This is a genomic window from Cupriavidus sp. USMAA2-4 (assembly GCF_001854305.1).
In the GTDB taxonomy this organism is placed as follows: Bacteria; Pseudomonadota; Gammaproteobacteria; order Burkholderiales; family Burkholderiaceae; genus Cupriavidus; species Cupriavidus malaysiensis.
Genome location: NZ_CP017748.1, coordinates 388339 through 443873, shown reverse-complemented (window position 1 = coordinate 443873; position 55535 = coordinate 388339). Strand labels below are relative to the sequence as shown.

At 66.3% G+C, this 55535-nt stretch carries 51 protein-coding genes and 1 pseudogene (2 of these 52 only partly in view); 22 read left to right on the top strand and 30 right to left on the bottom strand.

Annotated features, from left to right (window positions below):
- The 10 genes in view from BKK79_RS02060 to BKK79_RS02015 are tightly spaced (at most 41 nt apart) and all read right to left on the bottom strand, a layout consistent with a single transcriptional unit that may run on beyond the window.
- Positions 1-814, bottom strand: partial view of an ABC transporter ATP-binding protein gene (locus BKK79_RS02060; protein WP_084084412.1) — the 5' portion only. It extends 50 nt beyond the left edge of the window; only the first 814 of its 864 coding nucleotides appear in the window; its start codon is at positions 812-814; its stop codon lies beyond the left edge, outside the window.
- 3 nt (positions 815-817) lie between these two features.
- Positions 818-2185, bottom strand: coding sequence for an ABC transporter substrate-binding protein (locus BKK79_RS02055; RefSeq protein ID WP_071036962.1), 1368 nt, complete (start codon positions 2183-2185; stop codon positions 818-820).
- A 22-nt stretch (positions 2186-2207) separates the two neighbouring features.
- Positions 2208-3533, bottom strand: coding sequence for an ABC transporter substrate-binding protein (locus BKK79_RS02050; protein ID WP_231907901.1), 1326 nt, complete (start codon positions 3531-3533; stop codon positions 2208-2210).
- Positions 3534-3574: 41 nt separating this feature from the next.
- The gene (locus BKK79_RS02045) at positions 3575-4636 is read right to left on the bottom strand and encodes a branched-chain amino acid ABC transporter permease (protein WP_071012673.1); all 1062 of its coding nucleotides are present in this window, start codon (positions 4634-4636) and stop codon (positions 3575-3577) included.
- Between the two features lie 7 nt (positions 4637-4643).
- Positions 4644-5525, bottom strand: coding sequence for a branched-chain amino acid ABC transporter permease (locus BKK79_RS02040; protein WP_071036961.1), 882 nt, complete (start codon positions 5523-5525; stop codon positions 4644-4646).
- Between the two features lie 16 nt (positions 5526-5541).
- Entirely contained in the window at positions 5542-6339 is a 798-nt protein-coding gene (locus BKK79_RS02035) for an ABC transporter ATP-binding protein (RefSeq protein WP_071012676.1), read from the bottom strand.
- Positions 6336-7286: an AMP-binding protein gene (locus tag BKK79_RS02030; protein ID WP_071036960.1), complete on the bottom strand. Its 951-nt coding sequence runs from the start codon at positions 7284-7286 to the stop codon at positions 6336-6338. The genes BKK79_RS02035 and BKK79_RS02030 overlap by 4 nt, the downstream gene beginning before the upstream one ends.
- Before the next feature lie 16 nt (positions 7287-7302).
- Entirely contained in the window at positions 7303-8499 is a 1197-nt protein-coding gene (locus BKK79_RS02025) for an acyl-CoA dehydrogenase family protein (protein ID WP_071036959.1), read from the bottom strand.
- Positions 8496-9845 (bottom strand): styrene monooxygenase/indole monooxygenase family protein, encoded by a 1350-nt coding sequence (locus BKK79_RS02020; protein ID WP_071012681.1) that lies wholly within the window; start codon positions 9843-9845, stop codon positions 8496-8498. Before BKK79_RS02020 ends, BKK79_RS02025 begins: the two co-directional genes overlap by 4 nt.
- A 36-nt stretch (positions 9846-9881) precedes the next feature.
- A complete protein-coding gene (locus BKK79_RS02015) occupies positions 9882-11270 on the bottom strand; it encodes an LLM class flavin-dependent oxidoreductase (protein WP_071012683.1) in 1389 nt (462 codons plus the stop codon).
- Positions 11271-12182: 912 nt separating this feature from the next.
- Between BKK79_RS02015 and msuE the strand changes: the two genes are divergently transcribed.
- The 11 genes from msuE (at position 12183) to ssuD (ending at position 24042) form a co-directional block, all read left to right on the top strand.
- On the top strand, positions 12183-12767 hold the full coding sequence (gene msuE, locus BKK79_RS02010; RefSeq protein WP_071012685.1) for an FMN reductase: 585 nt from the start codon (positions 12183-12185) through the stop codon (positions 12765-12767).
- Positions 12768-12825: 58 nt separating this feature from the next.
- Positions 12826-13938, top strand: a complete 1113-nt coding sequence (gene sfnG / locus BKK79_RS02005) for a dimethylsulfone monooxygenase SfnG (RefSeq protein WP_071012686.1) — start codon at positions 12826-12828, stop codon at positions 13936-13938.
- Between the two features lie 90 nt (positions 13939-14028).
- Positions 14029-15009 (top strand): ABC transporter ATP-binding protein, encoded by a 981-nt coding sequence (locus BKK79_RS02000; RefSeq protein WP_232346255.1) that lies wholly within the window; start codon positions 14029-14031, stop codon positions 15007-15009.
- Positions 15009-15905: a branched-chain amino acid ABC transporter permease gene (locus tag BKK79_RS01995; RefSeq protein WP_071012687.1), complete on the top strand. Its 897-nt coding sequence runs from the start codon at positions 15009-15011 to the stop codon at positions 15903-15905. Before BKK79_RS02000 ends, BKK79_RS01995 begins: the two co-directional genes overlap by 1 nt.
- Positions 15906-15908: 3 nt before the next feature.
- Positions 15909-16982: a branched-chain amino acid ABC transporter permease gene (locus BKK79_RS01990; protein WP_071036958.1), complete on the top strand. Its 1074-nt coding sequence runs from the start codon at positions 15909-15911 to the stop codon at positions 16980-16982.
- Between the two features lie 64 nt (positions 16983-17046).
- A complete protein-coding gene (locus BKK79_RS01985; protein WP_071012691.1) occupies positions 17047-18378 on the top strand; it encodes an ABC transporter substrate-binding protein in 1332 nt (443 codons plus the stop codon).
- A 69-nt stretch (positions 18379-18447) separates the two neighbouring features.
- Positions 18448-19734, top strand: coding sequence for an acyl-CoA dehydrogenase family protein (locus BKK79_RS01980; protein WP_071012692.1), 1287 nt, complete (start codon positions 18448-18450; stop codon positions 19732-19734).
- Positions 19735-19745: 11 nt separating this feature from the next.
- Entirely contained in the window at positions 19746-20516 is a 771-nt protein-coding gene (locus tag BKK79_RS01975) for an ABC transporter ATP-binding protein (protein ID WP_071036957.1), read from the top strand.
- 71 nt (positions 20517-20587) lie between these two features.
- Positions 20588-21769 (top strand): acyl-CoA dehydrogenase family protein, encoded by a 1182-nt coding sequence (locus BKK79_RS01970; RefSeq protein ID WP_071036956.1) that lies wholly within the window; start codon positions 20588-20590, stop codon positions 21767-21769.
- Positions 21770-21781: 12 nt separating this feature from the next.
- Entirely contained in the window at positions 21782-22921 is a 1140-nt protein-coding gene (locus tag BKK79_RS01965) for a sigma-54 interaction domain-containing protein (RefSeq protein ID WP_071036955.1), read from the top strand.
- Positions 22918-24042, top strand: a complete 1125-nt coding sequence (ssuD, locus tag BKK79_RS01960; RefSeq protein WP_071012699.1) for an FMNH2-dependent alkanesulfonate monooxygenase — start codon at positions 22918-22920, stop codon at positions 24040-24042. Before BKK79_RS01965 ends, ssuD begins: the two co-directional genes overlap by 4 nt.
- A gap of 28 nt (positions 24043-24070) precedes the next feature.
- Here ssuD and BKK79_RS01955 read toward each other — a convergent pair whose 3' ends face one another.
- The 6 genes from BKK79_RS01955 to BKK79_RS01930 all read right to left on the bottom strand — a co-directional run bounded on the left by BKK79_RS01955 (position 24071) and on the right by BKK79_RS01930 (position 28401).
- Complete coding sequence (locus tag BKK79_RS01955; RefSeq protein WP_071036954.1) at positions 24071-25333, bottom strand: MFS transporter; 1263 nt, start codon at positions 25331-25333, stop codon at positions 24071-24073.
- A 1-nt stretch (position 25334) separates the two neighbouring features.
- Positions 25335-25640 (bottom strand): hypothetical protein, encoded by a 306-nt coding sequence (locus tag BKK79_RS01950; protein ID WP_071036953.1) that lies wholly within the window; start codon positions 25638-25640, stop codon positions 25335-25337.
- A gap of 71 nt (positions 25641-25711) precedes the next feature.
- Positions 25712-26338, bottom strand: a complete 627-nt coding sequence (locus tag BKK79_RS01945) for a LamG domain-containing protein (RefSeq protein ID WP_071036952.1) — start codon at positions 26336-26338, stop codon at positions 25712-25714.
- A gap of 21 nt (positions 26339-26359) precedes the next feature.
- Complete coding sequence (locus BKK79_RS01940; protein ID WP_071012704.1) at positions 26360-26821, bottom strand: chromate resistance protein ChrB domain-containing protein; 462 nt, start codon at positions 26819-26821, stop codon at positions 26360-26362.
- On the bottom strand, positions 26818-27168 hold the full coding sequence (locus tag BKK79_RS01935; RefSeq protein WP_071036951.1) for a hypothetical protein: 351 nt from the start codon (positions 27166-27168) through the stop codon (positions 26818-26820). The genes BKK79_RS01940 and BKK79_RS01935 overlap by 4 nt, the downstream gene beginning before the upstream one ends.
- 18 nt (positions 27169-27186) lie before the next feature.
- Positions 27187-28401 (bottom strand): chromate transporter, encoded by a 1215-nt coding sequence (locus BKK79_RS01930; RefSeq protein ID WP_071036950.1) that lies wholly within the window; start codon positions 28399-28401, stop codon positions 27187-27189.
- A 423-nt stretch (positions 28402-28824) separates the two neighbouring features.
- Here BKK79_RS01930 and BKK79_RS42240 point away from each other — a divergent pair, with 423 nt between their 5' ends.
- Positions 28825-30045, top strand: a complete 1221-nt coding sequence (locus BKK79_RS42240; RefSeq protein WP_442873241.1) for a cytochrome b — start codon at positions 28825-28827, stop codon at positions 30043-30045.
- A gap of 17 nt (positions 30046-30062) precedes the next feature.
- Here the strand turns inward: BKK79_RS42240 and BKK79_RS01915 are convergent, their stop codons facing one another.
- The 3 genes and pseudogenes from BKK79_RS01915 to BKK79_RS41420 form a co-directional block, all read right to left on the bottom strand.
- The gene (locus BKK79_RS01915) at positions 30063-30668 is read right to left on the bottom strand and encodes an ABC-type transport auxiliary lipoprotein family protein (RefSeq protein WP_071012714.1); all 606 of its coding nucleotides are present in this window, start codon (positions 30666-30668) and stop codon (positions 30063-30065) included.
- Complete coding sequence (locus tag BKK79_RS01910; RefSeq protein ID WP_071012716.1) at positions 30665-31489, bottom strand: MlaD family protein; 825 nt, start codon at positions 31487-31489, stop codon at positions 30665-30667. Before BKK79_RS01910 ends, BKK79_RS01915 begins: the two co-directional genes overlap by 4 nt.
- A gap of 22 nt (positions 31490-31511) precedes the next feature.
- Positions 31512-31705, bottom strand: a pseudogene (locus BKK79_RS41420) (hypothetical protein); the annotation flags it as partial.
- A 328-nt stretch (positions 31706-32033) separates the two neighbouring features.
- Here BKK79_RS41420 and BKK79_RS01905 point away from each other — a divergent pair.
- From BKK79_RS01905 to BKK79_RS01885, 5 genes are all read left to right on the top strand, one after another.
- Entirely contained in the window at positions 32034-32489 is a 456-nt protein-coding gene (locus tag BKK79_RS01905; protein ID WP_071012719.1) for a CBS domain-containing protein, read from the top strand.
- A 420-nt stretch (positions 32490-32909) separates the two neighbouring features.
- Complete coding sequence (locus BKK79_RS01900) at positions 32910-33206, top strand: hypothetical protein (RefSeq protein WP_071036948.1); 297 nt, start codon at positions 32910-32912, stop codon at positions 33204-33206.
- Positions 33203-34252, top strand: a complete 1050-nt coding sequence (gene mdtN / locus BKK79_RS01895) for a multidrug transporter subunit MdtN (RefSeq protein ID WP_071036947.1) — start codon at positions 33203-33205, stop codon at positions 34250-34252. Before BKK79_RS01900 ends, mdtN begins: the two co-directional genes overlap by 4 nt.
- A complete protein-coding gene (locus BKK79_RS01890; RefSeq protein WP_071036946.1) occupies positions 34233-36293 on the top strand; it encodes an FUSC family protein in 2061 nt (686 codons plus the stop codon). Before mdtN ends, BKK79_RS01890 begins: the two co-directional genes overlap by 20 nt.
- On the top strand, positions 36280-37875 hold the full coding sequence (locus BKK79_RS01885; protein ID WP_071036945.1) for a TolC family protein: 1596 nt from the start codon (positions 36280-36282) through the stop codon (positions 37873-37875). The genes BKK79_RS01890 and BKK79_RS01885 overlap by 14 nt, the downstream gene beginning before the upstream one ends.
- A gap of 112 nt (positions 37876-37987) precedes the next feature.
- Here the strand turns inward: BKK79_RS01885 and BKK79_RS01880 are convergent, their stop codons facing one another.
- Positions 37988-38611 (bottom strand): TetR/AcrR family transcriptional regulator, encoded by a 624-nt coding sequence (locus BKK79_RS01880; RefSeq protein WP_071036944.1) that lies wholly within the window; start codon positions 38609-38611, stop codon positions 37988-37990.
- A gap of 144 nt (positions 38612-38755) precedes the next feature.
- Between BKK79_RS01880 and BKK79_RS01875 the strand changes: the two genes are divergently transcribed.
- Together BKK79_RS01875 and BKK79_RS01870 are read left to right on the top strand one after the other, a co-directional pair.
- Positions 38756-40051 carry an NAD(P)/FAD-dependent oxidoreductase gene (locus tag BKK79_RS01875; protein WP_071023253.1) on the top strand — a complete coding sequence of 432 codons (1296 nt, stop codon included), beginning with the start codon at positions 38756-38758 and terminating at the stop codon, positions 40049-40051.
- Positions 40048-40890 (top strand): DUF1365 domain-containing protein, encoded by an 843-nt coding sequence (locus BKK79_RS01870; RefSeq protein ID WP_071012732.1) that lies wholly within the window; start codon positions 40048-40050, stop codon positions 40888-40890. Before BKK79_RS01875 ends, BKK79_RS01870 begins: the two co-directional genes overlap by 4 nt.
- Positions 40891-40990: 100 nt before the next feature.
- Here the strand turns inward: BKK79_RS01870 and BKK79_RS01865 are convergent, their stop codons facing one another.
- Together BKK79_RS01865 and BKK79_RS01860 are read right to left on the bottom strand one after the other, a co-directional pair.
- Positions 40991-41500, bottom strand: coding sequence for a chalcone isomerase family protein (locus BKK79_RS01865; protein WP_156811590.1), 510 nt, complete (start codon positions 41498-41500; stop codon positions 40991-40993).
- Positions 41501-41555: 55 nt separating this feature from the next.
- Positions 41556-42119, bottom strand: coding sequence for a lipocalin family protein (locus BKK79_RS01860; RefSeq protein WP_198173301.1), 564 nt, complete (start codon positions 42117-42119; stop codon positions 41556-41558).
- A 54-nt stretch (positions 42120-42173) separates the two neighbouring features.
- On the opposite strand from BKK79_RS01860, the gene BKK79_RS01855 reads away from it, so the two are divergent.
- A complete protein-coding gene (locus tag BKK79_RS01855) occupies positions 42174-42734 on the top strand; it encodes a DUF2878 domain-containing protein (protein WP_071036943.1) in 561 nt (186 codons plus the stop codon).
- Here BKK79_RS01855 and BKK79_RS01850 read toward each other — a convergent pair.
- The 3 genes from BKK79_RS01850 to BKK79_RS01840 are packed head-to-tail and all read right to left on the bottom strand — an operon-like array spanning position 42724 to position 45820.
- Complete coding sequence (locus BKK79_RS01850; protein WP_071036942.1) at positions 42724-43821, bottom strand: SAM-dependent methyltransferase; 1098 nt, start codon at positions 43819-43821, stop codon at positions 42724-42726. The two genes, BKK79_RS01855 and BKK79_RS01850, sit on opposite strands and share 11 nt — an antisense overlap.
- A complete protein-coding gene (locus BKK79_RS01845; protein ID WP_231907903.1) occupies positions 43818-44594 on the bottom strand; it encodes a DUF1295 domain-containing protein in 777 nt (258 codons plus the stop codon). Before BKK79_RS01845 ends, BKK79_RS01850 begins: the two co-directional genes overlap by 4 nt.
- Positions 44595-44617: 23 nt before the next feature.
- Positions 44618-45820: an SAM-dependent methyltransferase gene (locus BKK79_RS01840; RefSeq protein ID WP_071036941.1), complete on the bottom strand. Its 1203-nt coding sequence runs from the start codon at positions 45818-45820 to the stop codon at positions 44618-44620.
- Positions 45821-46332: 512 nt separating this feature from the next.
- Between BKK79_RS01840 and BKK79_RS01830 the strand changes: the two genes are divergently transcribed.
- Positions 46333-47298, top strand: coding sequence for a TIGR01777 family oxidoreductase (locus tag BKK79_RS01830; RefSeq protein ID WP_084084406.1), 966 nt, complete (start codon positions 46333-46335; stop codon positions 47296-47298).
- A 142-nt stretch (positions 47299-47440) separates the two neighbouring features.
- On the opposite strand, the gene BKK79_RS01825 is transcribed toward BKK79_RS01830, so the two are convergent.
- From BKK79_RS01825 to BKK79_RS01815, 3 genes are all read right to left on the bottom strand, one after another.
- Positions 47441-50578, bottom strand: coding sequence for an efflux RND transporter permease subunit (locus BKK79_RS01825; RefSeq protein ID WP_071036939.1), 3138 nt, complete (start codon positions 50576-50578; stop codon positions 47441-47443).
- On the bottom strand, positions 50575-51714 hold the full coding sequence (locus BKK79_RS01820; RefSeq protein WP_071036938.1) for an efflux RND transporter periplasmic adaptor subunit: 1140 nt from the start codon (positions 51712-51714) through the stop codon (positions 50575-50577). Before BKK79_RS01820 ends, BKK79_RS01825 begins: the two co-directional genes overlap by 4 nt.
- 85 nt (positions 51715-51799) lie before the next feature.
- Positions 51800-52414 carry a TetR/AcrR family transcriptional regulator gene (locus BKK79_RS01815; protein ID WP_071036937.1) on the bottom strand — a complete coding sequence of 205 codons (615 nt, stop codon included), beginning with the start codon at positions 52412-52414 and terminating at the stop codon, positions 51800-51802.
- An 88-nt stretch (positions 52415-52502) separates the two neighbouring features.
- On the opposite strand from BKK79_RS01815, the gene BKK79_RS01810 reads away from it, so the two are divergent.
- Positions 52503-53963, top strand: coding sequence for an efflux transporter outer membrane subunit (locus BKK79_RS01810; protein ID WP_071016340.1), 1461 nt, complete (start codon positions 52503-52505; stop codon positions 53961-53963).
- A 286-nt stretch (positions 53964-54249) separates the two neighbouring features.
- Here BKK79_RS01810 and BKK79_RS01805 read toward each other — a convergent pair whose 3' ends face one another.
- Together BKK79_RS01805 and BKK79_RS01800 are read right to left on the bottom strand one after the other, a co-directional pair.
- Entirely contained in the window at positions 54250-54624 is a 375-nt protein-coding gene (locus tag BKK79_RS01805) for a calcium-binding protein (protein ID WP_071012749.1), read from the bottom strand.
- 284 nt (positions 54625-54908) lie between these two features.
- Positions 54909-55535, bottom strand: the final stretch of a protein-coding gene (locus BKK79_RS01800; RefSeq protein ID WP_071036936.1) for a M20/M25/M40 family metallo-hydrolase. Its footprint extends 744 nt past the window's final position; only the last 627 of its 1371 coding nucleotides appear in the window; its start codon lies beyond the right edge, outside the window; the stop codon is at positions 54909-54911.

Sequence of the window (55535 nt, the reverse complement as noted above, 5' to 3'; positions counted from 1 at the left end):
CCGACAGCTGCTCTGCCGACAGTTTTCTACCCAGGTAGGCATCGCGGAGGCCAGCATCATTCAGCAGGTCCTGCACAGCGCCAGCTAACACTGCCCTGCCCGTCTCTAGCACATAGGCATGATGCGCATGGCGCAGGGCCAGCGCGGTGTTCTGCTCGGCCACTAGGAAGCTCACCCCTTCCCGCACATTAAGCTGGCTGACGATTTCGAAGATCTCCTGCACGATGATCGGCGCCAGGCCCATCGAAGGCTCATCCAGCAGCACGAGGCGGGGCTCTGTCATGAGGGCACGCCCGATCGCCAGCATCTGCTGCTCGCCGCCCGAGATATAGCCGGCCCGCACTCCGCGCTTCTGTTTGAGGTGCGGAAACCAGGCATAGACCCGATCCAGCCCACGCTGCAGCGCCTGTCGACTGGGGCGTCGCACGAAGCCACCGCTGAGTAGGTTCTCCTCTACGGTCAGGTGCTGGAAGACCTGGCGGCCTTCCAGCACATGCACAATGCCGGCGCGCACCAGCTGCTCGGGCGCGACTCCTTCGGTCGATTTGTCCTGGAAACGGATGCTGCCGCGGCTGATGCGGGCGCGGTCGGCGCCCAGCAGGCCGGAGATGGCCTTGAGCGTAGTGCTCTTGCCCGCGCCGTTCGCGCCCAGCAGCGCGGTGATGCCGCCCTGCCGCACCACCAGCGAGACGCCGCTGACAGCCAAGATGGCGCCGTCGTAGATGACTTCGATGTCGTCCACGCGCAATAGCTCCTGCGCCGAGACGCTAGGGGCCATCTCAACCGGAATGGCGCTGACGATGCCGTTGCTCATGGCTCAGTTCTTTCCTTGCGACGCTACGCGGGGTGCGATGCCTTTTTCCTTGGCGTAGGCGGCAGACTTGGCCTTGATGAGCGGCCACAGCAATTCGCGGTCGGCCTGGATCCAGTCGCTCACCTGATTCCACTTCTTGCCGTCCCATTGCTGCACCTTGACGGCGCCGCCGCCCTCGTGGTCCCGGGGTGACAAACGCAGCGGCTGCAGCAGGCCGTGGAAGCCGTTCGCTTTCAGGCGTGCATTATCGATGTTCAGGTTCTCCAGGCCCCACTGGCCTTCCTCTCCGGTGACGGGGCGCTTGCCGAACTTCTCCTGCGCCTTGCGCACCAGCTCGACCGAGATCACCGCATCGATCAGTCCCGAGTTGTAGTAGACGCTGCCGAACTTGCGGGTGTCGCGCAGGTCGCTCTTTCCCTTGTCGATGATGTATTGCTTCAAGCGCCTGTGGATCTCGAAGTCCGTTCCGGCCGGGTAAGGCGTGAGCGCCAGATAGCCCTTGGCGGCATCGCCCGCTGGAATCACGTCTTCCTCCGAGCTGGCCCAGACGTCGCCCACGATGCGGTTGGCCGGGATGCCGAAGCGCTGCGCTGTACGGATGGCCACCGGCGTGGAAACGCCCCAGGTGCGGATGAACACCCAGTCAGGCTGGATCTGGCGGATCTGCCGCCATTGCGCCGATTGCTCGTTGCCTGGGTCGGCAAAGGGGATCTGGATGTCCTGAAAGCCGTACTTCCCGGATAGCAGCCTGAGCGGCTCGATCGTCTCGCGCCCGTAGGCCGAGTCGTGGTAGAGCGTGACGATCTTCTTGCCCTTGAGCTTGTCATGCCCGCCTTCCTGCTGCGCGATGTAGTTGACGAGGGCCGACGCTTCGCTATAGAAGGTCAGGACAACCGGGAAGATGTAAGGGAACACCGTGCCATCCGCGGCCTCGGTGCGGCCATAGGCCAGCGTCACCTGCGGAATCTTGTCCTGCGCGGCGCGATCGGCCAGCGCGAAGGCCGCCGGCGCGCCATTGGGGAAATAGGCGGGTACCGGCGCGCCCTGGAGGCCGTGCTTGAAGCGCTCGTAGCATTCCACGCCTTTCTCCGCCGTCCATTCGGTCTCGCACTCCTGCCAGACAATGGGTACGCCGTTGATGCCGCCCTCGACTTCGTTGATGTAGCGGTAGTAGTCAATGCGGCCGGCCCAGATCTGCGCGCCCGACGAGGCGTAGGGGCCGACCCGATAGCTGGCGATCGGCAGGAACTGCTTACCGGCATCGGGACCGGGACGGGTTTCCAGCGCCAGCGCGCTGCTCGCGATGGCGCCGGCCAGGGCCAGGCTTGCCACACCCGCCAGATGGTGACGGGAACTGATGGTTGTTTTCATGGTTTTGCCTGCGAGGGTGAAATCAGTGTTCCTTGCCCGGGTCGCGCGGTGTGATGCCATGCTCCTTCGCATAGGCTGCCGACTTCTCCTTGATCAGGGGACGCAGCAGTTCATGGTCGGCCTTGATCCAGCCGGTCTGCAACACCCATCTGCTCCCGTCCCATTTCTGGATGCGCGCCGCGCCACCGCCTTCGTGGTCATACGGGGTGATGTTGAGCGGCTGCAGCAGACCGTAGAACCCGATTTCCTTCAAGCGCGCATCGTTCACCGCGAGATGCTCCCAGGCCCAGCGGCCCTCCTCGCCATTGAGCGGGCGCGCGCCGAACTTCTTGTACCCGGTGCGCAACGCTTCCACCGCCAATGCGGCATTGACCAGGCCGATGTTGTAGTTGACCGCACCGAAGTACCTGGTGTCGCGCAGGTCACTCTTGCCCTTGTCGAGGATGTGCTGCTTCAATCGTTTGTGGATCTCGAAACCGGTGCCGCCGGGATACGGGGCCAGTGCCTGGTAGCCTTTGGCCGCATCGCCGGCGGGAATCACGTCGGATTCGGAGCCGGCCCAGACGTCGCCGATGATGTGGTCGGCGGGAAAGCCGAAGCGCTGGGCAGTCTTGAGCGCGACGACCGTGGAGACTCCCCAGGTGCGCAGGAAGACCCAGTCAGGCTTGATCTCGCGCACGCGGCGCCATTGCGGCGACTGCTCGTTGCCGGGGTCAGCCACCGGAATCTGGATATTCTCGAAGCCGTACTTCTTGGCCAGCAGTTCCAGGGCTGGCTGGGTGGCGCGGCCATAGGCCGAATCGTGATAGACCGTCACAATCTTCTTGCCCTTCAGCTTATCGAATCCGCCCTCCTTCTGCGCGATGAAGTTGATGCCGGTCGATGCCTGGCTGTAGTAGCTGAACAGCAGCGGGAAAGCGTAGGGGAACACCGTGCCATCGATGGATTCGGTTCGTCCGCCGGCCGGGTCGATCAGCGGAATCTTGTCCGCTGCGGCTTTCTCGATCAGCGCGTAGGTGGCCGGCGTGCCGTGGGTGAAGAAGAAGGCCAGGGGCGAACCGTCCTTGCCTTTCTTGACGCGCTCATAGACCTCCACCGTGCGGTCGGGACTCCACTCGGTCTCGAACTCCTCATACTTTATCTTCACGCCATTGATGCCGCCTTCCACTTCGTTGATGTAGCGGAAATAGTCGAGAGTGCCCGCCCACCACAGCGAACCGCTCGACGCGTAGGGTCCGACGCGGTAGGTCGGCAACGGCACGTACTGCTCCGCGGCGGACAGAGGGGCGGATGCCAGGCCCAGGGCGGCGGCAAGCGTCAGGATCAGCGTCTTTTTCATAAGAAGCATGTCAAAGGATTCCTTGAAGAGGTGTCAGGCGGAACGAAGGTTCAGAAGCGCAGCGGCCAGACCGACAGGCGAGCGCGCCAGTTGTGGAGAAGACGGGCGATGCCTTCCGGCTCCTTGATCAGGAAGCCGATGATCAGCACGCCGAAGATCACCTTCTGGATGTTCTGCAGCAGACCTGCATCCAGCCGCCCGGCGAACAGGCTCTGCGAGACGAAGTCCAGTCCCAGCGGCAGCAGGCTGATGAAGGCCGCGCCGATGAAACTGCCGCCGATGCTGCCGAGCCCGCCGATGATGATGATGAACAGGACCTGGAAGGAGCGCGCCAGGCCGAAGCTCTGCGCACCCGCCGAGCCGAGGTAGGCAAAGGCCCACAGCGCGCCAGCCACGCCCAGGTAGAAGGCGCTGACCGCGAAGGCCAGCACCTTGCTGCGGTTGACGCGGATGCCCGCCACCGCCGCGGCCGTGTCCATGTCGCGGATCGCCATCCAGTCGCGGCCCGTCTGGCTGCGCACCAAGTGGACGGCAGCCCAGGTCAGCAGGCTCACCGTGGCCAGCACCACGTAGTACTTGCCCAGCGGATGGTCGAAGTCCAGGCCGAAGACATCCAGCCGTGGCGCCGAGATGGTGGCCGACGAGCTGTGGTTGTAGAACCACGGGAACTTCAGGAACAACCACTCCAGGAAGAACTGCGCCGCCAGGCTGGTCACCATGAGGTAGAAGCCCTTGATCTTGGCACTGGGCAAGCCGAAGAGCAGCCCGGCCAGCGCTGCGGCCAAGCCGCCCAGCAGCAGCGCGACCGGAAAGCTCAGGTCTGCGCGCAACAGGAAGGCATAGGCGGCGAAGGCCCCGACGGCCATGAAGCCGCCCGACCCGAGCGAAGTCTGCCCCGCATAGCCGGTCAGCAGGTTCAGGCCCAGGCCGGCCAGCGACAGCACGAGGAAGGGCACGACGATCGCGTTGAGCCAGTACTCGCTGCCCAGCCAGGGCACGATGCCGAAAGCCAGCACGAGCAGCGCCACCTGCGGCAGCCGCGCGGGCGCCCTGCCCTTGAGCCGCAAAGGCGCCCCATAGGCGGGATGGATGGAAGGCGTAGTGTCTGTCATAGGGATCTCAGACTCGTTCGATGGCACGTTCGCCGAAGATCCCGGCTGGGCGGATATACAAGAACACCAGCGCCAGGAAGTACGCGAACCACGACGTGATGCCGCCGCCGACATAGGGGCCGATGTAGGCTTCGGCCAGGTTCTCCGCGGCGCCCACGATCAGCCCGCCGGCGATGGCGCCGCCGATCGAGGTGAAGCCGCCGATGATGAGCACCGGCAGGGCCTTGAGCACCACCAGCGACAGCGAGAACTGCACCCCCTGGCGCGCGCCCCACAGCAGCCCGGCCACCAGCCCTGTGAGGCCCGCCGCCGCCCATACGACCTGCCAGATGCGGTGGAGGTTGATGCCGACGGACAAGGCCGCGCGAGTGTTGTCGGCCACCGCGCGCAGCGAGATACCGATGCGCGTCCTGTCGAACAGCAGGGCCAGCACGCCGACCAGCACTGCGGCAGTGATAGCCGCCACCAGGTCGAACTGGCTGATGAGCACGCCGCCGACGAAGACCGGCAGGTCAGCGATGCCCAGGTCCAGCGCATGGACGTTGGCGCCCATCACGCCCTGCGCCACGCCCTCGACCACGTAGGACAGGCCCAGGGTGGCCATGAACAACGTCATCGGGCTGCGGTTGGTCAGCGGTCGCAGCACAAGCTTCTCGATCAGCACCGCCAGCAGCACCAGCGCCGCGATGGTCAGCAGCAGGGCCAGGACGAACGGCACGCTCGACTCCCGCAGCGTGACGAACAGCAGCGCCGAGAACAGCAGGATCGAGCCCTGCGCGAAATTGAACACACCGCTGGCCTTGTAGATCAGCACGAAGCCGATCGCCACCAGCGAATACATGGTCCCCGCCAGCAAGCCGCCGACAAGGGTTTCGAGGAAGAGAAGCATAGTCGTCCACGCCTTTTCAATGCGGCGCGCCCAGGTAGGCGGCAATCACGTCCGGGTTGGCCTGCACCTGTGCCGGCGTGCCGTCGCCCACCTTACGGCCGTAATCCAGCACCACTACGTGGCTCGACAGGTTCATGATCACGCCCACGTCGTGTTCGATCAGTACCACGGTGATACCCAGATCCCGGTTGATGTCGGCGATGAAGCGGCTCATCTCCAGCTTCTCGTCGGCATTCATCCCGGCCATCGGTTCGTCCAGCAGCAGCAGGCGCGGCGCGGACACCAGCGCACGCCCCAGTTCCACACGCTTCTGCACGCCATAGGGCAGGCTGCCCACCAAGGTGTGGCGGCAAACCTGTAGTTCGAGGAACTCCAGCACCGCCTCGGCACGATCCAGGAAGTCGGCCGCCTCGCGCCTTGCACGCGGCAGATGCAAGGCCTGCTCAACCACGCTGCTGCGCGCATAGCGCGACAGTCCCGTCAGCACGTTGTCGCGCACGCTCAGCGTCTTGAACAGCGCGTTGTTCTGGAAGGTCCGTCCGATCCCGCGCCGCGCCGCATCGAGGGGATGCAGCTCGCGAAAGGTCTCGTTCTCGTAGCGGATGTCGCCGGAATCAGGCTTGTAGACGCCGTTGAGCACGTTCAGCAGCGAACTCTTGCCCGCGCCATTCGGACCGATCAAGGCGCAGATCTCGCCACGCGCCACCACGAACGACAGTTGACTGATGGCCTGGACGCCCCGGAACGACAGCGAAATGCCGCGCACTTCCAGAATGGCGTCCGGCGGGGCCGGGCTGGCGATGCCGTCGTTCATGCGGACACCTCCTTGGCAAGCACCGTCGATATCTCGCCCGGACCTTGCCGCACCGGAAGCCCGTGCAGGCGGCTGATGCGGCCCAACAGCCACCGTGCCAGCAAGCCGCCGGGCCGGGCGGCGGCACGCTCTGTCAGCCTGCGCCGCCAGCTTCCCGGCAGCGGCAGGCGGGCCTGCAATTCAGCCTGCAACTGCTGGCGCCGCGCGACCGACACGAGCAGACGCCAAGGCTGGATCTCGCGGCGGTCCCGCGTGGAGGACGCGCTGCTCTCCGGCGCGGCCATGGCGGTACCGCTGTGCAGCCAGTCCGCCAGTACCTGCTCCAGGCCCTGGTGCCATTCCGTGCCCTCGTCCACCCACAGCGCCGCGTGCCCGCGCAGCTTGGCCTGACGGCCGGCGACGGCTGGCGCGGACGCCGGGCCGGCCAGCTCAGCCAGCGGTGCGATGTGCCAGGAGCCGCTGTCATGCGCGACCGACTGCGCCGAATACAAAGGCACCGGCGCGGCGTTGACATGGCCGCTGTCGATCCACTCGGAGATGGTCTTTCGCTCCTGCACGAATGCGTGCGTCGGGGCGGCAGCTCTTAGCCGTTCCTGCAAGGCCGTGCCCTGGGCGTGGCGGTCGATGGCGACCACCGTGGCACCGGCGCCATGCGCAGCCAGGACCAGCAGGATGAGCCGAGGCTCCAGCGCTCCGCTGACAGCCAGCCGGCTCCCCGGCCCCAAGCCTCGGCGCGCGAGCGCGTCGCGCAGTTGCGCCACCGTGCGGGCCACGTCGCTCCAGCGGTAAGCGCCCCAGCGGCCGTGCTGCTTGTGCAGCAATGCCAGTGCCTGCGGTTTCTGCTGCGCCCAACGCTCGACTGCCCGCAGTGCGGCCGGCGGCAGTACCACGCCTTCCGCCACGTCGATATCGCCGTCCCGCCGAGCGGTCTTCAGTGCTATCGTCATCGGCCAGCCTCCCTCCTCAGGACCGGCGCACGCCCGCGCTCCATTGATAGGGCAGCGGGTCGCCGTTCAGGAGGTTGGCGCCCAGAGCGCGCAGCTTGTAGGCCAGGGGATTATGCGCCGCGAGCGTGCGGGCATTGCGCCAGTGGCGGTCATGCGCCAGCGCGCTGCTCGTCAGGGAAGCGCCACCCAGCTCGAAGAAGCGGCTGCTGGCGTCCAGCGCCAGGGAGATCACGACGTCCTGCGCCTGCGCCGCCGCGCGTTCCGCGTTGTCCACCAGTTCCGGGTCCGAGGCACCGCCAGCGATCGCCGCATCCAGCGTCTCGGCCACGGCCAGTACCGCCGCGCGCGCGCCGAAGGCCGCCGCGGAGAGCTTGCCGATGGTTTCCTGCACCAGCGGATCGTCCTTGGGCAGGTCCGCGGGCGCATGGCTGAAGGTACGGGTGCGCGGACGCACCCACGCGATCGCCTCCTGCTCCACCCGCCGCGCGATGCCCGCCAGCGACGCCAGCAGGATCAGCTGCAGGTAGGCCGTGGCCCAGGTGCGGCCGGGCGAGCCGTAGCCCCCTTCCGAGATGTCGTCCTCCCGCACGGGAACATCGACGAAGGTCGAATGGCCGCTGACGGTCAGGCGCTGCCCGAATCCGTCCCAGTCGTCGCGCTGCGTCAGGCCCGGCGCCTCGGCCGGCACCACCACCGTGACACGCTCGCCGTCCCTGTCGGCCGCCACGGCCAGATAATCGGCATACAGCGCGCCCGTGCTGTAGAACTTTTCCCCGTTCAACCGCCACCCCTGCGGCGTGCGGGACACCGCGGTCCTGTATCGCTGCGCTGCGCCCTCGCCCAACTCCGTCGCAGCGCCGCCGAAGAACTTGCCTTCGGCTGCCTTGGCCAGCCATTCCCTTGCCTTTGCGCTGCCTTGCAGCGCCTTCAGGCGCTGCTCTTCCACGAAGACCAGGTGCAGCCGGAAGGCTTGCGGCAGATTGGAGTCCGCCGCCCCCAGGCCGATCAGCAGGTCGAACAACTGGCGGATGGTGGCACCGGCGCCTCCCTGCTCCACGGGCGCGCGCAGGGCGCCGAAGCCTGCCTGCTGCAAGGCCTTGACCTCGTCGAAGGCCAACCGACGATTGCGCTCCCGCTCCACGGCACCGTCTGCCAGGCGGGCGAACAGCGACGCGAAGCGCGACTGCAGAGTCTTATCGCTGACGGCGCTCATAGCGCCTCCCGCGCCGGAAAGCTCTGGGCAGGCACGAAGCGTGAGAGCAGGCTCTCGACCGTTTCGCCGGTTTCCGCCTCGATGTACTTCGTCAAGGCGCCCCTGGTCTGAAGGCTCGCCAGAAGCGCAGGCTCCGACAGCAAGCGGAAGAGCGCCGCCCCGCCCTTGCCTTGGTTCACGGTCGCCGAGGGGAACAAGAGGCCGCCGTGCTCGGCGTACTTCGGATCGCCCAGGAACAGACGGGTCACTTCGGTGGCGCCATAGCCATGGCGTTCCCAGTGGGCGTCGAACTGGTCGGTGATCCACGCCGCGTCGAAGGGCCCTTGGCGCTCGGTGGCGGCGCGCACCAGCGCGGCCACCTGGATCGACACGTTCTGCGCACCCTGCCCGGCCAGCGGATCGACCGCGATCGCCGTATCACCCAGCGCTGCGACGACATGTCCGTTCCTGGTGTACCCGACGGCCTTGCGCACGGTTGGCGTGACGGCGCCCTTGAGCCAGGTGTACGGGTCGCTTTCGATCACCTGGAGCTTGTCGATCTCGGCGGCATCTTCCGGGAAGTAGTCATGGAAGAGCTTCTTGAAGATGGACAGCGCTGAAGCCGAATCCGTGGCCTCGGCAAAGCGCTTCTGCCAATCGCCGCCCGGCTTGGCGAAACCCAGCAGAATCCAGCCCCTCACCCCGTCCTTATGCAGCAGCGGCCCGGTGAAGACTTCACCTTCGGCGCCATGGATGGTGAACAAATTGTGCTTCCACCCGACCTGGCTACGATAGTCGAAGGTCGTCTTGTCATAGTCCAGCCCCCTCACGTTGACCGTCAGCAGATGCCTTTGCGGCGCCTTGTAGACCGTACGGCCTTCATCCACCGGGAACAGATCCGCCAGGCTCTGCTTGCCCGTGGCCACCAGCGTCAGGTCATGGGCGGCGGCAATGGCGTCCAGCGAGTCGGGCGTCACAGCCTCGACGCGGAACTCCCCCCCTTTCCCGATGAAGCGGCCGATCCGGTCATCGGCGCGCAGGCGCACGTCGACCGCCTGCGCCCGGTAGTAGTGGTAGTCGGTGTCGAAGCTCAGCAGCGGACTCTTGTCTTCGTTGTAGGCTCTCACCGAAAAGCCGTCGGCGAAGGAGTCATCGCCGTAGAGGTTCTCGATGATCTGCGCGTCGGCGTCCTGCGACGGCTGCCCGAAATAGATGGCCGTGCCCGTAGCGGCAACGCCGTTGCGCAGGACTTCGCGCGGCTTGTCGCTGTAGAGCGTGACCGCAAAGCCTGCGTTGGCAAATCCAAGAGCGGCACTGGCTCCTGCCAGGCCCGCGCCGACAACGGCGATCTTTCTCTTCTGACTCATGTCGAAATTCCTCCGCTTGGGTGGTTGACCGATGGATTAGCTTGCCGCGCCTTCACGCTTGACGCGCTCGATATCGCGATAGCGGGCTGCCGGATGCGTCTCGGGCAGGTAGGGGCCCTCGCCGAACAATTTCTCGCGCAGCGTGCCGTCTCGATAGGCGCGTGGATAGACGCCCCGCCGCTGCAGCTCCGGCACCAGGTGCTCGACCACATCGGAGAAGGTCTCGTGCGCCACGGCGTAGGCCAGGTTGAAGCCGTCGAGGTCGGTCACCTCCACCCACTGCTGCAGCTGGTCTGCTACAGTGGCTGCCGAGCCCACGAACAGCGGCCCCAGGCCGCCGATGCTGGCCCATCTGGCGAGTTCCTCGATGGTCCAGGTCTTGCCGCCCTCGGCCAGGTGCTCGACCGCCGAGATGATGGCGTTGGTCTCCACCTTGCGCACGCTGTCGTGCGGCGCGTAGCGGCCGAAGTCGATGCCCGTCCAACCCGAAGTCAGCACCAGACCGCCGTCGTAAGAGGCGTATTGCTGGTACTCCTTGAGCTTGGCTTGCGCTTTGGCATCAGTCTCATCGACCACGATAGTCACCAGGGCATAGATCAGCAGCTTGCGCGGATCGCGGCCTGCGGCCGCCGCACGCCGGCGGATGTCGCTCACGTAGTCTCGAGTGGTTTCCTGCGTGGGAGTGGAAATGAAGACGAGTTCAGCGTGCTGCGCCGCGAAGTCCTTGCCGGCATGTGAGGCACCGGCCTGGAACAGCACCGGAGTGCGCTGCGGCGAGGGCTCGCACAGGTGGTAGCCAGGCACCTCGAAGTACTTTCCCTTGTGGCCGATCTCGTGGATCTTCTCCGGGATGGCGAACACGCCCCGTTCACGGTCGCGCACCACGGCGCCCTCCTCCCAGCTGCCCTCGAACAGCTTGTAAAGCACCTCGACGTATTCGTTGGCAACCTCGTAGCGGTTGTCATGGCGTTTCAGGCCACCTTGGCTGATGTTCTTGGCGCCGCTTTCCAGATAAGAGGTGACGATGTTCCAGCCCACCCGCCCCTTGGTGTGGTGGTCTGCCGTCGAGAGCCGGCGCGCGAAGGTGTAGGGATGCTCGAAGGAAGTCGATGCGGTGATGCCGATGCCCAGGTGCTTCGTCGCCTGGGCGATCGGATTGGCCAACTGGAGCGGATCGTTCACCGGGATCTGCACGCCACCCAAGAAAGCATGGTCGTTGTTTCCCTTGTAGACGTCGTAGTAGCCGATCACATCGGCAATGAAGACCGCGTCGAAGATCCCCCGCTCCAGAATGACCGCCAGGTCGCTCCAGTACTCCACGTCCTTGTACTGCCAAGAACGATCGCGCGGATGACGCCACATGCCTGGCGACTGGTGGGCGACACAGTTCATTTCGAACGCGTTGAAGTGGATGGTCTTGCTCATGGCTGCGATGGAAGGGAAGAAGGAGGGGGCTAGTCGCCCGCTGCAACGGCATCGGCTCACCTGTTATCGAAGCCGCGCGGCGAGCCTGCCCGCGGCGAACTGTCGGCAACGATTGTGCAGGTGAGCGCGCCGCAGACCTACCGCGAAATGCGCTCATGCATATGTGCGCAGCGCACAAGTGGTGAAGCCTTTGATTCGCAAGAGAAAAGAAGTGGTTGGCGGCGGCTGGCGGATGTAGCGCCAAGGGCCGAGCGGCACGGCATCGCATCGGCGGCCCGTCGATCTCTGATCAATTTGCTGATCGCCTGCGTTTCCAGGCGCGCTCCGGACGCTGAAGACGTCGTGGGGCGCCTCTGCGGCGTTGCGCCGGCGGCGACGGCCAGATGCACGGGCGAGCCGTCGCCGGGCCATCCACTGCCAGCGCAGTGCGGTCGGAACATGCTGCGGCTAAACGGCCTGGAAGCGGAAGTAAGCGGGTGCCGGAACACAGGAGGAATGAGCGCACCAGGCCAGTCAATCGCCATGACCCGCGGTTCCATGCAGTCGGTGGCATACAGTCCCGGCGCCTTACCGCTGGCACGACGGCGGCGAAGGATTCTCGGGACACATCGCAACGCGTCTGGATGCGCAGGCGATCAGCAAATTGATCAAAGATCGACGGGCCGCCGGCGCCACGCTGAACCGCATTGCTTTTGGCACAACACCCGCAACTCGGTGCCAGCCACTTCTTTCCTCTTGCGAATCAAAGACTTCACTGCTTGTGCGCTGCGCACATATGCATGAGCGCATTTCGCGGTAGGTCCGCGGCGCGCTCGCCTGCACAATCGTTGCCGACAGTTCGCCGCGGGCAGGCTCGCCACGCGGCTTCAATAAAGGTGAGGCCGGCTGATGCCAGCCCAAGGAGCACACGAAATGAGCCGGAGGAAGTTGAAGGTGGTCGCCGTCGCGGGCAGCGTACAGAAGCCCTCGCGCACCCTGGTCCTGGTCGAGGAATTGCTGGCAGGAATCGGTGCGGCCATACCCGTCGATCCGCACGTGATCGAGTTCGGCGCCCTCGCGCCACATCTGGCCGGCGCGCTGTACCGCAGCCAGTTGAGCGCCGCCGTGGAGGCCGAGATCCGCGCCATCGAAGAGGCCGATGTGCTGATCGTTGCCAGCCCGGTCTATCGCGGCTCGTACACCGGCCTGTTCAAGCACCTTTTCGATCTGGTCCATCACGAAGCACTGATCGACGTGCCGGTGCTGCTGGCCGCCACCGGCGGCAGCGATCGCCACGCCCTGGTGATCGACCATCAGTTGCGTCCGCTGTTCAGCTTCTTCCAGGCACGCACGCTCCCCATCGGCGTCTATGCCTCGGAACAGGACTTCGATGGCTATGCGATCCGACACGGCGCCCTGCGCGAGCGCATTGCCCTGGCAGTGGAGCGCGCCTTGCCGTCGCTCGCCGGTGCCACAGTCACCGCCGGTGCCGCGCTGCGCGAGGCCCTGCCCGCCTGAGCCCATCCGGCCACACGTCACCGCTTCGTCAACCCGACCGCATCACGAGGATCACATCATGAGCAACGCTCCCCAAGCAGACGCCATCAAATTCGCCTACTGGGTGCCGAATGTCAGCGGCGGCCTGGTCGTCAGCACGATCGAGCAGCGCACCGACTGGAGTCTCGAATACAACGAGCGGCTGGCCCAGGCGGCCGAGCAGGCCGGCTTCGAGTATGCGCTGAGCCAGATCCGCTTCACCGCGGGCTACGGCGCCGAGTTCCAGCACGAATCGGTATCGTTCAGCCAGGCGATCCTGCACGCCACCACCAAGCTGAAGGTGCTGGCGGCGATCCTGCCAGGACCATGGCACCCGGCGGTGGTGGCCAAGCAGATCGCCACCATCGACCATATCTCGAAGGGCCGCATCGCGATCAACGTGGTCAGCGGCTGGTTCAAGGGAGAGTTCCAGGCCATTGGAGAGCCCTGGCTCGAGCACGATGAGCGCTATCGCCGCTCGAATGAGTTCATCCGCGCCCTCAAGGGCATCTGGACCCAGGACAATTTCACCTTCAAGGGCGACTTCTACCGCTTCAACGACTACACGCTCAGTCCCAAGCCAGTGCAGAAACCGCACCCCGAGATCTTCCAGGGAGGCAGCTCGCGCGCGGCGCGCGATAACGCCGCCAGCGTATCGGACTGGTACTTCACCAATGGCAACACGCCCGAAGGCCTGAAGAAGCAGATCGATGACATCCAGGCCAAGGCCAAGGCCAACGGCCACAAGGTGCGCATCGGCGTCAACGCCTTCGTCATCGCGCGCGACACCGAGGAGGAGGCGCGCCAGGTACTGCAGGACATCATCGACCACGCCCACGTGGAAGCGGTGCACGCCTTCGGCGACGCGGTCGCGCAAGCCGGCAAGGCCTCCCCGGAAGGCGAGGGCAACTGGGCCAAGTCCACGTTCGAGGACCTGGTGCAGTACAACGACGGCTTCCGCACCAACCTGATCGGCACGCCGCGCCAGATCGCCGAGCGCATCGTCGAGCTCAAGTCGATCGGTGTGGACCTGATCCTGACCGGCTTCCTGCACTTCATCGAGGAAGTCGAGTACTTCGGCCAGAAGGTGCTGCCGCTGGTACGCGAGCTGGAGGCCGCCCGCGCCGCGGAGCCCGCCGCCGCCGCTGCCTGAGCCTCCGCCAGGAGCCCTTCTCCCCGCTATCCGTCCCGCGCCCCGTACGGGCGCGCGGACGCGTGCTGCCCGTTCATTGCAGGCGATACCATGTCCCGATCCATGCTCGAACTCCAGGGTGACCCGGCCTGGGCACAGCGGCAGGCCGACGCCGCCGCGGCCGCCGCGCTGTCATCGCAGGCCGCCTGCGCGGCAGGCGCCGGCGGCATCGGCGCCGATGCCCGCAGCGCCACGCTGCCGGCGGCGCTGCGGCTCGACCGCATCGACCTGTCCTTCGGCGGCATCCACGCCCTGCGCGGTGTCGACCTGACGGTGCGGCCGGGTGAGATCCGCGCCATCATCGGCCCGAACGGCGCCGGCAAGAGTTCCCTCGTCAACGTGATCAGCGGCCTGTACCGGCCCGACCGAGGCCGCGTGCAACTGGGCGGGCACGCTTTCTCCCGGGTGCCGACGGCGCGGCTGGCCCGCCTCGGCGTGGCGCGTACCTTCCAGAACCTGGCGCTGTTCCGCGGGCTGAGCGTGCGCGACAACGTCGCCCTCGGGTGGGTGGCCCACGAGCATGCCACGGTGGTGGAGCAGCTTGCCGGACTGGGCCGGGCCCGCCGCGAGCAAGCCGCGGCACACGCGAGCGCCGCGGAGGTGATCGATTTCCTGCAACTGGCCGAGGTACAGGAGCGACTGGCCGGCACCCTGCCCTATGGCCTGCAGAAGCGGGTGGAACTCGCGCGGGCGCTGGTGGCGCAGCCGCGCCTGCTGCTCCTCGACGAACCGCTGGCCGGCATGACCGTCAGCGAGAAAGCGCAGACGGCGCAGTTGGTTCGCGCCATCCGTGATCGCTGGGGCACCACCATCGTGCTGATCGAGCACGACATCGGCATCGTACTGGGCCTGTCCGACCGCGTCGCGGTGCTCGACTACGGCCGCAAGATCGCCGACGGCACACCGGCCGAGGTGCGCGACGACCCGGCCGTGATCGATGCCTACCTGGGCGTGGCACACGACGGCAACGACGACGAGAGCGACGACGAGGACAGCCTCGCCGCCGTGCCGGCACCGGCAGGGAGGGCATGATGGACGGCTTCGACCTTGCCTTCTGCGCCGAGGTGCTGATCGGTGGCCTGTTGTCGGGCGTGATGTACTCGCTGGTCGCGATCGGCTTCGTGCTGATCTACAAGACGTCCGGCGTGCTGAACTTTGCCCAGGGCGCGCAACTGCTGTTCGCGGCGCTGAGCTTCGTCAGCCTGCTCGAGCGCGGCGTGCCGTTCGCGCTCGCGCTCGGATTGACACTGGCCCTGATGCTGCTGCTGGGCCTGGCGATCGAGCGCACGGTGCTGCGCCCGCTGGTCAATCAGCCCCCGATCACCCTGTTCATGGCGACCCTTGGGCTGTCCTACGTGATCGAAGGCGTTGCCCAGCTCGCCTGGGGCACGCAGGTCCACCAGCTCGATCTAGGCATCCCCGACCAGCCGCTGGAGCTCGGCGGCGTGATGATCTCCCGCTTCGACCTGTTCGCGGCCGCCGTCGCGGCGCTGATGGTCGCCTTGCTGTCCGTCTTCTTCCGCTATACGCGCGTCGGGCTTGCCTTCCGCGCCGTGGCCGACGATACCTTCGCGGCCCTTGCGGTGGGCTTGCGCCTGCCGCGCATCTGGGCCACGGTGTGGGCCGCCGCAGGCGTGATCGCACTGGTGGCGGGCCTGCTGTGGGGCGCACGCCTGGGGGTGCAGTTCTCGCTGTCGCTGGTAGTGCTCAAGGCCTTGCCGGTACTGGTCCTGGGTGGCTTCGACTCCATCCTGGGTGCCATCGTCGGCGGCCTGATCGTCGGTGCGCTGGAGAAGCTGGCCGAAGTGTACCTGGGCCCCTTCGTCGGCGGCGGCATCGAGAGCTGGTTCGCGTACGCGGCGGCGTTGATCCTGTTGCTGGTGAAGCCGGGCGGGCTGTTCGGCCAACGGCTGGTGGAGAGGGCCTGAGCCATGAACACACTCGTCCATGCCTCCGCTGCGGCACAGACCGCCGCACGCCGCCGGTCGCGCTGGCTCGAACCGCTGCTGTGGCTGGCGGTGGCCTACCTGCTGGTACCGCTACTGGCGACCGACTACTGGTTCGACGCCATCCTCATCCCCTTCCTGGCGCTGGCGCTTGCCGCGGTGGGGCTGAACCTGCTGACCGGCTATGCCGGCCAGCTTTCGCTCGGCTCGGCCGCCTTCATGGCGGTAGGCGCCTTCGCCGCCTACAACTTCAACCTGCGCGTGCCCGGCCTGCCGCTGCTGGCCAGCATCGCGCTGGGCGGGCTGAGCGCCACCGCGATCGGTGTCGTGTTCGGCTTGCCCAGCCTGCGCCTGCGCGGTTTCTACCTGGCGGTGTCGACGCTGGCGGCACAGTTCTTCGTGCAATGGGCACTGACCAAGTTCGGCTGGTTCAGCAATGACAGTGCCTCAGGCGTGATCGATGCGCCGGCGCTTGCGGTGGGCAACTGGGTGTTCGACACGCCGCTGCGGCGCTACCTGTTCGCACTGGGCATCGTCACGGCGTTGACGGCACTGGTCTGGCGCCTGGTGCACACCCCGACCGGGCACCACTTCGTCGCGATCCGTGACCACGAGCTGGCCGCGCGCGTAACCGGGGTGCCGGTGCTGCGTACCAAGCTGCTGGCCTTCGCCGTGTCGTCGTTCGTGATCGGCGTGGCTGGCGTGCTTTGGGGCTTCGTCTACCTGCGCACAGTGGAACCGGCCGGCTTCAACCTCGACCGCTCCTTCCAGATCCTGTTCATCATCATCATCGGTGGTCTCGGCACACTGCGCGGCGCCTTCCTTGGCGCCGCGCTGATGGTGGTGTTCCCACTTCTGCTGTCGCGCCTGGGCACGCTTCTGTTCGGCGCCTGGTTCGACTCCGGTGTGCTCGACCTTTGCCAGCGCGTCGTGCTCGGCACGCTGATCGTCGCCTTCCTGATCGCAGAGCCGCGCGGCCTGGCCGCGCTGTGCCAGGACGCGCTGCAGCGCTTCGGCCGTCTCGGTGCGCGCCCCAAGGCCGCCACACCACCCGCCTGAACCACTCATCGGTCCCCGTTCCCCGCTTTCCGCCTTGCATGATCCTTCCAGGAGTTCCGACCCTATGTCCATCACTCGCAGTTTCCACACCGCGCTGGTCGCCGGAGCGCTCGCGCTCGGCGCGGCACAGTTCGCGCACAACGCCACCGCGGCCCAGCCGGAACAGTTCTTCCCACTGCAGAGCTATCGCGTCGGCCCGTATGCAGCCGGTGGCACGGGATTCTTCGGCGGCTTCATCGACTACCTGAACCTGGTCAACCTGCGCGACGGCGGCGTCGGCGGTGTCAAGCTGACCTGGGAAGAAGGCGAGACCCAGTACGAGGTGGAACGCGGTGTCGAGGTCTATGAGCGGCTCAAGAATCGTCCCGGCATCGCGGCTTGGAACCCGCTGTCGGTCGGCATCGCCTACGCGCTGCTGGATCGCGTGAGCGCAGACAAGGTACCGCTGATCACCATCAACCACGGACGTACCGACACCACAGACGGGGGCGTCTTCAAGTATGTCTTCCCGCTGCTGCTGAACCCGTACAGCGAGACTTCCGGCATCGTCAACTACATCGCCAGTAAGGAAGGCGGCACCGACAAGCTCAAGGGCAAGAAGATCGTGGTGCTCTACCACGGCTCGCCGTACGGCAAGGAGACCATTCCCATCTACGAACTGCTGGCAAAGAAGTATGGCTTCACGCTGCAGCAGATCGAGGTACCCCATCCCGGCAACGAACAGCAATCGCAGTGGCTGGCGATCCGCCGCGCGAAGCCGGACTACGTGGTGCTGCGCGGCTGGGGCGTGATGAATCCGGTGGCGCTCAAGACCGCGCAGAAAACCGGCTTTCCGGCCAGCCACATCATCGGCAATGTGTGGTCCAACTCCGAGGAGGACGTGATTCCGGCCGGCGACGCCGCCAAGGGCTACACCGCCATCACCACTGTCGCGGCTGGCGCGCAGTACCCGGTGCTGCAGGAGATCACCAGGACCCTCTACGACAACGGCAAGGGAAACCTGCAGGATCGCAAGCGCATCGGCAGCGTGTACCACAACCTGGGCGTGCTCAACGGCATCCTCAATGTGGAAGCGATCCGCATCGCACAGGCCAGGTTCGGCAAGCGTGCGCTGACCGGCGATGAGGTGCGCTGGGGCTTCGAGAACCTGAAGATCGACCAGGCGCGGGCCGCCGCACTGGGCGCCAAGGGGCTGTTCCACTCGATCAACGTGACCTGGGATAACCATGAGGGCGATGGCCGCGTGGCTTTCCAGCAGTGGGACGGCAGCAAATGGAACGTGGTGTCCGACTGGATCGCGCCGGACTGGAAGCTGCTGCGCCCGATCATCGAGAAGTCCGCGCTCGAGTATGCCAGGGAGAAAAACCTCAAGGTGCGCAAGAGCATCGACGACTGAACGTGCAGCAGCGGCAATCGCCGCAGAAGCGGCGGACCGGATTCCATTCGACTCATCACGGAGCGACATATGACGCAGGCACAGCAGATCTCTTTCCTCGGCCCGGAGTATGAGGCCATCGCCACCAGGTACCGGCCCATCTTCGAGCGTATCCGCGCCAGCGCGTCGGAGCGCGAGCAGGAGCGCAGGCTCGGCGCCGACGCGATCGGCTGGCTCAAGCAGGCGCGCTTCGGCGCAGTGCGCGTGCCAAAGGCGTATGGTGGCGACGGAGCAACGCTGCCGCAGCTGTTCCAGCTGCTGATCGAGCTGGCCGAAGCCGACTCCAATATCGTGCAAGCGCTGCGCGGCCATTTCGCTTTCGTCGAAGACCGCCTCAACGCGCCGCGGGATGCCGCCACCGAGGTCTGGCTGCGCCGCTTCGCCGACGGTGACCTCGCCGGCAACGCCTGGACCGAAGTTGGTGAGGTGGCCATCGGCGAAGTCATCACGCGTGTCTCGCGCAAGGAGGGACGCTGGGTGGTCAACGGGCGCAAGTACTACAGCACCGGCAGCATCTTCGCCGACTGGATCGATCTCTATGCGCGCCGCGACGGCGACAACGCCGACGTGATCGCTGCCGTGCGCGCCCGCCAGCCAGGCGTCACGCATCATGACGATTGGGACGGCTTCGGCCAGCGCACCACCGGCAGCGGCACCTCGGTCTACGAAGACGCGGAAGTGGACCCCGAGAACGTCTTCCCGTTCAGCTCGCGCTTCAAGTACCAGACCGCCTTCTACCAACTGTTCCATCTCGCCACGCTGGCGGGCATCGCGCGGGCCATCACCCGCGACGTGGCGCAGCAGGTACGCGAGCGCAAGCGCATCTTCAGCACCGGCAATGCGCCTGCGGTGGCGCAGGATGTACAGGTGCAGCAGGTGGTGGGCGAGGTGTCGGCGGCCGCCTACGCGGCGGAGGCCACCGCGCTGCGGGCCGCCTTCGCCGCGCAGCGTGCCTACGACGCGCATTGGGGTGGCGATGAGGCCGAGGAACGGCAAGCCAATATCGCGGCGGAGCTGGAATCGGCCCAGGGCCAGGTGGTGGTCTCGGACCTGGTACTGCGCGCGGCCACGCAGTTCTTCAACGCGCTCAGCGCATCGGCCACCAGCACCGGCAAGGCACTCGACCGGCACTGGCGCAATGCGCGCACGGTCGCCTCGCACAACCCGATCATCTACAAGGCACGCATCATCGGCGACTGGCATGTCAACGGTACCGAGCCGCCCTACGTCTGGCAGATCGGCGCCGGACCGGGCCATGCCGCGGCCAACGCACCGGCCGGCGCCGCGCAGCCGGCGACGCAGTCCCGACCGGCCTGAGAGGCGCTGCGATGACCGAGCCCACCGCACTACTGCGTGTTGAACGTGTCGAGGCCGCTTACCAGGGCACCATCGTGGCGCTGCACGACGTCAGCCTGAACGTGCGGCGCGGCGAGATCCACGCACTGCTGGGCGCCAACGGCGCCGGCAAGTCGACCACGCTCAAGGCTGTCTCCAACTTGCTGCCGGCCGAGCGCGGGCGAATCACGGCTGGCCGCATCGTCTTCGACGGCCATGACGTGACCCGTGCCACGCCGGCGCAACTGGTGAGGCTGGGCCTCGTGCCGGTGCTGGAGGGACGGCACTGCTTTCCCAGCCTCACGGTCGAGGAAAACCTCGTCACCGGTGCGCTGGGGCGCGATGCGCGCCGCGCCGAGATCGAGCAGGGACTGGAAAAGGTGTACGCCATCTTTCCCCGCCTGAAGGAACGGCGCCGCAGCCCGGCCGGGCTGACCTCCGGCGGCGAGCAGCAGATGACGGCGATCGGCCGCGCGCTGCTGGCGCGCCCCCGCCTGCTGGTGCTGGACGAGCCATCGATGGGACTGGCGCCCAAAGTCGTGCAGGACATCTTCCAGCGACTGCGGCGCCTGAACCAGAGCGAGGGCCTGAGCATCCTGGTAGCGGAACAGAACTCGACCGTGGCGCTGCGCTATGCCGACAACGCCACCGTGGTCGAGGCAGGCCACACCGTGCTGAGCGGAACCGCGCACGCACTGCGCGGGCGCGAGGATATCCGGCACTTCTACTTCGGCGGCGAGGTCGCCGCGCCGGCCGCCGCCTAGCTGCAACGGCGGCAACGGCCACCGCGCCACCGATCACATCGACAACTCCGACATCCACGACAGAACCGATCATGTCCTTGCTTGACCACCCCGACGACTCCACCCGTCCCGAAGTCAACGCGCTTGCCCGCCAGTTCGCCGAGAGCGCCGTCGAGCGCGATGCCGTGGGCGGCACGCCCAAGGCCGAGCGCGACGCGCTGCGGCGCAGCGGCCTGCTGTCGCTGGCGATCCCGAAAGACTACGGCGGCCAGGGCGCCGACTGGGCGGAAACACTGGATACGGTGCGGCAGTTCGCCCGGGTCGATAGCTCCATCGCCCATGTCTACGGCTTCCACCACCTGATGCTCGCCACCGTGCGCCTGTTCGCACGGCCCGACCAGTGGCAGCCCTGGTTCGAGCAGACTGCCCGCAAGAACTGGTTCTGGGGCAACGCGCTCAATCCGCTCGACGACCGCACCATCGTGCGCCAGTACGACCACTGGTTCGAATTCTCCGGCAAGAAAAGCTTCTGTTCGGGCGCGCTCGACTCGGAGATGCTGATCGCCTCGGGTCTGGAAGAGCACAGCCGCAAGCTGCTGATCGCCGCGGTCCCGACCGCGCGTGCGGGCATCACCATCAATGGCGACTGGAACTGCTTCGGGCAGCGCCAGACCGACAGCGGCAGCGCACTGTTCGAGAAGGTGCGGGTCGAAGACAGCGAGCTGCTGCGCGAACCCGGGCCTCTGTCGACGCCGTTTTCGGCACTGCGGCCACTGCTAGCACAACTGATGTTCGTGCATCTGTTCCTGGGTCTGGGAGAAGGCGCACTGGCCGAGGCGCGCCGCTATACGCTGCATGAAGCCCGCCCCTGGCATCGCTCGCCGGCCGAGCACGCCAGCCAGGATCCCTACACGCTGGCCCACTACGGCGAGTTCCACGTCGCCTTGGAAGGCGCGCGCCTGCTGGCGCGACACGCGGCAGCATTGTTCGACGAAGCCTGGCGGCACGGGGAAACGCTCGATGCCACAGGGCGGGGCCGCGTGGCGGTGGCGGTGGCCACCGCCAAGGTGGCATCGACCCGCGCCGGCCTGGACGTGGCGAGCCGCCTGTTCGAGACCACCGGTGCGCGGGCCACGCATGGCGCGCTGCGGCTCGACCGCTTCTGGCGCAACCTGCGCGTGCAGACGCTGCACGACCCCGTCGACTACAAGCTGCGCGAGCTGGGCGACTGGGCGCTCAACGGCGAGCTGCCGGCGCCTTCCTTCTACTCCTGAGAGGCTGCACGCATGGCGACCCTCCCCGTCTGGCCGCCGCCGCTCGCCGCGGCGCCGCCCGAAAGCCCCGCTCTCGAATGGATCTTCGCTGACGCGCGCTCCAAGGCATTGCTCGCCGAGGTCGAGCAGGTCGCGCCGAGCGATGCCAGCGTACTGATCACCGGCGAGACCGGCACCGGCAAGGAACTCATCGCGCGCCACCTGCACAGCCGCAGCGCGCGCAGTACCGGTCCCTTTCTCGTGGTGAGCTGCGGCGCCTTCTCCGAATCGCTGGTCGACGCCGAGCTGTTCGGCCACGAGAACGGTGCTTTCGCCGGCGCCTTCGGCTCGCAGGCCGGCTGGTTCGAGCAGGCCGACGGCGGCACTATCTTCCTGGACGAGGTCAACGACCTGCCGCTGCCCGTGCAGAACAAGCTGCTGCGTGTGCTGCAGGAGCGCGAGGTCATCCGCCTGGGCGGGCGCAAGCCGATCCCGGTCGACCTGCGCTTCATCGCAGCTTCCACGGTGGACCTGGAGGAACTGGTGCGCGAGAAGCGCTTCCGCAAAGATCTCTACTACCGGCTGAACGTCGTCAACCTGAACGTGCTGACGCTGAAGGAGCGGCCTGGCGATATCGTGCCGCTGGCGCGCTACTTCATCGACCTCTACAGCCGGCGCCTGGGCTATCCGCGCCTGGCCCTGGCACCGGAGGCCGAACGCCTGCTGGTCGAGGCGCCCTGGAACGGCAATGTGCGCGAGCTGGAGAACGTCATCCATCGCACGTTGCTGCAATGCGAGGGCGACCACATCGATGCGGCCAGCCTGCGGCTGTCGCAGCGCCCACCCTGCACTCCGCCCGCTCCGCGCGCGGGTGCCGCCGGCGGCGTGGCGCCGGGAGCGGTACCGACACCCGCGAACAGCGGCGAGGCCGAGCCGCTGCAGCAAGCGGTGCGCCGGCTGTGCGACGCGAGCGTGCCGAACCTGCACCAGGTGGTGGAAGACGCGCTCTTCCGCGAGGTCTTCCGCTACTGCCACTACAGCCAGAGCGAAACCGCGCGCCTGCTCGGCGTCAGCCGCAACATCGTGCGTGCGCGCCTGATCCGGCTGGGCGAGGTCGGCGCGCCGCGCCGGCCAGCCGAATACGACGACGACAACACCAACGACCTGCCATGACTCTCGATATCTTCTGGTTCCTGCCCACCTCGGGCGATACCCGCTACCTCGGCAAGTCCGGCTTCGGCCGCGCACCGACGAACGCCTACCTGCGCCAGATCGCCACCACCGCGGAAGACCTCGGCTACGACGGGCTGCTGATCCCGACCGGCAGCTTCTGCCTGGATCCATGGGTGACGGCCGCCAGCCTGGTACCTGTCACGCGCCGCATCAAGCTGCTGGTGGCGCTGCGCACCTCGCTAGGCAATCCGACCGCCTCGGCACGCCAGGCTGCCTCGCTGGACCAGGCGCTGGGCGCGGGCCGGCTACTGCTGAACGTGGTGCCCGGCGGCGACGCCACCGAGCTGGCGGCCGATGGGGTGTTCTATGACCACGACACGCGCTACGAGGCCGGCGACGAGTTCCTGACCATCTGGCGCCGGCTGCTGCAAGGCGAGACTGTGGATTTCGATGGCAAGCATCTCAAGGTGCGCGGCGCGCGGAACTATCACGCGCCCACCACGCAGCCCTATCCACCGCTGTACTTCGGTGGTTCATCCCCGGCCGCGCACGAGCTGGCGGCGAGGCACGTCGACACCTACCTGACCTGGGGCGAGCCGCCGGCAGCAGTGGCCGAGAAGATTGCCGACGTGCGCCGGCGTGCCGCGCGGCAAGGGCGCGCGCTGCGCTTCGGCGTGCGCCTGCATGTGATCGTGCGCGAATCCAGCGCCGAGGCCTGGGCCGACGCCGACCGGCTCATCAGCCACCTGACCGACGAGGACATCGCCGCCGCGCAACGCAACTACGCTGGCATGGACTCGATCGGCCAGGCCCGCATGGCCGCGCTGCACGGCGGACGGCGCGACCGGCTGGTGGTCGGTCCGAACCTGTGGGCAGGCGTCGGGCTGGTGCGCGGTGGCGCGGGCACCGCCCTGGTCGGCGACCCGCAAGAAGTGGCCGCCCGGCTCAAGGAGTACGTGGACATCGGGGTCGATACCTTTGTGCTGTCCGGCTACCCGCACCTGGAGGAAGCCATCCGCTTCGCCGAACTGGTGTTCCCCCTGCTGCCAGGCAAGCAGCCGGTGACGCTGCGCGACCAGGTCATGACCGGGGGTGCCTTTGACAGCCGCGCTACGCGGTAGTCGTTACCCCCGGGAGGCAGCCGAACCTTCAGTTCAGTGGCTTGATGCGTCGGAAAACGACCAGAATCGCCAGGTCATAGGCGATCTTCAGCACGCCGCAGGCGAGCAGTGGCGCGCTTGCCCATCCCATCGCCAGCAAGGCGCCCGCAAGCGTGGGGCTGATCGCTGCAGCCAGGCTTCGCGGGACGGCGGTCAGGCTCGCCGCGGCGGTGCGCTCGGGTGGCGTCACCACCGCCATCACATAAGCAGTCCGCGTTGGCACGTCCATCTGCGATAGCGCGCTTCTCCCGAGCAACAGCGCCAGCGTTAGCGTCAGCGAGGGGGAGAATGCCGCAGCGATCAGGAAGAGGCTGGAAGGAATATGTGTGAATACCATCGTGTTCAGCAGGCCGATCCTGCGGGACAACGGCACGGCGGCAAGCTGAGAGGCGGTCGTCAGCAGTCCGGCCGCGAAGAAGAACTGGCCGGCTGCGGCGAGCGATAGGCCAAAACGCTGCATCAGCCACAGCGACAGCAGCGAATTGACCACCAGGCCGCCGGCAAACGCATCCACGCTGAACAGCAATGCCAGGCGGACCACGATCGGACGCGACGGCCCCAGCGGGGTTGCTGCCGACGTTGCCTGTGGATGCGGCTCCGGAAGGCGCGAGTAGAGTACCCAGAGCGCGATGCCAGCCAGCGCATAGATGGCGAACATGGCACGCATGGCTGCGAGAAATGGCAAGCCAAGCCGCATCGACAGCCAGCTGGGCAGCGCTGCAGCCAACGCCCCGACGGCGGCAGAGAAGGCGCCGATCAGGCTGTAGCGGGCAAACAGCGCGGTGCGCGCATCGGGCGCCGCGGCCTCCGCCAGGCGTGCCTGCTCGAGCGGCAGAAACAAGCTCACATCGCCTGAACTCGGGTTCAGCGTGCCAACGAAGGCAACGATCAGCAGCGGCCAGAGGGTGGACAGTCCGGCAAAGCTCGCCCCCGTCGCGGCCATCAGGACGGCGGCCAGAATCAGCAGGCGGCGTTGCGGGAAGCGGTTGCCGAGCAATCCGACCAGGATGGTCGCCAGCGCTGAGCCGATCAGGGTGGCGCTGCTGATCAATCCGACGGCCAGTTGGGCAAAGCCGAGGCCGAGCAGATAGGCCGGCAGCAGCACGGCAATGAATCCGTCGCAGATACCACGCAGCGCTCGCCCGAGGAGCAGGAACCGGGCGCTGGCATCGACCCCCGGAGGCAACACCAGGCGGGCGAAACGGCCAGCATTTCCACCCACCGTTGAAGCCTCATGCCGTTGGTACCGCATCTCAGTCCTCGGCGGCGGCGGCGACTTGCCTGCCATCTTCGTCGATCAGAATCGTCGCGCGGCCAGCGCTCGACCCGAGCGTGACTTCATGGCGAGTTCTCCCATTTGCCGTCTGTTTCTCGATCTCGCCAACGGAGCGCGCTCCTGCTTGTCTCTCGATGGCCGCTCGCACCGGCGCCGGAACCTGTTCCATGTCAACGGCTTCGTGCGTTCGCGGTCCCGACGGATGCCACTTGCAGTCGGACATGGCAAGGCTCAAGGCGCTGAGAAGAAGCGTGGTAGCGAGTCTTGGCGTGCGGGCAGACATGGCAAGCTCCGATCTCAGATGGGGGCATGGATTCCGTGCCTCCTGGCCGTTACCTGGCCGTTACCTGGCCGTTACCGGGCAGAACTCGACCCGAACGAGAACGCGTCGAAGACCGTTACGCTGTCGGCCTTGGTCCATACGCCAACGGCACCCGCCCCACTGATGTGCTCATCGGTCACGTCGATCCGGCGCGTGCCGTCCAGGGAGACTTGAATGTGGTTTCCCTCGAACTCCACGCGCAACGTGTGCCAGACCTGTGCGGCCACTGGTGTGCTCTGATACTGGATCGTGTGCCTGCGTCCGCCCGTCGTGTAATACAGGGAGACGTTGTTCTCCAGCGCGTTCGCTCGCGCAACGTAGTAGTCGTTGCCGTCTTTCCAGCGCCAGACGACACCACCAGCCTGGTCCTCATGGCCAGCGACTGGCTTGAATTTCACTTCCACATAGCCATCGGCAATCGAAGTCCCCTGTTTCACACACCAGGGGAAATCCCCCGAACCCGACTGCTTGAGGACGTTGCCACCGTTCGGCAGGGTCGGGTCCGGCTCAATGGTCCATTTCGGTGCGCCACGACCGGTGACGCCAGACAGCCATCCAGAAGGCGTTGCTCCCGGCTTCTCATGATTGAACATCAAGGTCTCCCCCGTTGCGGGCATCAGCCTCAAGAGCAGCAGTGGAATCAGCAGGTTCCGTTTCATGGCGCGCGCACCGTTACGCCGTCACCCCGGCATCTTGGGTGGCCACCGATGCGTCTCCGCCTGGCAGTTCTGGCACCAGGCATAGAGCGCGTCGTACATCACCATGCCGTGCTCCAGCATCTCATGGTCATCCGCGAAGATATGCGACAGCCCAAGTGACATGGCATAGAGCCCGCTTGACTGCGGCGTCAGGTCCAGTCGCGAGGTGTCTGCACCGCGCACGATGCTGGCCAGTTGCTGCAGCGCGGCGTCACGACCCAGGTCATATTTGCTGAGAAAGGCGTCGAAGCTGCACAGCTCGCCGACGTGGGACAACTCGACGCCCGGGATGTCGTACGGGATCGCACCGGTCTCGCCGGCAGATCGCAGGACCTCGCCGGCCGGCACGTAGAGAAATTCGGGTCGCTCGTCAATGAACCGTGCGATCAGCCACGGACAGGCAATCCGGTCAATCTTTGGGCGTTCCCGGGTAATCCATTTCATGATGAGCTCCGCGATGGTTTGCTGGTCGTGGGGTGAAGCTCCGCGATCCATGGTTCGATGCCGCCCTTGCGGTACACCGCTGCGATCCCTGCCCCATCCAGCCTTGCCGCGCAGCAGACCTCGTGCTGGATCATGGAATCCATCGCAATCGGCCCTTCTCGCTTCCGGCCATTGGGAACGAAGACCGGAGCGGCCACCAGGTCCGGCACAGCGATGAGCGCCGTGATCGCGTTCAAGCACTCTGCGGCTCCGCCATCGCTCTTCTCGTCCTCGCTGACGATCAGCTTCTCCGACAAGCCGGACAGCCTCGACGGATCGCATGCGCGCGGCTTCATCGGGTGGATCATGGGCTCACCCCGCTCGATTCAGTGATGCAGCAGCGGATATGCCGCCAGACCAATCAAGGCGGCGCCGACGACGATTACGGGTTCTGACAGCTTCTTGAATTTCAGCAGCAACGCGACAGTGACCAGAGCCAGCAGTACGGTCGGAATATCGACAATGGAGCGCTTGGCCAGCACGATCACCGCGCCGGTGATGGCGCCGACGGCCGCAGCCGTGACCCCGTCGACGAAGGCCAGGATCGCGGGCAGCTTGCCGTACTTCTTGAAGTACGGTGCCGGCAGGATGGTGAACAGGTAGCACGGCAGGAAGGTTCCAGCGGCCGCCACGCAGGCACCCGGCAGGCCGGCGACCAGGTAGCCGATGAATCCGACCGTGATGACCACCGGCCCAGGTGTGATCATGGCGACGGCCACCGCGTCGACGAACTGCTTGTCGTTCAGCCAGTGGTGCTCGGTCACCACGCCGCCGTAGAGAAAAGGAACGATGGCCAGGCCCGAGCCGAACACGAAGGCGCCAGCCTTGGCGAAGAACACACCGATCTGCGACAGCAGCGGCCAGTCGATCGTGCTCAGCACGCCGCTTGCCGCCGGCAGAGGCGTTGCCGCCAGCGCGTTGACCTTGCCCTGGCGCAACCATTTGGGGGGCGCACGCCAGAACCACACCAGGACGCCGCCGGCCAGGAACAGCCACGCCACTTCCGACTCGGTGATCACGGTCACGGCCGCGAGCACGAGGTAGACGGCCCAGAGCAACTTGTCCTTGCCCACGCTCTTCTTGGTGAGCTTGTAGGCGCTGATGGCGATGATGCCGATCACGGCGGCGCCCACGCCATAGAACACCGACTGCATCCAGGTCAGTCCGCCGAAGCGGACATAGGCCCAACCGAGCGCCACCACCATCAAGAACGACGGCAGCACAAAGGCGATGCCGACCAGCGTTGCCCCCAGGATGCGGTAATGCACGTAACCGAGGTAGATGGCCAGTTGCGCGGCCAGCGGACCGGGCGCCAATTGTGCCAGCGCGAGGCCTTCCTTGTAGTCGCCGTCGGTGATCCACCGGCGTGCGTCCACCAGGTCGCGGTGCATGTAGCCGGCCAGCGCCACCGGGCCGCCGAAGCCAAAGGTGCCGAGCCGCAGGAAGTACAGCACGATCTGCCACAGCGTGTAGTCCGGGGATTCTTGGGTTGAGCCCGGCAAACCCGGTGGGGGATTCTCGATCTGTTGGGACGAGTTCATGGTCTTTTCGATTGCCTTGGCTTGACTTCCGACTACCGGAGAATTGTGCAGAGAAGGGGGCGATGAACCGCCGGATCAGCCAGGTGCAAGCGACGCGGTCGCGGTCGCGATCGCTTCGCCGTTGCTGTCGGCAGGCCGACAACCAGCAGGAACCTGGAGTTGAGCTTGGTAGCCATGACGGCAGCTTAGGCTGCCGTATCGGCCGCTGCAATGCTGTAGCGATCGCTACAATCGGCTGGCGGGCCTGCGTTGCTTGGAATGGCGCAGGCGCGTCGGCCCGGGTATGCCGAAGATCGCGGTCACTACGTCCCGATGGCCTTGCCGCGGTCATTTATGCCGAAGACCTTGGGGCAAAAGCCCGAGGTCTGGGTAGAGGACGCGCCGTGACCATGGGCGATCACGGCGGCCACGCGGCTTGCGCGGATGTCCACGGCAGCAGGCGATGCGCCCGGGGCCTCAACTGCGCCAGGGCAAGGGCAGAGGTTCGCCATCGGGCTGTCGGGTCGGCACGGGCGACTGGCCGAACATTCCCAGTACTTCCAAGGGCTCCGTGCCGATGTTGAAGATCTGGTGCACACGGCCTCGCGGCAGGATGAGGATGCTGCGGGCCCCGAAGCGTTGCTGTCTCCCTTCGGTGTGGAGCTCGCCTTCGCCTCCCAGGCAGATCACTGCCTCGTCGCAATGGTGCAGATGCGGCGGCGTTCCGGCCCCAGGTGCCAGCGACTGCCGCCACACGGACAGTTGCGCCAGGCCGTGGGCCTCACCTGCCCAGGTGGCGTGGGCAATACCCGCAATGGCGGTGGGTTCGGGCTGGCATTGTTCGATTACAGATGTCACATTGTCCTCGCATGGTCAAGAATGATCGAAGAAACCAGGTTCCGCGGCCACGGAGGAAAGCAGTCTCATCAGCGCGGCAGTGCGCTGGTACTTCCGCTGAAATACCCGAGCGGGCCATCTGCCGGGCGAACGGACTTCAGGTGGGTTCAGCGATCGCTGCCGGTCCTGCACCAGCGTCAGGCTGGCGGAGCCCGCCGGCGTCGCGGGGATGACGCTCGGGCACAGGACCAGATGGGTGAACGGAGAGCGCAAGAGATGATCCCGATCGAAAACAGCGAAGACCATTACGGCGTTGTCGCGATCCTGCTCCACTGGTCGATGGCCCTCCTTCTGGTCGGGCTTGCGGGACTGGGGCTTTACATGGTCTCGCTACCGGATGTCGGCTTCAACACCAGAAAAATCACGCTGATTCTCTACCACAAGCAATTCGGAGTGCTGGCTTTCGTTCTGTTCGCTTTGCGTTTGTGCTGGCGTGTCACCCAGGTACTGCCAAAACCGGTCGGACATCTGCCGGATTGGCAAATGATCGCCGCCCGCTTTGTTCATCTTTGCTTCTATGGCCTGATGTTCGCCTTGCCCATGACGGGCTGGCTCATGTCGTCCGCCGCCGCCATTCCGGTATCGTTTCTCGGCCTCTTTACGCTGCCCGACTTCATTCATCGCAGCGACCATTTGTTTTCCCTGCTCATCGGCGTCCACAAGTGGCTGGGATACGTGCTTATTCTCTTGTTCGCCATCCACATGGGTGCCGCCCTGCGCCATCACTTCGTCTTCAGGGATGACACCTTGCGCAGAATGTTGCCGTAGAGTCCGGCAATGGACTTCTAATGGGCATTCTCGATCACGAACCTGGAGAGTTCCTGCAACACTCGCCCAGCGGCCACGTTGGCTGCTACAACTCCCGCGTAAGGATTCCTTTCGCCGAGTCGTTCCTGTACCGAGATCTCCCTCTCCGCGATCGACCGGTCCGTCGTAGCCAGCCTGAGATCGACATGTACCTTGAACCGCACTACAGCCTGATCCGACGTGAAATCCTGCTGCAGTTCGATGAGTTCGGTGCGAAGCGAGAATGTCTGCCGACCAAAGTAGGGAGGCGCGAGAACCGCGCTGAAATAGTGCGTGCGCCGCAATGTCTCTACGATCAGCGGCAGCATCATCTGCGCGGGTGTGTCAATCCATTCGTTCTGACTGAAGTAGTCGATCTGATACTTCCGGGCCGTATAAGCCATGCGCGGCGTGGCGTAGGCCGGCGCACTCACCGGAACCAGAACCAACAGTGTCGCCGCATGTGTCCTTGCGGTAGGAATCTCGGTCGGGATCGTAGTCAGCGCATATTTCTTCGTCTCGACCTCGACCGGTGCCATCAATGTGCAGCCTGTAAGTGAAACAATACCAATGCACAACGCGCCGATTCTCATGGCGACCATCATGGCTTCTCCCCCGGTCCGCGCTGTGTTGCGGTGCCGCGGATCAGAACTGATGGGTCCCGGTTGATCTTGTTCGCGACGGCAGTGAGGGAAGTCGACAGGTTATCAAGGTCGGCCAGCACCCTGTAGGATTCGGGGAGCACCTGGGTCTGAAGTGCCCTCAGCGATTCGTCGGTCGATTCCATGAGTGGCGCAAACCGCTGACTGGCGCGCTCCGTATTGGCCACGATGGTATCCAGCTTTCTCGTGTCTTCCGCCATGGCCTGAGTGATTTTCTGCAGGCTTTCGGCGGATTGCTTCAGCGACGCGACGGTCGGTTTGTCGAGAATCGAGGTGAGCAAGGCGGTAACGGCCTGGAAATTGTCGTTGACCTGGCTGATGGCCGTGTCGAGCGTCACGAGTTTCGAAGGCGCCGCCGGAATCGCGGGATAGCGGTCACCGGGCCGTGGGGCCAACTGCCCGGAATCGATACCAATGTTCTCGAGTGCAATAAAAACGTAGCCGGTGAATCCCCGTGTTGCCAGCCCGCGGGAAGTAATCGTAGCTACCGTAGCCCCATTCACCGGAGCGGTCTTGTCAATGCTCAGCAGGATGTCCACCATCTGCGCGTTGACGAGACGTACGCTTTTGACCTTGCCCACTTCGATGCCGTGGAACTCGACCGGTGCCTGAGCCATGAGCCCCGAGACCGGCTCTCGCGTATAGACGTGGTAGGTCGCGTATTGATCGAGAGACAGCGAGTACCAGATTGCCCCGGCGATCGTCGAAGCAAGCAGGCAGGCCGCGAACAGGAGCCTTGCCTTTGTGTCGATGCCGATTGTCATTGCGAAGTCCTCCGGGCTTGCCCAGGCCGAAAGCGGAGCCGGGCGTCGGGTCGACCTGCATCGCCGCGATGAAACCCCATCGGGCGAGAACTCGATGATTTCGCTCGGATGCTGCGAACTCGGGGGGATCGCGTCGCCGCTCGCCGTCACCAGATCGCCATTGGGTGCAAGCGCCAGCCCCAGCAACCCGCGAAGGCAATCATTGTCTTGATTAATCTTAGGTTATGGCGCTATCCGATGGGTCTGCGGAGCGCTCGAGGGGAACGCGCAGACCAAGGACCACGTTTCTGCGCCGCACACCTGCACAGACATCCGGCTGAGTTCGAATCCCCGCCTGCGGGACGTGCAACGGCTGCTGGACTTCCGGCTTGCCCTGCCATCCGACGTTTCCTCTTGGCCCAAGGCGCATCCCCCTTCGGACCGCTCAAGAATCCCGCAGTGCCACCGATATCCACGTGCAACGACGGCGTCGTGGGTGATCAGCCGCTTCGCGCCCGTGAGAGCGCTGCGCGAGCCAGAACGGAGCAAGGAAACGGAGGCAGCAGTGAGCATCGATAGCATCATGTCGAAAAGAGTCGTCACCATCGGATTCGACGACACCCTGGCGACGGTCAAGCATATTTTCGACGAGGCGAAGTTCCACCACCTGCTGGTCGTCGAGGGCGACCGCCTGCATGGTGTGGTGTCGGACCGCGACCTGCTGCGGGCCATGAGCCCGTTTATCGGCAGTACGGTCGAATCGGCGCGGGATCTCAATACGCTCAACAAGCGCGTGCACCAGATCATGTCGCGCCAGCCGGTGACCTTGCGGCCGGAAGCCGGAATTGCGGATGCCATCGCTTTGTTCCTGACGCACCAGATCTCATGCATTCCCATCGTGGACGAGTTGTTCCGCCCGGTCGGCATCGTCAGCTGGCGGGATGTCCTGCGGGCGCTGGCGGCCGAAAACGATGCCAGGACGGCCGGCGGTGGCGGCCGGCAGGAGGCGGCACAGCGATGATGCCGGTCCTTCGGATGACGGTCGCCAGGGACGGGATGGGGCGGGCCGGGCAATTCGGGCACCCCATTTGGGGATTCCGGTGCTCTAGGTAAATTCTTGGACAGGGCTAAGACGCAACTGTTATATTGCCTCCACTTAGCCAGATCCCGTGGCAGGAAGGCGAGCGATCCATGATCCATCCCGGCCGGCATCCTGCGCCTTCGGCGCGCCAAGTGAACGTCTCCTTCAGGCTTGCTGTCGCAGCCCCGGCCCCTGGCGGCCGCGCGGTGCGCGTGCCGACGGCGATGCGACGCCACCATGCCGGCGGACGCCCGCCCCCTCCTCCCTGCTCATCGCCCCCCACCCCAGCCTGACCCCGATCGTCAGCCGTTCCACCGCGGCCGCGCCCGGCCGGCGGTCGTTTCGCCAGGGAGCCGCGACATGTCAGATAGACCGATTCCGCGTTCCGCAGTCAGGGTGGTAACCCTGTCCCTGCCGGGACTGCTGCTGCCTGGCTGCGCCTTGCGCGGCGCGCCCGCCTTCGAGTTGTTCGGCGCCTATTTCCCGCTCTGGCTGTTGAGCGCCCTGGTCGGCATCGCCGGCGCCGTGCTGGCCTACCGCCTGTCGGTGCGTGCCGGCTTCGCAGCGGCGGTGCCGTTCCCACTGCTGGTGAATACCTCGGTCGGCGTCATCGTGGCGCTGGTGGTCTGGATGCTCGGGACAGGACAGATCCTATGAAGATGGCCGGCATGCGCAAGCCTTCGCTAGGCGGAAAGTGGGTGGCGGTGATCGTCGTCGCGCTGGCCGCCTTGCTGGCGGCCTTCGTTTATTTCCGGGCGCAGCGCTACCCTGCCTCCGATGATGCGACGATCGATGCGGACGTGGTGCATGTGGCGTCGCCGGTGGGCGGGCGCATCGCACGGATCTGGGTGAGCGAGAACCAGCAGGTGGCAGCGGGTGATCCGCTGTTCGAGATCGACCCCGTGCCCTACCGGCTGGCGCTGGCGCAAGCGCGCGCCGACCTGGAACTGGCGCAAGCGGCGCTGGGCACGCGGCGGCGCACCATCACCAGCGAACGGGCTTCGGCTTCGGTGGCGTCGCAACAGGCGAGCCGGGCGGCACAGAACTATGCCTTGACGGCACGCACGGTGGAGCGCCTGCGGCCGTTGGCGGCGGACGGCTATGTCCCCACCCAGCAGCTCGACCAGGCACAGGTGGCGCAGCGCGACGCGGCAATCTCCCTCAAGCAGGCCACCGTCCAGCAGGCTGCCACGGCCCAGGCGGTGGGCGACGAAGCCGGCGCCATCGCCACGGTCCATGCGCGCGAAGCGGCGCTGGCCATCGCGCAGCGGGCGCTGGACGACACCCTGGTGCGCGCGCCGCATGCCGGCCGCGTCACCGGCCTGGCCGTGCTGACCGGCGAGGTGATCGCGCCCAACCAGTCGCTGTTCGTGCTGGTGCATACCGGCGAATGGTTCGCGGTGGCGAATATCCGCGAGACCGCGCTCGCCGACATCCATGCAGGCGATTGCGCAACGGTCTACTCGATGATCGATCGCGGCCGGGCACTGCGCGGTACCGTGACCGGCATCGGCGCGGGCGTGCTCGATACCGACCGCGTGAGCCTGCCGCGTTCCCTGCCCTATGTGCAGCCGTCGGTGAACTGGGTCCGCGTGGCCAAGCGTTTCCCTGTCCGCATCAAGCTGGAGGCACCGCCGGAACCGCTGGTGCGGGTCGGCGCCAGCGCAACGGTCGAGATCCGGCATGGCGCGGCCTGCCGCTGAACCGGCGGCACCGGTTGATCCGGCGGGCCCCGCCGGCCCCGGCGCGGCGGGCATCCTGCGCCTGCTCGGCCCCCTGCCGGGCCGGCTGGAGCTCACCACGCGCGTGGCCGCGGCCGCTGCGCTGACCGTGCTGGTGACGTCCCTGTACGGAACCCCCGAGGCGGCAATCTCCGCCTACCTCGTGTTCTTCCTCAACCGGGCCGACCGCACCAGCAGCGTGGTGATGAGCATCGGGGCGCTGGTACTGATTTCGCTGGTGATCGGGCTGGTGCTGCTGGTTGCCATGGCCAGCATCGACTGGCCGTTGTGGCGGGTGATGTGGATGACCGTGCTGTCGGCCGGCCTGCTGTTCCTGACCTCGGCCAGCAAGTTGCGGCCGGTCGGCGCGATCCTGGCCATGATCGTCGGCTTCGGGCTCGATCAACTCGGCCTGGCGCCGGTCGGCGAAGCGGCCACGCGGGCGCTGCTCTATGCCTGGCTGATGGTCGCCATCCCGATCGGCGCCAATGTCGCGATCAATCTGCTGATGGCGCCCTCCCCGCGTCGCCTGGCCGGCCGGCGGCTGGCGGCGGGCCTGCGCCTGGCGGCGGACGAGCTTCGTGCGCCGGCGTCCACGGCGCCGGCGCTGCAGGCCTGCCTGCGGGAAGGACTCGAACCGGTGGCCGGCTGGTTGAAACTGGCCAGGCTGGAGGGCAGCGTCACGCCGGCTGACGCAGCCGCGCTGCACCAGGTCCTGGCCTCGACCACGACCATCCTGCTGGCCGCGCAACTGGCCGGCCGCGAGCCGGCGGCACGCCTTCCCGCAGCCATTGCCGCTGCGCTTGCCGATAGCCTCGAAGCCATGGCCGCGATGCTCCATGCCGGCGGCTATCCGGTGGAGATCGAGCCGCCGCTGGCGCCCGCGGCGGTCGCCGGCCTGCCGCCGCTGGCACGTGCCGTGGCGGTCGAACTGCAGCAGGCCATGGTCGGTTTCGCCGCGCCGGCACCGATGCCCGTGCCCGTGCCCACCACTGCGGCTGAGGGAGGCAGCAAGGCCGGCGCCGGTTCCGCCAGGAAGGGAGGTTTCCTGCTGCCGGACGCCTTCACCAATCCCGTGCACGTGCGTTACGCGCTGAAGACGACCGCCGCCGCCATGTTCTGCTACCTGCTGTACGCGCAGCTCGACTGGCCGGGCATCCACACCTGCTTCATCACCTGCTATGTGGTGTCGCTCGGCACCACCGCCGAGACCGTGGAGAAGCTGACGCTGCGCATTGCCGGCTGCGCCGTCGGCGCGGTGTTCGGCACCGCCGCCCTGGTCTTCGTCACCCCGGCGCTGACTTCTATCGGCGGGCTCATCGCCCTGGTCTTCGCCGGCGCCTGGCTGTCGGCCTGGGTGGCGGAGGGCTCGCCGCGCATCGCCTACGCAGGCTTCCAGATCGCCTTCGCCTTCTTCCTGTGCGTGCTGCAGGGCGCCGCGCCCGGCTTCGACCTCACCATCGCGCGCGACCGCGTCATCGGGATACTGGTGGGCAACCTCGCCGTCTACCTGGTGTTCACCCGTCTCTGGCCGGTCAGCATCGCGGCCTCCATCGACGCTGCGCTGGATGAACTGTGGCGGCAGTGGGAACGCCTGCTTGGCGGCGCCGGACCGGAGCCGCGCGGCGCCGTCGTGGCGGGCCTGCTGGCCCGGCAAGGCCAGCTCGGCGAGCACATCGCGCTGGCGCGCTACGAGCCGGCGGGGATCCGCCCGGCATCCGCCTGGCTTGCCGAGCGCCGCCTCGCCCTGGCACGGGCCGAGGCCGTGGCCGGGCCGCTGGCCTTGCTGGCAGTACGCTGGCCGGGCGATGCCGGCGCCGTCGAGCGACTGCGGCGCGCGGCCGGACACAGCCGCGGTGCGCCGCCGTTGGAAGCCGGCGCCACGACGATGGCCTCCGGCGCGCGGTCCGACGATGGCCTCCGCGCGAGCCTGCTGGCCTTGATCGATCAACGACTGACGGCGGTCGCGCCTGCGCCCGCACCGGATGACCCGAGGGAATCGCCGATTCATGCGCCGACTTAGCTTTTCCGCGGCCTCGCTGGCCTTCGCCGTCGCCAGCGCCGGCGCGTGCCTGGGCGGGTGCGCGACCACCGCGCTGGAACTGGCGCCGCCGCGGCCCGACCGTCCATGGGAGCCCGAAACGACCGCCGCGGGCGAGATCGTCGCTGGCGCGCCGGGGCGGGCTCCGGAACGGCCTGAAGCAGGCATGGGCGAGGCGACCAGGCTGCCTGCCGCGGCACCCTATACATTGCCTGCCAATACCGCGCTGGCCAATGTGCCGCCGGCGGCAGCGCTGGACCCGGCGCACGCCTACACCCTGCCCGAGCTGATCGACCTGGCGGAATCGAGCCATCCGTCGACGCGGATCGCCTGGAACGATGCGCGCAACGCGGCCCTGGCCGCCGGCATCGCCAAGAGCGCCTACCTGCCGCAGATCTCGGCCAGTGCCCTGGGGGGCTACCAGTCGGGGCATGGCACCGTCTCCACCGCGCTCGGGCCGCTGTCGTCCGGTACCTCGACGCATGGCGCCGTCTCGGTGCTGTCGCTGCAATGGCTGCTGTTCGATTTCGGCGAGCGCGGCGGCCTGGTCGAAGCCGCCGAGCAGGCATCGGTGGCAAGCAATATCGCGTTCACCGCGGCCCACCAGCGCATCATCCACGAGGTCAGCCTGGCCTTCTATGCCTACCAGGCCGCCCGTGTGCGTGCCAGTACCGCGCAGCAGGCCTGGCAGAATGCCGACGCCGTGCTGGACGCCGCGCAGGCGCGCTACCGCCAGGGCATCGGCACCGTGCTCGAGGTCGCGCAGGCGACCCAGAACCGCGCCCAGGCCAGGCTCGCGCAGGTCCAGGCGGAAGGCGCGCAGAGCGATACCCACCTGGGACTGGTATCGGCGATCGGCATCTCGCCCTTGTCCCGGCCGAAGATCGCGCAGCTTCCCGCGCGGCCGCTGCCACCGTCCCTGCGCCGCTCGGTGGAGCAGGTGGTGGAGAACGCCATGGCCAGCCGGCCGGACGTGCTGGGCGCCTACGCGCTGGAAAGGGCGAGCCAGGCCAAGGTGAAAGCGGCCGAGGCCGAGTTCCTGCCCAAGGTGTTTCTCTCCGCCAACACTTCCTACGCTTCGGGCGGCGCGGCCATCACGGCGATCCCGTCGGTCGGGCAGCAGGCGCCGACCGTCAACCTGAACGGCAGCCGCTACGGCGGCAGCGTCTTCCTCGGCGTCACCATTCCCCTCTACGACGGCGGCCTGCGCGCGGCCGTGCTGGCGCGGGCGCGCAACGATGCCGAGAGCGCGTCGGACCGGCTCACGCAAGCCAGGCAGGAAGCGGTACGCCAGATCGTGGTCAGCCAGAACGCGCTGGAAAGCAGCCTGGCTGCGCAGGAAGCCGCCACGGCACTAGCGGCGGCGGCCCAGACCACCTACGAGGCCGCCTTCGCTGCCTACCGGCGCGGCGTCGGTACCATCACGGACGCGCTGCTGGCCCAGAACCAGTTGCTGCTGGCCAGGAACGCGGCCGCCGACGCGTACAGCGGCGCGCTGGCGGCCGCGGCCACACTGGCCCTGGCGACGGGTTCCCTCGGCGGCGGCAACGGCACCGAGCGGTAGACGCAGCGGATGGAACCGCGGCTGGAAGAAAAGCTGGAAGAGAAGACAGACGATGGTGCGCGAATGCGCAGCGAAGACGAAGGTTGAATCGTAAAGCGCCGATTCACTTGTGCTACCGGTGCCCGGAAGCAGTGCAAAGGCCATCAAAGCATACCTTGAGCATCGATTCGACAATGGCGTCCGTATCCATCTTGCTGTAGAGCTGCAGGTACTCCACAGCCGGATCGCAGCTGCGCGCGTAGTAGCTGAACAGGATGACATCGGTGGGCAGGTCGGCATTGAACTCGCCGTTGCGGCGTGCCTCGTCCACCAGTCCCTCCAACTGCTTGTTGAGCTTGAGCACGCGCGTCACATAGCGCAGGTTGCGCGTCAGCATGGCGCGCACATGCGGGCTGGTCGATGGCAGGAAGGGCAGCCCGCCACCCAGGCGCACGCGCAGCGCCCACTCCAGAAGCGCACGCAGACGGCCAGCCGGTGTCAGGCCGGCCGGCTGCGCCTCGAGTTGCTCCAAGGCGCCGTCCACCAGCCTCACCATCACCTCGCCCACCAGATCCTCTTTGGACTTGAAGTGCTTGTAGAGGCTGGGCTTGGAGATGCCGACCTCGGCCGCCACGTCGTCCATCGTCATCAGGTCGAAGCCCTTGGCCGCCAAGGTGCGCGTGGCGGCATCGAGAATGGCGTCCTCGCGGAGCTTGAAAGCTTGATCCTTGAAGCTGAGCCTGCCAAAAATACTCATTAGTAAATCTCGCTACTATGTAGTAATCTTTCTTCCAAAGCGGTAGTTTTATCTTAGCACTCAATCCGGCGAGACCATGAGAAGAACTGTAAAAGTTACGCCCAAGCTTCGTGGCATACCAGGAACGAGCGCCTGGGGCTGCCGATGAGTGGCGCACCTGGCACGTATCCGCGCGGGCGGCGTATCGCGGTGGTGGGTGCCGGCATCGCCGGCCTCGCCAGCGCCTACCTGCTGGCGCGCCGCCATGCCGTCACACTGTTCGAGGCAGGCGACTACCTGGGTGGCCATGCCAACACCGCCGATATCACACTGGACGGCCGCACGCATCCCGTCGATACCGGCTTCCTGGTCTTCAACGAGCGCACCTATCCCAACCTGCTCGCACTGTTCGCCGAACTGGGCGTGCAGACGCACCCGAGCGACATGTCCTTCTCGGTATCGCTCGACCAGGGCCGCCTGGAGTGGGCAGGCAGCAACCTGAATACCGTATTCGCCCAGCGCAGCAATGCCTTCTCGCCCAGATTCCTCGGCATGCTGCGCGATATCCTGCGCTTCAACCGTGCTGCCGAGCAGCACTTGAAGGTGAGCCTGCGCGACGGCTGCTCGGTCGAGCAACTGCTGGTGGCCGGCAACTACGGACAGCCCTTCCGGCAGCACTACCTGCTGCCGATGGCGGCAGCTATCTGGTCGAGCGCGCCGGCGGACATCCTGCGCTTTCCCGCCGCCACCTTCCTGCGTTTCTGCCTCAACCATGCCCTGCTGCAGGTCAACGGCCGGCCGCAATGGCAGACCGTGGCCGGCGGCTCCCGCGAGTACGTGCGCCGCATTGCCGCCACACTGGACGATGTGCGCCTGCGCACGCCGGTGCGGACCGTGCGACGTGACGCCGACGGTGTCGACCTCTGCACGGATGCCGGCATGGAGCGCTTCGATGCCGTGGTGCTGGCCACGCATGCCCCGATCAGCGCCGCGCTGCTGCAGGACGCCGACGGCGCCGAGCGCGAAGTGCTTGACGCCGTGCGCTACCAGCGCAACATCGCCGTGTTGCATACCGATGCCGCGCTGCTGCCGCGCCGGCGCCGCGCCTGGTCCGCGTGGAACTACGTCGGCGGCCGGGACGACGCCGGGCAGCGGCCGGTCTGCGTCAGCTACCTGCTCAACCAGCTCCAGCGCCTGCCCTTCCGCCAGCCGGTGGTGGTGACCTTGAACCCGATCGTGGCGCCAGCGCCCGGCAGCGAGTTGCGCCGCTTCGTCTATCAGCATCCACTCTTAGACCTGACCGCGGTGGCAGCGCAGGCCCGCCTGCCAGCGCTGCAGGGACGGCGGCGTACCTGGTTCGCGGGCGCCTGGACCGGCTACGGCTTCCACGAGGATGGCCTGCGCTCGGCGCTGCGCGTGGCGACCGACTTCGACGTCCTGCCGGCCTGGGGCAAGCCATGAGCCACATGCCGGGCGCGGGCGGCAGCGATGCGCAACTCTTGCGCGCCGACGTGATGCACGAGCGCCTGCGCCCAGTGCGCCATCGCTTTGTCTACCCGGTGTTCTGCCTGCGCCTGAACCTCGATGCCCTGCCGCACCTGCGGCGCTGGTGGTTCGGCGTCGACCGTCTTCGCCTGCTGAGCCTGCGGAGGCGCGACTACGGCCCGCGCGACGGCAGCGAACTGGCGCCCTGGATGCGCGCCCGCCTGCGCGAGGCCGGCCTGGCCGCCGACGGCGAGATCTGGCTGCAGACCTTCCCGCGCGTACTCGGGTATGCCTTCAATCCCGTCAGTTTCTGGCTATGCCACGACCGCTCCGGCGACCTGCGTGCCCTGCTGGCCGAGGTCAACAACACCTTCGGCGAGCACCACGCCTACCTGCTGGCGGCGCCCGACGGCGGCCCCATCGAGCCCGCCACCGTCCTCCATTGCCGCAAAGTGCTGCACGTATCGCCCTTCTGCCGCGTCGAGGGTGGCTACCAGTTCCGCGTGCGCACCACGCCCGATACCGCTTTCGTAGGCATCACTTACCACGACGCTGACGGCCCGCTGATCCGCACCGCCATCGGCGGCCGCCTGCTCCCCTTCACCGCTGGCCCGGTGTTGGGCGCGCTGTGTCGCCAACCATGGATGGCGCTCGCGGTGATCGTGCGCATCCACTGGCAGGCCTTGCGGCTGTGGCGGCGCAAGGTGCCGTTCTACGGCAGCCGCCCGCCGGAGGCGGCTGTAGCGACCGCTGGCGGCACGACGCAGGCGAACGCAGCATCTCATGCCGCCTCTCGTGAACCGCCTTCGACCTGAGCATCGTGGCTTGCGCAGTGGATTGAAAATAGCGATCGCGAACGCCTCCACCTGCCCCCGCAACAGCCCTTACCAGGCAGACGCCACATGCGGAACTCCTTCATCGGCCGCCGAGCAAGCGCTCCCGCAAGCTGCCGGCCCGGGTCGCGGGAGACAGCCAGATATCGAAGAAAGCCCGCGCGAAGACGGGGTCATCAATTTCCGCGCTGGCGCTACCGTTGACGTAGAAGCGTACGCCCCGGCCAGGCAGATAGACGCCGCAGATGGCGTCGCCCGGCCGCGTGTCGATGAAAGCCGGCATCATGGCCGCACGCCAGCGTTCGAGGGTGACCTCCGGCGGCGGTGGATCGCTGAGGCGCCGGATCTCGTCGAGCGCGGTATCGATCATGCGCGCGCGAGGAATACTGCGTCGGTAGACGATGTCGAGCGCGAACGGCGCTTCATAGCTGAATCCGGGTCGAGCGGTCCACAGGCGAGCGTCGTACAGGCAGAATCCCAGAAGGCAGAGTTGCCCCTCACCGTGCAGGCGCAGCGGTGGCGGGCCGTCCTCGCAACGGCCCCAGGCCGACCCTAACCACAGCGCCGCCAGTCCGATGACAAGCCATCGCATCCCGCTTCCCCTTTGTCAGTGGCGTTGCGCGACCCGACGCGACGCCATTGCGCACTCACTCCTTGTCGCCCGGCGACTGGAAGCCCGGCTGGCCCAGCTGCGACGGGAATTGCGGAACGCGACGGAAGCGCGAGATATCGTAGCCCATCTCGTCAAGCCGCCGCAGCAGCGCCTGATACGTACCGTCGTCCATGTCCGGCCGGCGCGCAAACACCCAGCCCAGGCTCTTGCCTGGATAGCCGAGCAGCGTGACCTGGTAGTCTGGATCCACGTAGAGGGTGAGCTGCTGCACGGTCACCGGCCAGAACAGCCGCACGCGCCATTCGCCACCGCCCGAGCCGGGCACTGGCGTATCGAGAAAGGTCATGCGTTTGGCCGGCGCATCGAAGCTGCCGGGCCGGTAGACATAGTGGTCATCGATACGGCCGTCATCGCGCAGCACCCACTCGGCATAGCTGGCCACATTGCCGCGCTCGCCGAAGTAAGGGATGTTGGCGATGACATACCACTTGCCCATATAGCGTGGCAGGTCGACCGGCACCGTCTTCAGCGGCAGTTCCGCACGCGGGTTCTGGTTGGGTGGGGATGCACCGCAGGCGGCGACGAGCGCCAGCGTCATCGCCACGGCGCCAAGTCGGATTGCCCGTCTCCAGCGGGCTGACCGGGAATCAGCATGCGTCACACCACCTCTCGCCGGCTTGCTTACGCCCTGCTCGGCGAGGCCGGCTGGTTCGCCGCGGTGCTCGGCGCCGCGCACGGTGCGGCGTGGCTGGGCCCGGCCTTCACGCTCACGGTTCTGGCACTCCACCTGTGGCAGGTGCCTCGGCCGGGCCGCGAGGCGTGCCTGCTCGCCGGCGTAGCGCTGGGCGGCGCATTCTGGGAAACGACTCTCGTCCGTCTGGGGCTCGTCCAATACGCACACGTCATCACGCTGCCGGGCGGCGCGCCGCTCTGGCTGGTCGGCTTGTGGATATTGCTCGCGTTGCAATTGAATGTCCTCTTTTCCTGGCTGCTTGGCCGGCCATGGCTGGCGGCCCTGCTCGGCGCCGTGGCCGGGCCGCTGTCGTTCCGTGCCGGCGTCGCGCTGGGCGCCGCCACGTTTCCCGATCCCGTGCACGCGCTGGCGGTGCTGGCCGCTGGCTGGGCCCTGGCCCTGCCGCTGCTGGTCCATGCGGCTGCCCGCTGCGACGGCACCGGCACACCGGAAGATCAGTGCACCCGCCTCAGCGCTTGACGAAGCGATAGTGGACCACCCCCCACTCGTTGCCGCCGCCATAGCCGAACAACTCGGCCACGGCCATGTAGAACATGCGCCAGCGCTGAAACCAGAGCGGTGCCCCGGCCTCGCCGTAGGCCTGCGCCAGGATTGGCATCAGTTGGCCGCGCGCCGCGTCAAGGCCGGCCAGCCAGTGCCCGGCGGTGCGTGCGTAATGCTCGCCGCTCAGCCACCATTGGCGCTCCACACGCAGGTCGTCCTGAAAATGCAGCAGGAGCGCTTCCGACGGCATGGTACCGCCGGTGAAGAAATGGCGGCTCATCCAGTCCGTCGCGTCGCGTACCTCGAAGTGATAAGCCAGCGTGCGGTGGGCGAACATGTGCACGAACAACATCGCATCCGCCTTCATCCAGCGCGCCACCTTGGCCAGCAGGCTGCCGTAGCTCTTCATGTGCTCGAACATTTCGATCGAGACCACCCGGTCGAAACGCCCGCCCGACGGCATGTCAGGGAAATCAAATTCCACGATGTCGCCGGTATGCACGGTCAGGTTGCCCAAGCCCAGTTCGGCCGCGCGCGCTTCGATCCATTGCCGCTGGCCGTGCGAGTTCGACAGCGCGACAATGGTCGCACGCGGATAGCGCTTGGCCATCCACAGCGACAGCGAACCCCAGCCGCAGCCCAGGTCAAGGATGGTCTGTCGATCTGCCAGCTTGGCGCGCTCCGCATAGCATTGGAACATCGCCTCCTCTGCGACCTGCAAGGACTCGGCTCCAGACGGGTAGAGACAGCAGGAATACTTCAGGTTTGGCCCCAGATGCGCGGCAAAGAAGGCCGGCGGCAACTCGTAGTGCTGCTGGTTGGCCATCTCGGTGGCAATCGCGATCGGACCCTGGCGCAGCTCGTCGAGCAGTCGACGCGTACGATCCGAGCGGAATTCGCCGTCGTCCTGCCCCTCTTCGATCAAGCGCTGCCGCATCAGTTGGCGCATTCCAAAACGGATCAGCCAATCCGGTAACCAGCCCCGCTCGGAGGCCTTGAGCAGCCAGTGCTCTCCAGGTTCCGGTGCGACACGGGGGGACAAAGTCGGGGTCAGGATGCTCATGCTTTCCTCTCTTGCGTTGGGTGGCGCGGTGGCCAGGGAACCAGGGCGCTGGTGGTGCGCATGTAGTCGGCATAGCCCGAGCGGGTTGCCAGCAGGTGTGCTTCCAGCAGCGGAATGCCGGACACGTACCAGAGCAGCGCGCCCATCAGCACAGGGGCCAGCGCTGTCAGCCACCCCCACGGCGTGCCCAGCGCGAGCGGCACATAGGCCACCCAGTGCAGGCACTCGAAGAAGTAATTAGGGTGGCGCGACCATTGCCAGAGGCCGACGCGGCAGACTTCTCCACGGTTCTCCGGCTGCGACGCGAAGCGCCGCAACTGGCTATCGGCCACGCTCTCCCCGATGACGGCAATCAGCCATAAAACGATAAACGCCAGCACGGTCGCTGCCCCGGGCGAATGGTCGCGCAAGCACGGAAAAAGGAACGCAACAGATAAGGCCAGGGAGATGATGCCTTGAAGAAGAAACAGCCCCAGCAACTTCGGCTGAACGCTGTCTCCCCAGTCCTCGCGCAGCTTGCGGTAGCGCGCGTCCTCCGGTTTGCCGGCATTGCGCCGCCACAAGTGCAAGCCGAGCCTTAAGCCCCACAAACCACCACCAATGGCAACCAGCAACCGGGATAGTGGCGCGCCGCCGGCCAACGCCGCATACAGCGGCGCGAGCGCCCCCAGCGACAGGGCCCAGAGCGGATCGACCATGCCGGCATTGCCGGTGCGCAATTGCCACAGCCAAGCCCCGAGGAACACCAAGGCAAGCCCTTCGGCTGCCAGCATTAGCAAGTCTGCCGGCGCCATGGTCAGCTGCGCTCCAGCAGGAATTGCGACACCCCGATGCGACCCTCGTCGAAGCCGGCTTCGCAGTAGCACAGGTAGAGACGCCAGATACGCAGGAAGGCCTCGTCGAAGCCCTGCGCCAGCACCTGTTCCTGCGCAGCCTCGAACCTGGCGCGCCAGCGGCGCAGCGTCTCGGCGTAGTCGCGCCCGAAATCGTGGCGCTCGACGACGCGCAGCCCATGCCGCTGCGCGGCGGTGGCGAATCGTTCGCGGCTCGGCAGCATACCGCCCGGGAAGATGAACTGCTGGATGAAGTCAGAACCGGCGCGGTAGCGCTCGAACTGCGCCTCATCGATGGTGATCGACTGCACCATTGCGCGCCCGCCGAGGCGCAGGCAGCGCTGCAGCGTGCCGAAATAGGCCGGCCAATAGGCCTCGCCGACTGCTTCGAACATTTCGATCGAGACGATGGCATCGTACTCGCCCGACACCTCGCGATAGTCGCGCAGCGCCACCTCGGCCCCGGCCCATGCCGCCAGGCGCTCGCGCGCGAAGTCGTGCTGCTGCCCGGAGAGCGTGATGCCGAGCACCGAGGCACCTTCATTGGCGGCCAATTCCATGAAGCCCCCCCAGCCGCAACCGATCTCCAGCACATGCATGCCGGCGCGCCCGCCCACCCGCTCCCAGATGCGGCGGTACTTGGCTTGCTGGGCGAGATCGAGGGACAGGCTGAAGTCACCGTCGAACAGCGCGCTGGAATAGGTCATCCCCGCGTCCAGCCAGAGCCGGTAAAAAGCGTTGCCGAGATCGTAGTGGGCCTGGATATTGCGCCGGCTGCCGGCCCGGCTGTTGCGTCGCAGCAGGTGACGCAGGCGCAGCCACAGTCGCGCCAGCCCGCTGCCGAAGATGGCCGGATCCAGGGCGGCACGGTTGACCAGGGCCAGCCGCAGCAGGCTGGTCAGGTCGTGGCAGTCGACCCAACGCTCCCGCAGCGCCTCGGCGAACCCCACATCGCCACTGGCGAGAATACGCGCGCAGGCACGCCAGTCGTGGATATGCAGTTCGGCACTTGGCAAGGCCCCAGGCTCACCGAGACGAATACTCTCGCCATGAGGGGTCACCAGCACAAGGCTGCCAGCGACGATGCGTCGCAGTAGGTTCAGCAGCAACCGTCCAGCCGAGGGCACTTGACGGAGATCCAAGGGAAGCGGGGTGGCCAGTGTCATAGCTACAGGAAGGTGACGATTTCGGTTACTCGCTTGCGACTCGCATGGATTTCTGTGCACTTCTGCCATCGTGATCGACCTGCAAAGCGCGTGGTCGTGGCACTTGAGCCCCAATGACCGGTTGCCTGAATACTATCTCGGAAGTAAAGTTACTACACAGTAGCAATATTTACCAGATAGTTTTCACCCACCCAAAGCAGATCGCCCGAGGAGAAGCACGATGCGCTGGTCCACGCTTTGATGGTCGGAGCGCTTGCAGCACCATTGCGCGCCTTGGCACCAGTGCTCGATGACGTGGACGCCTTCATGCGCCGCACCTCGCAAGAACGACGCTCGTCGTGGCGCATGAGCGCCGGCGTGCGCCCGATGCTTCAGCTGGGTCGGCCGGGCCATGAGACCGACCACGTCCGCACGGAGGGGCCGCGCCGGGTCGCCCCCGCGGCGTCTGACGCGGACGCTTATCGCGTGTTGTGCAAGCCGACTCTCCTGGGTAACCACGACTTGATCAGACTATGACCGCTTATTCGATTGCCCCAGGTGCGCGGGCCGCATGCGATGCGGGAACCGCTGCGCAGCGCTTCCTCGTCACCGGCGGCAGCGGCTTTATCGGGCGCGCACTGGTATCCCGCCTGCTGATGGGAGGCCACGCCGTCACCGTGTTGTCGCGTCAACCCGCCGGCGCGGCGCGGCGATTGCCTGCGGGCGCGCGTCTTACGGCCAGCCTGCAGGCGCTGCCGGCGGACGCTGTCTTCGACGTGGTGATCAACCTGGCCGGAGCCCCCATCCTGGGCCCGCGCTGGACGGCGGGCCGCAAGCGCGTGCTGGAAGACAGCCGCATCGGCCTGACACAGCAACTGGTGGCCTGGCTGGCGACACGACAGCAGCGCCCTCGGCTGATGGTGAGTGCTTCGGCAATCGGCTACTATGGCGCCGCCGCGCCGGGTCGTCTCGACGAGACCAGCGCGCCGGGCAGCGACTACGCTGCCCGGCTGTGCCAGCAGTGGGAAGTGGCAGCGCGTGCGGCCTGCGCGCTGGGCGTCGACACGGTCTGCGTGAGACTTGGCATTGTTCTGGGCCACGGCGGCGCATTGCCGGCCATGCGTCGGGCCTTGCAGGTGGGACTGGGGGCGGTGATCGGGAACGGGACGCAGATGCAGAGTTGGGTGCACATCGCCGATGTGCTCGGTGCGCTCGAGTGGATCGCGTGCCGCCATGGTGGCCGGGGCGGCGAGGCGTCGGTCTATAACCTGACCGCACCCAGCGCCTGCAGCCAGGCCGAGTTCGTGCGGACGGCAGCATGCGTGCTGCGACGGCCGGTCCTCCTACGCTTGCCCGCCGCGTTGTTCCACCTGGCGCTTGGCGAACAGTCGGCCTTGTTGCTAGGCAGCACGGAGGTCATCCCGACACTCCTGTTGCAGGACGGCTACCAGTTCCGATTTTGCGAATTGCGAAACGCGCTTACATCGCTTTGGCAATAGAAAAGCAATAGAAAAGCAATAGAAAGACACCCCCCCTTCGCCTTGCCCTGCCTCGACGTCTCATTCGAGCAAAACAATGACCAGTTGTGCAGGCTGCAATATCGCTCAGTAAGGCCATGTGACGAAAACATGGCCTCGCAACTCAAGATGACTCAGCTGCCGGTTGTCTCGCGAGCCCTGCCGCCTGTTGCCGCTCGTGCCGAGCATCGGCTGTGCTCGTGGGCCGGATCCTGAACCAGATGGCGTACATCGCCGGCAGGAATCCCAGGGTCAGGATCGTTCCGGCAAACGTCCCGCCGATGAGCGTGTAAGCCAGCGCCCCCCAGAACACCGAATGCGTCAGCGGAATGAAGGCCAGGATGGCGGCCAACGCCGTCAGTATCACCGGCCGCGCACGCTGGACTGTGGCTTCCACCACTGCCCTGAACGGGTCCAACCCTTCGTCTTTGTTGTGCTGGATCTGCCCGATCAGGATCAACGTGTTGCGCATCAAGATGCCCGACAACGCAATCAAACCCACCAGGGCGTTAATGCCGAACGGTTGCCCGAACAGAATGAGCATTGGCACCACGCCAATCAAGCCGAGGGGGCTGGTCAGGAACACCATCACCATCGCCGGAATGGAACGCACCTGGAAGATGAGGATCAGCAACGTGACGGCCAGCATGATCGGGAAAAGCGGCAGCATGGCCTTTGTCGCCTTCCCCGATTCTTCGATAGAGCCCGCCTGTTCGATGCGGTAGCCGCTGGGCAGTTTCTCGATGATCGGCTGAAGCTGCTTGCTGATGGCCGCCGACACATCGGGCGGCTGCAGGTCCTCTGCAATGTCGCCGCGGACTGTGATCGTCGGCATGCGGTCGCGCCGGCGGACGATCGGCTCTTCCATGCGCACCTCGATCTTGCCCGCCTGCGAGAGTGGAATGCGCTGCCCGTTGGCACCAGCCAGCGTCAGGTCGCCAATCCTGGCCGGATCCAGTCGGACGTCTCCGGCCGCGCGCGCGATCACCTGGACGGTGCGGATGTCCTCGCGCACCGCCGTCACCGGGATGCCGTTGAGCAGAAACTGCAATTGTTGTGCAACGGCGCTGGAGGTCAGCCCAACGGCCTGTAGGCGGTCCTGCTGCAAGGTGAAGTGCAGCGTGGGGACGCGCATCCCCCAGTCAGTGTTGACCGTGCGCATCATCGGGCTGGCGTCCATCACCTGCCGGACATCCGCCGCGATGCGGCGCAAGGTCTCTACGTCCGGGCCGGTCACGCGGTAAGCGACCGGGAACGGCGAATACGGGCCAAACACCAGTTGCGTGACACGCACGCGCGCCTCGGGGGTAAGACCATCGGCAACGGCCTGGCGCAGGCGCTGCTTCAATGCGTCGCGCTCTTCCTGGCTGTTCGTGCGGATCACGATCTTGGCGAACGACGGATCGGGCAATTCCGGCCCCATCGCGAGATAGAAACGGGGCGCACCCTGGCCAACATAAGCCGTCACGATCTTGGCTTCCTTCTGTTTGGCGAGCCAGGCTTCCAGCTTTGCGGCGGCCATGCTGGTCTGGTGGATCGACGTGCCGTACGGCATCTGCACCTCGACCAGGACTTCAGGTCGATCCGAAATCGGGAAAAACTGTTTCTTGACCACCGCCATGCCCGCGATGGCCAAGGCGAACAGGCCCACCACCGAACCCGCGACCAACCATTTGCGTGCAATCACGCGTCCGAGCAATCGACGGAAGCGGTTGTAGCGGGGCGTGTCGTAAATCGCATCATGGCCGCCTTCGACCGTCCTGAATTCGGGCAGCATCTTCACTCCCAGGTAAGGCGTGAACACCACCGCGACCACCCAGGATGCGATCAACGCAATGCCGACGATCCAGAACATGTTGCTGGTGTATTCACCGGCGGTGGATCGCGCAAAGCCATTGGGCATGAAGCCGACGGCGGTCACCAGCGTGCCCGATAGCATGGGCGCCGCAGTATGGCTCCACGCATAGGCCGAAGCGGCGACACGGCTGTAGCCCTCTTCCATCTTCACCACCATCATTTCAATGGCGATGATGGCGTCATCGACCAGCAGGCCCAGCGCCAGGATCAGGGATCCGAGCGTGATGCGGTCGAAGTTCCTGCCGGTGGCGGCCATCACCACGAAGACGACCGCCAGTGTCAGCGGCACAGCCGCGGCCACCACCAGGCCTGCACGCCAGCCCATGCTGACGAAGCTCACCAGCATCACCACCAGTAGCGCGGCGAAGAACTTGAGCATGAACTCATCGACCGCAGCACTGATGTTGACCGCCTGGTCCGTCACCTTGGTCAGGCTCATGCCGAGCGGCATACCTGCGTTGATGGCGCCGACCTCCTTGTCAAGCGTCTTGCCCAGGTCCAGCCCGTTCCAGCCTTCGCGCATGACGATGCCCAGCAGCAAGGCCGGTTGACCGCCATTGCGCACCATGAACGTGGCCGGATCTTCATAACCGCGCTTGACTGTGGCGATGTCCGACAGCTTCAACGTGCGGCCTTGCGATACAACCGGCGTATCGCGGATCTTCTGCAGTTCGTCGAACGCGCCATCCAGGCGAACGAATACCTGCGGCCCTTTCGTCTCGACCGAACCGGCTGCCGTGAGGGCATTCTGGCTGTTGAGCGCGGCAAACACCTCTTGCGGACTCACGCCCAGCGTCGCCAGCCGGTCATGCGAAAACTCGACGTAGATGCGCTCCGACTGCTCGCCGATGATGTTGACCTTCTTCACGCCGGGCACATGCAGCAAGCGCTGGCGCAGCGTCTCCGCGTCGCGGACAAGAGCGCGTTGCGGCTCACCCTGCGCCTTCAGCGCAAACAGCGCAAACGTCACGTCCGCATATTCGTCGTTGACCATCGGCCCGATCACGCCGGGCGGCAGGTTGGCCACCTCGTCGCTGACTTTCTTGCGCGCTTGATAGAACTCCTCCTGGACCTCCGACGGCGGCGTGCTGTCGAGCAGGGTCAGCGTGGTGAACGCCAGGCCCGGCCGCGTGTACGTTTCCGTACGGTCGTACCAGCGCAACTCCTGCATGCGCTTTTCAAGCTTCTCGGCCACCTGGTCCTGCATCTCCTGCGCGGTAGCGCCCGGCCACGCGGTGATGATCGTCATCACCTTGACCGTGAACGCCGGGTCCTCCGCGCGCCCCAGCTTGAAGAAGGAAATGAGCCCCGCCAGAGAGATCAGGCAGATAAGGAATAATGTGACGGCGCGCTCGCGCACCGCCAGCGCGGAGAGGTTGAAGCGGCTGAAGCGGCCTTGGTTCACGGGCGCACCCCCGCGATGGCAGTGCCGGCGTCCTGGCCCGCCAGGCGGACTTGCTGGCCCTCACGCAGCAGCTGCGCACCAAGCGCGACGATCCGGTCCCCCTGCTTGACCTGGCCTGCCACCCGGGCACCTTCATCACCCAGGCGGACGATGGTGACGGATCGCCACGTCACCTTGGCGGGATCTCCCTGGATCACCCACACGCCCGAACCCTTGCCTGCATCGAACAGCGCACCCAACGGCACCTGCAGATTGCCTTGGGCGGTGGTGAGTGCATCGGCAACCTGGATCGTCACCGTGGCGCCCAGCGGCGCATTGGCCAGTTCCCCGCTCAGCACATAGCGCGCTTCGAAGGTGCGGGTAAGCCGATCTGCAGCGTCCGACAACTGCCGCAGTTGCGCCGGCACGCTGGTGCCGTCTTTTCCGAATATTGCGGCTTGTGCGACAGAGCCGATCGCCGGCCGCAATGTTTCCGGCAACTGAATGACCGCCTCGCGACGGCCCGCGTGGGCCAGGCGCACAACAGTCTGCCCCGCGTTCACGACCTGGCCGGGCTCGGCCAGCGTTTCCACCACGACGCCGTCGCCATCCGCGACCAGCTCTGCGTAGCGGCTGGCGTTACGCGCCACATCGGCCTGCGCTTGCGCCGCGCTCAACTGGGCTTTGGCCGCGTCCGCCGCAGCCTTTGCCTGGTCATAGGCGGAGGCGGAGATTGCACCCGTTCCGCGCAGGTCGCGGTAACGGGCCTCGTCCTCCGCCGTCTGTTGCGCACGCGCTCGTGCAGCGCTCACGGCTTCTTGCTGCGCATGCGCGGCGAGCTTCAGATCGACCGGATCGATACGCATGAGCGGCTGCCCGCGCTTAACGGTTTGTCCCGCATCGACAAGGCGTTCCAGCACCTTGCCAGAAACACGGAAGCCGAGGTCGCTCTGCACCCGGGCAGCGACGACTCCCGTGAATGAACGCGAGACGGATCCCGCTGCCTGGACGACCGTGGCACGCACCAGCGGTGCCTCGGTGCGCGGGTCTGCAGGGGCCTTTGCGCCGCAAGCGCTCAGTGCGAGCGGTATCGCAAGAACAACGGCAAGAACAACGGCAAGAACAGCGGTAGAGGTAACGAAGCGACGCGACAGCATGAAAGCCCCATCGACGAGATGATCGTGGCTTTCATTTTGGTTCTAGTGACTGTTTTAGTCAATGGTCACTTAGAAAGAAAACGCCTCAAGGGGAAAGACTTCGAAGCACGAGGCTGGAAAGCAGTCCGGGCGCGCTTTCCGTGTAATCAAAGCTGTGCTGCAAGAACAAAGGATTCATGTACGGGCGCATGACCAGGTAGATCGCCTTGGTCGCCTCGTCCAACGGCGTCTTGCGCTCGAAGTCTCCGCTCTCCCGGCCCTCCTGCAGCACATCGCGCAGCAACGTCTGGATGCGCTCTTCATAGGCGAGCACGGCCTGCCAGCGCTCGGTTGCTGCCGAGGCTGCGATCTCGTACAGCTTGCGGTCGTGGGAAAACAGCCGAAGGCTGGCCTCGGTCATGGCTTTGAACAGACGCCGCAGCCTCTCTGGCGGAGAGTCGGCCTCCGCCATGGCGGCCTTCACGTCGGCCTCGATCTCGCGCAGGCAGTTGGCGCAGATCATCTCGCCAATGGCCTGCTTGGACTCGAAGAACTTATAGATGTACGCCTTCGAAAAACCGATGGCCTTGGCCAGATCGGACACGGCGGTCTTCTCGTAGCCGTAGCGGCGGAAGTGCTCGGTGGCGGCCGCGACGATCTGGTCTCGCACGTCGTGGTCCGCCGGGCCGCGGGCGGAAACGGGGTAAGGGGTGGTCTTCATGGGCTCCAGCTTACGCGAGTCGCGATTATTGGACAACGAGTGACCAATTTGTACTATAGTCACAGAAATTTCGATGGAAGACGCCCTCATGTCGCCAAAGCTTTCCCTTGCCGCCCTCTGCGTTGCTAGCCTGGCATCCGGGTGCGCCGTCGGCCCGGACTATGTGAAACCCGATATGCCGCTTCCCGAGCGATTCCAGGGCCAGGCGGCGGTCGAGCAGCGGGTGGCCAACACCGCAGCCGACCTGCCCGCATGGTGGGCCGGCTTCAGTGACCCACTGCTCACGCGGTTCGTACAACTCGCACTGGAGCAGAACCTGGACCTTGCACAGGCCTTCGCCCGCGTCACGCAAGCCCGAGCGGGCCTTGGCGCTGCCAATGCCGCATTGCTGCCCTCCGGCAATGTCGCAGGCCAGGCCGCGCGCGCGCACCAGTCCGTTGAAACCCCTTTGGGGCGCGTCTTGAATGCTCGGCCGGGCTTCGACCGTTACGGCAATGCTTTTGAGGCCGATCTCAATGCAAGCTGGGAGTTGGATGTATTCGGCGGCCTGCGTCGTGGCCGCGAGGCGGCGCTTGCCGACTACCAGGCCTCACAGGCGGGTGCAGTTGCCACACGGCTGGCCGTGGCCGCACAGACCGCCGATATCTACATCACCATCCGCGGCTTACAGACGCGCTTGAAGGTGGCCCGCCACCAGGTGCAGACGCAAGAGGAGTTGCTCTCCACCATCAACCGGCTGTATGGCAAGGGACTCGCGGCCGAGCTTCAAGTCCGGCAGGCCGAAGGCGCGCTCGCTCAGGTTCGCGCTTCCATCCCACCGATCGAGGTCGGGCTCGATGCAGCGATGAACGCGCTGGATGTGATGCTCGGCTCGCTGCCGGGCACCCACCGGGAGGAGCTTGCACAAGGCGGCGACATCCCGGCTGCTCCTCGCATTGCGATCGGCGCATCGCCCGGCGAATTGCTGAGGCGACGCCCTGACCTCATCGTTGCCGAGCGACGCCTGGCGGCTTCCAACGCGCGCATCGGTGTCGCCATTGCGGAGTACTACCCGAAATTCTCGTTCAGTGGCCTGCTGGGCAGCGCCACATCGGTGGGCGCCGGCAGTCTGTTCGGCGGCGGGGCCAGTCAATTCGTCGGCGCCCTCGGCCTGCGCTGGCGCCTGTTCGACTTCGGCCGTATCGACGCACAAATCGCTCAGGCCAAAGGACAAGAAGCGGAAATGCTCGCCGCGTACCGGCTCGCCGTGCTACGCGCCACGGAAGACGTGGAGGACGCCTTCTCGGCTTTGGTCAAGCGCGAGGAGCAGGCGGTCACGCTCGCGCAAGGCGTGGATTCGTTCGGCCGCGCGCGAAACGCTTCGTTCGCCGCCTACCAGAAAGGCGTCGTCAGCTTGATCGAAGTCCTGCAAGCGGATGACAGCCTGTTGCGCGCGTCCGACGCGCAAGCTCAGGCCCAAACGGAATCGGCGCGGGCCGCCGTCGCGGCATTCAAGGCGCTAGGCGGTGGCTGGCAGCCCGATGAATCGACCGCTGTTGCAGGCAGATAGCGCTCCCACACGATTCATGCCGCGACAAATAAGAGCGAGCTGTTCAACGACTTCGCGCAGCGGTTGATGTTCGGTGGCGACGGGCCCCTCCACTGGACCTTGTAGAGGATGGCCTTATTCGCATCCAAGAGGTTGCATCGGATCACCTTGCGCTGCTCATGCCGCAGGTTCTCGGCGATATCACGCAAGCTCAAAGGCGATGCAGCCCCTCTGGCGGCATCAACGGGCGCCGCCGGCGCGGGAAGGCGCCGCGCTCCGCGCGGGCGCGCCCTCCCCGGCGACAGCCTCAGTTCAGGCTGCCAGGATCCTTCCGCTTGGCCTGCTCCTTGGTTTGCAGCGCCCACCACTGGCCGATCTGGCGCCGGGTGACGTAGCCACGCTTCTTGCGGTCGATCTGGTCGAAATGCTCGTAGACATCCGGCATGCCGGCCTGGGCCTCTTCCCGCGTCAGCTTGCCGTCGTGATTGGCATCGGCCGCCTTGAAACGTTCGGCGAACTTTGCCTTGGCTTCCTTTGCCGTCATCGGTTGCTGGGGCGGCGGTGGAGCGCCGGCACCAGGCGCGGGCGCCGCGGGTGCGGCCGGCTGTTGCGCGCCCGCATTGGCACAGGCCAATGCCGCGGCCAGTACCAGGCCGGCAATGGGCAGTTGTCGCAGGATCATGTCGATCTCCTCTTGGCTTTTCCGTGATGGCGCCATCCACCCTGATGCCAGCCCTGGCGGATTGGCGGGCAGCCGGCCGCACCAGGCCCGGCCGTGCGGAAGCGCCGGCGGCCCCCAAGGGCTGCCTGGCACATCCGTGCGCCATTCTGCTACGGCGCCACCGCCCCCCGTATTGAATTTTCCTTTGTTGTCATTTGCACCGCTTCAACCGGCCAGGCGCAAGAGCAAGACAATGCAGCGATGCTGCAGCGGAGGGGCGTGCCCGCAGGCATCGCCCCAAACGTTCAGCGCGCCGCCCGACGGGCCAGCAGCGGTTCGCTCACCCCTTCCACGCCGACCAGGGACAACACGGTGGTCAGGGCGACCTGCGCGCCTTCCCAGGCCCGGGCCGGGTCGAACCACTCGTCGCGCGAATGCGCGCCACCGCTCTTGCCGCCGCTGCCGAGGATGATGGCAGGGATGCCGAGCGACATCGGCACGTTGGCATCGGTGCTGCCGCCGCGCAGCGTCGGCTCGAACTTTCCGCTGCCCTGGATGGCACGCACCGCCGCCTGCACGATGACGGCGTCCGCGGGCGTGTGCCCGGCCGGGCGGTCGCCGATCAGGCGCGTCTGGACGGTGATCCGGTCCGAGGCCTTGCCGGGTTGCCAGCGCTGGTTCTCGTCGGCCACGCCGGCCGCGATGGCGGCCATGATCTGCTTCTCGGTCTCGAGCAGCGCGTTCATGCCGTTCGAGCGGATATCGATGCGCATCTGGGCGTCGCCGGCGATGGCGTTGACCGAGGTGCCGCCGCCGACCGTGCCGACCGTGAAGGTGGTCTTGGGATCCTCGGGCGGCCGCACGTCATCGATGCGGGCGATGGCGCGGCCCATCGCGTGGATGGCGCTGGGCAGGCCGAAGGCACCGAAGCT

What these genes read in the sequence shown, in the direction of transcription:
- BKK79_RS02055 (WP_071036962.1), bottom strand. Translation starts at nt 2,185, where the DNA reads ATGAAAACAACCATCAGTTCCCGTCACCATCTGGCGGGTGTGGCAAGC.
- BKK79_RS02050 (WP_231907901.1), bottom strand. Translation starts at nt 3,533, where the DNA reads ATGCTTCTTATGAAAAAGACGCTGATCCTGACGCTTGCCGCCGCCCTG.
- BKK79_RS02045 (WP_071012673.1), bottom strand. Translation starts at nt 4,636, where the DNA reads ATGACAGACACTACGCCTTCCATCCATCCCGCCTATGGGGCGCCTTTG.
- BKK79_RS02040 (WP_071036961.1), bottom strand. Translation starts at nt 5,525, where the DNA reads ATGCTTCTCTTCCTCGAAACCCTTGTCGGCGGCTTGCTGGCGGGGACC.
- BKK79_RS02035 (WP_071012676.1), bottom strand. Translation starts at nt 6,339, where the DNA reads ATGAACGACGGCATCGCCAGCCCGGCCCCGCCGGACGCCATTCTGGAA.
- BKK79_RS02030 (WP_071036960.1), bottom strand. Translation starts at nt 7,286, where the DNA reads ATGACGATAGCACTGAAGACCGCTCGGCGGGACGGCGATATCGACGTG.
- BKK79_RS02025 (WP_071036959.1), bottom strand. Translation starts at nt 8,499, where the DNA reads ATGAGCGCCGTCAGCGATAAGACTCTGCAGTCGCGCTTCGCGTCGCTG.
- BKK79_RS02020 (WP_071012681.1), bottom strand. Translation starts at nt 9,845, where the DNA reads ATGAGTCAGAAGAGAAAGATCGCCGTTGTCGGCGCGGGCCTGGCAGGA.
- BKK79_RS02015 (WP_071012683.1), bottom strand. Translation starts at nt 11,270, where the DNA reads ATGAGCAAGACCATCCACTTCAACGCGTTCGAAATGAACTGTGTCGCC.
- msuE (WP_071012685.1), top strand. Translation starts at nt 12,183, where the DNA reads ATGAGCCGGAGGAAGTTGAAGGTGGTCGCCGTCGCGGGCAGCGTACAG.
- sfnG (WP_071012686.1), top strand. Translation starts at nt 12,826, where the DNA reads ATGAGCAACGCTCCCCAAGCAGACGCCATCAAATTCGCCTACTGGGTG.
- BKK79_RS02000 (WP_232346255.1), top strand. Translation starts at nt 14,029, where the DNA reads ATGTCCCGATCCATGCTCGAACTCCAGGGTGACCCGGCCTGGGCACAG.
- BKK79_RS01995 (WP_071012687.1), top strand. Translation starts at nt 15,009, where the DNA reads ATGGACGGCTTCGACCTTGCCTTCTGCGCCGAGGTGCTGATCGGTGGC.
- BKK79_RS01990 (WP_071036958.1), top strand. Translation starts at nt 15,909, where the DNA reads ATGAACACACTCGTCCATGCCTCCGCTGCGGCACAGACCGCCGCACGC.
- BKK79_RS01985 (WP_071012691.1), top strand. Translation starts at nt 17,047, where the DNA reads ATGTCCATCACTCGCAGTTTCCACACCGCGCTGGTCGCCGGAGCGCTC.
- BKK79_RS01980 (WP_071012692.1), top strand. Translation starts at nt 18,448, where the DNA reads ATGACGCAGGCACAGCAGATCTCTTTCCTCGGCCCGGAGTATGAGGCC.
- BKK79_RS01975 (WP_071036957.1), top strand. Translation starts at nt 19,746, where the DNA reads ATGACCGAGCCCACCGCACTACTGCGTGTTGAACGTGTCGAGGCCGCT.
- BKK79_RS01970 (WP_071036956.1), top strand. Translation starts at nt 20,588, where the DNA reads ATGTCCTTGCTTGACCACCCCGACGACTCCACCCGTCCCGAAGTCAAC.
- BKK79_RS01965 (WP_071036955.1), top strand. Translation starts at nt 21,782, where the DNA reads ATGGCGACCCTCCCCGTCTGGCCGCCGCCGCTCGCCGCGGCGCCGCCC.
- ssuD (WP_071012699.1), top strand. Translation starts at nt 22,918, where the DNA reads ATGACTCTCGATATCTTCTGGTTCCTGCCCACCTCGGGCGATACCCGC.
- BKK79_RS01955 (WP_071036954.1), bottom strand. Translation starts at nt 25,333, where the DNA reads ATGCGGTACCAACGGCATGAGGCTTCAACGGTGGGTGGAAATGCTGGC.
- BKK79_RS01950 (WP_071036953.1), bottom strand. Translation starts at nt 25,640, where the DNA reads ATGTCTGCCCGCACGCCAAGACTCGCTACCACGCTTCTTCTCAGCGCC.
- BKK79_RS01945 (WP_071036952.1), bottom strand. Translation starts at nt 26,338, where the DNA reads ATGAAACGGAACCTGCTGATTCCACTGCTGCTCTTGAGGCTGATGCCC.
- BKK79_RS01940 (WP_071012704.1), bottom strand. Translation starts at nt 26,821, where the DNA reads ATGAAATGGATTACCCGGGAACGCCCAAAGATTGACCGGATTGCCTGT.
- BKK79_RS01935 (WP_071036951.1), bottom strand. Translation starts at nt 27,168, where the DNA reads ATGATCCACCCGATGAAGCCGCGCGCATGCGATCCGTCGAGGCTGTCC.
- BKK79_RS01930 (WP_071036950.1), bottom strand. Translation starts at nt 28,401, where the DNA reads ATGAACTCGTCCCAACAGATCGAGAATCCCCCACCGGGTTTGCCGGGC.
- BKK79_RS42240 (WP_442873241.1), top strand. Translation starts at nt 28,825, where the DNA reads ATGTCCACGGCAGCAGGCGATGCGCCCGGGGCCTCAACTGCGCCAGGG.
- BKK79_RS01915 (WP_071012714.1), bottom strand. Translation starts at nt 30,668, where the DNA reads ATGATGGTCGCCATGAGAATCGGCGCGTTGTGCATTGGTATTGTTTCA.
- BKK79_RS01910 (WP_071012716.1), bottom strand. Translation starts at nt 31,489, where the DNA reads ATGACAATCGGCATCGACACAAAGGCAAGGCTCCTGTTCGCGGCCTGC.
- BKK79_RS01900 (WP_071036948.1), top strand. Translation starts at nt 32,910, where the DNA reads ATGTCAGATAGACCGATTCCGCGTTCCGCAGTCAGGGTGGTAACCCTG.
- mdtN (WP_071036947.1), top strand. Translation starts at nt 33,203, where the DNA reads ATGAAGATGGCCGGCATGCGCAAGCCTTCGCTAGGCGGAAAGTGGGTG.
- BKK79_RS01890 (WP_071036946.1), top strand. Translation starts at nt 34,233, where the DNA reads ATGGCGCGGCCTGCCGCTGAACCGGCGGCACCGGTTGATCCGGCGGGC.
- BKK79_RS01885 (WP_071036945.1), top strand. Translation starts at nt 36,280, where the DNA reads ATGCGCCGACTTAGCTTTTCCGCGGCCTCGCTGGCCTTCGCCGTCGCC.
- BKK79_RS01880 (WP_071036944.1), bottom strand. Translation starts at nt 38,611, where the DNA reads ATGAGTATTTTTGGCAGGCTCAGCTTCAAGGATCAAGCTTTCAAGCTC.
- BKK79_RS01875 (WP_071023253.1), top strand. Translation starts at nt 38,756, where the DNA reads ATGAGTGGCGCACCTGGCACGTATCCGCGCGGGCGGCGTATCGCGGTG.
- BKK79_RS01870 (WP_071012732.1), top strand. Translation starts at nt 40,048, where the DNA reads ATGAGCCACATGCCGGGCGCGGGCGGCAGCGATGCGCAACTCTTGCGC.
- BKK79_RS01865 (WP_156811590.1), bottom strand. Translation starts at nt 41,500, where the DNA reads ATGCGATGGCTTGTCATCGGACTGGCGGCGCTGTGGTTAGGGTCGGCC.
- BKK79_RS01860 (WP_198173301.1), bottom strand. Translation starts at nt 42,119, where the DNA reads ATGACGCTGGCGCTCGTCGCCGCCTGCGGTGCATCCCCACCCAACCAG.
- BKK79_RS01855 (WP_071036943.1), top strand. Translation starts at nt 42,174, where the DNA reads ATGCGTCACACCACCTCTCGCCGGCTTGCTTACGCCCTGCTCGGCGAG.
- BKK79_RS01850 (WP_071036942.1), bottom strand. Translation starts at nt 43,821, where the DNA reads ATGAGCATCCTGACCCCGACTTTGTCCCCCCGTGTCGCACCGGAACCT.
- BKK79_RS01845 (WP_231907903.1), bottom strand. Translation starts at nt 44,594, where the DNA reads ATGCTGGCAGCCGAAGGGCTTGCCTTGGTGTTCCTCGGGGCTTGGCTG.
- BKK79_RS01840 (WP_071036941.1), bottom strand. Translation starts at nt 45,820, where the DNA reads ATGACACTGGCCACCCCGCTTCCCTTGGATCTCCGTCAAGTGCCCTCG.
- BKK79_RS01830 (WP_084084406.1), top strand. Translation starts at nt 46,333, where the DNA reads ATGACCGCTTATTCGATTGCCCCAGGTGCGCGGGCCGCATGCGATGCG.
- BKK79_RS01820 (WP_071036938.1), bottom strand. Translation starts at nt 51,714, where the DNA reads ATGCTGTCGCGTCGCTTCGTTACCTCTACCGCTGTTCTTGCCGTTGTT.
- BKK79_RS01815 (WP_071036937.1), bottom strand. Translation starts at nt 52,414, where the DNA reads ATGAAGACCACCCCTTACCCCGTTTCCGCCCGCGGCCCGGCGGACCAC.
- BKK79_RS01810 (WP_071016340.1), top strand. Translation starts at nt 52,503, where the DNA reads ATGTCGCCAAAGCTTTCCCTTGCCGCCCTCTGCGTTGCTAGCCTGGCA.
- BKK79_RS01805 (WP_071012749.1), bottom strand. Translation starts at nt 54,624, where the DNA reads ATGATCCTGCGACAACTGCCCATTGCCGGCCTGGTACTGGCCGCGGCA.